This window comes from Kibdelosporangium philippinense, assembly GCF_021390435.2.
Lineage (GTDB): Bacteria > Actinomycetota > Actinomycetes > Mycobacteriales > Pseudonocardiaceae > Kibdelosporangium > Kibdelosporangium philippinense.
In genome coordinates this window covers 228736-286406 of sequence record NZ_JAJVCN010000005.1, presented here as the reverse complement: position 1 = coordinate 286406, position 57671 = coordinate 228736, and the positions used below count along the sequence as shown (strand labels likewise).

Genomic DNA, 57671 nt, shown 5'->3' with positions numbered 1-57671 from the left:
TCGCGAATGGGCCTAACTAGTTCTGATAGCCAGTCTTGCCCTTGCGGCACGGAGTGTGCCGACAGCATGACCATGATCTTTCCTCGGCAGAGGTGAACTCCGAGGTTGAGCGCTCGCCCGTAGCCGAACAGCTCGCGGGGAAACGTGAACACGCGCGCCCCAGCTTCCAGAGCCACTTGGGCGCTGCCGTCAACGGACTCGTTGTCGAGCACCACGATCTCCACAGGCCCGTCAAGAACTTGTCGCTGCAGGTTCTCTAGAACGTTCCGAAGCGCGATCGCCTCATCGCGCACTCGAATGAAGATGGACACCAACGGCTCATCCATGGCGACCATCCTCGCTATTCTTGACGATCGCGGCTGCGGGCAGCGTGCTTCGATTCCAGTATCCGATGTCCTCCCGCCGGCGTTGGAAGAAGAACTCGGTCTCAGGGTCCGGTCGCCGAGGATCCCGATACCACGGGAGATGGCGAGCTCGATACGGCGATGCCGTGCGGAGAGCCTCTGTCACCTTATAGGGCGTGCCGGGTCGATAGGCTGCGAACGTGGTGTCGATATGCGCGGCGAACACCCCCTCGGATACTTCTTTGACCCAGTAGGGCTTCTCCCAGCGCCTAACCGTGTCACGGTGGGGATAGCATTCAGGTATGTCATCGATCCGCAGTCCGAACCCCGCCTGGTCGAACTCGCGAAATCGCAACAACAGCTCCTGAAAGTACTCGACCGCGTTGTCAGGGCATGATTCCTCGGGCAATATGTCCGGATCGGTGACGACGAACGGCTTAGCATGGCCGAGTTTGTCAATTAGGCCGCATTGCCAGGGAGCTTCATGTCCCATGTTTTCGCGTAGCCGGATCACCTGATGGTGGGTCGAACTTAGATATTCAAGCAGTGGAGGGTACGTCGACGCATTGTCCAGCAGCACGATTTGCTGGTGTCCAGCCTTTTCAAGCCAGTCGACCAGATTCAATAGATCGCTGATAAGGTTATGACAAATAATGACGACTGGGATATGGGACCGCGGAACAACATCAGTCCACGCAGGGCTTACCGTCACAGGTCGTTCCCCCATTGCCCTGCGCGGCTTGCGCGAAAGCCGCCGTCGCTATCCCCATACGCGGCCTCGTCCAGTCGCCGAAACCACTCAATCGTCCGTTTCAACCCATCGTCCAGGCTGATTGTTGGTGCCCAGCCAAGCAGCTGACCGGCTAAGGAGATATCTGGGCGACGTATCGCAGGGTCGTCTACCGGCCGCGGTACGAACTCGATGGAAGAAGTTGATCCCACGAGTCCTCTGATCCGTTCTGCCAAGTCCAGGATTGATCGTTCGTCGGGGTTGCCGAGGTTGACCGGCCCGGCGGCGTCCGAGTCAACCATCCGAACTACCGCCTCCACCAGGTCGTCCACATAGCAGGCCGACCTTGTTTGGCTACCGTCTCCGGCGACGGTTAGCGGGCGACCTCTCAATGCCTGCCAGATGAACGTCGGGATCGCTCGGCCGTCATTACACCTCATCCGGGGCCCATAGGTGTTGAAAATACGGACAATCCCAGTGTTGACTTCGTGCGTTCGACGGTAGGCCATTGCGAGAGCCTCCGCATACCTTTTTGCTTCGTCATAAACGCTACGAGGTCCTATTGGATTGACATTCCCCCAATACCCTTCATGTTGGGGGTGGACTTCCGGATCACCGTAGACCTCTGAGGTCGACGCGAGGATGTATCGAGCCCCCTTTTCTCGCGCGAGGTCAAGCGTGTGCTGTGTGCCGATCGCTCCAACCCTCAGTGTCTGAATCGGCAGATTGAGGTAGTCGACAGGCGAGGCAGGTGAGGCGAAGTGCAGTACGACATCGATGTTGCCCGGTATGTCGATGTGGTCCGTGGCGTCATGTCGCAGCTCGGTGAACGGCCCCAGCTCGCCCAGGTGACTGATGTTGGCTGGAGTACTGGTCAGGTAGTTGTCGAGGCAGACCACTTCCAGGCCGTCCAACAACAAGCGCTCGCATAGGTGAGATCCAAGAAAGCCCGCCCCGCCCACTACCACGGCGCGTTGACGACTCAAAGATCGCTCCTCCCTATAGCCCCGCTGAGGGCTGCGAACCGTCCTTGACCGTATCGGGAGTGTCAACGGTATTTGGGCCGTTCGGGTGAGAGGAGCGTCATCGTATGGGTTGGCTCACACGGCCACCCCCGCGCAGTCCGCTGTTAGCGAGCGCCCCGATAGCCGCGCGAACTTGACGCTCTACCAGGGCGTGAAGGTTCGTTCGAGGTGTGAACGCCGTGAACTGCCTCAGTCGCGATATATCGGCCAGCGTGGCTGGCGGATCCTCTCGCGGCGCGGGCCCGATCTCCACGTGTGGGTCGCGGCCCAGCACTCGCCCGACCGTTGCCACCACGGCCGCGAGGGTGTGTGCTGTCCCAGTGCCGATGTTGACCGTCCCGGACATCGCACAGTCGGCCAGACGCATCATGGCGGTCACGACATCCCGCACGTCGGTGATGTCACGACTCCGCCGCGATGAACCGAGCAGCCGGATCGGTTGACCAGCCGCGACGGCCCGAATCCACTGCGCAAGCGCCATGTCGGGCCGTTGTCCCTCTCCCGCCACGGTGAACGGCCGACACACGATCACCCTGCCACCAGACTCCGCACGGCGGGCGCACAACTTCTCGCCCTCGATCTTGGTTGTCGCGTAGCCACCACGGGGGCGCGGGACGTCGTGTTCGCGGCACGGCCTGCCGTTGGTCGACCCGCCGTACACCGAGGATGAGGACGCAACGATGAGCGGCGCGGACGGGGGCACCAACTCGAGGACTCTCGCGGTGGCGATCACGTTGTCGCGATGACGCCAGAAGTCGACTTGAGGACCCCGGTCGCGGACTCCGGGCCTGCCGGCGAGGTGGAACACCGCATCGGCGTAGCGCAATGCTCGGTCGGCGTCATCATCACCATCGAGCAGGTCGGCGGCCAGCGGGACATAGCGAGGCTTCGGCACAGAACGCCGGCGGTCGATACCGATCACCTCGTGCCCAGCCTGACGCAGCGCTTCCACCAGGTGGGCGCCGATGAACCCGGCGGCCCCGGTCACGACCACGGCCATCTCTCACCCCCTGCGGGCGCTCCTGGCGTCGGTGATCAGTTGGCGGAGCACTCCGGCTGAACGTTGGCAAACGTGGATGGACGATAGCGGGCCTCGCGGTGTCGGTCGGGGATGCCGGACTGTGCCGCGTGACGAACTGCTCGCCATCGCGATCGCGTCATGGACGCTTCCCTCGGGTAATTCCGCAGGTCAACGGCATGGCGACCGTATCTCGCTCCAGGTGCGTCCTCGGGCCGCGGTCCCGGCGCTTCTGAACGACATCCGAAAAAGCGGCACAACGAACAGGGTCGATGTGGTAAGGAACAACGTGGGAGACACGCAGTGCCAGCCTGAGGCAACCGTCAGGCATGAGTGAGCGGAGGATGCATTGACCTTGCTGGCAAGGGCGGAGCGTGGTCTTTCGAGTCAAGGAGGATATCTTCCGGTCGGACCACGTGGCGCGCGTTTCCCCCGTGCTGGTGGCTCCCCAGGGTGTCCGTTGGGCCCGCATGATCAGCGAGGTGTGCTCGCTGGTGCAGTCGGCGGTAGCACAGCGGAAATTGGCGATGTTTCCGCTGTTCAGCGGCATGATCGTGCGCCATGGCCCCAAGCCACCGCATGACCTCGCCACATTGCACTGACCACGATGAGGATGGAGACCAGGAGCGCGATCAGCGGATCGCGGTGGTAGGTGCTGGGTATGTGGGCTTAACCACAAGCGCATGCCTTGCCTCGCTTGGGCACCGTGTTGTGTGCGGTGACATCGATGAGGACAAGGTAGAACAACTACGCGCAGGGGATGTCCGAATCCTCGAACCTGGTCTTGCCGAGTTGGTGCGTGCTGGGCTGGAGTCCGGCCGACTGGAGTTCGTCGTCGGTGCGAAAGCGGCGATCGCGCATCCGGGCCACATACCCGACGTCGTGCTTGTATGCGTGCCTACCCCGATGAGCGCAAGCGGGGCTGCGGACCTCGCTGCGGTGGAGACCACCGTTGCCGTTGTTCGCGAAGCCCTTCCGGACGGATGTGCGCTAGCGATCAAGTCGACAGTGCCGGTCGGCACGGCAGCCAGGGTCCATTCCATGCTGGGCCGCGACGACGTCGCGGTGGTCAGCAACCCCGAGTTCCTCCGAGAGGGCAGTGCGGTGGAGGACTTCCTCCACCCTGATCGAATCGTGATCGGCTCGGACGACCATGCTGCTGCCGAAAGAGTTGCCAGCCTGTACGCCCGGTTGAATGTGCCCCTGGTGCTCACTGACTCTGTGAGCGCCGAGATGGCCAAGTACGCGGCGAACTGTTTCCTGGCAATGAAGCTGTCCTACGTGAACTCCGTCGCTGAGGTCTGCGAACGAGTCGGCGCTGACATCGACGCTGTCGTGGAAAGCATGGGCCTCGACCCGCGCATCGGCCAGACGTTCTTGCGTCCAGGGCCTGGGTGGGGCGGACCATGCCTGCCGAAAGACGTTCACAGCTTCAGACGTTCGGCATCGGACCTTGGTGTGGATCTGCCCCTGATGGATGCCGCAGTCGCTGTCAACGCCCGACAACAGCATCGAGTGGTCGACAAGGTGCGCCACGCGGTCGGTGGCGACCTTGCTGGAATCCGGGTGGGGTTGCTCGGACTGAGCTTCAAGCCGGGTACCGCGGATGTGCGTGAATCACCTGCCCTCGCCGTCGCCGGCCTGCTGGCAGATGAGGGCGCTGAACTCACCGCGTTCGACCCAGCCGTGAGCAACACCCCTCAGCAGTTGCCGGAGTTGGTGTTCTCCCGTGTGACACTGGTCGATGACCCGTACCACGTCGCCAAAGGTGCTGCCGCGTTGGTGTTGCTTACCGAATGGCCACAGTTCCAAACGTTGAATTGGCAGCGGATTGCAAGTCTGCTTGAACGTCATGTGGTGATAGATACCCGCAATCACTTGACCCCTGAAACCTTGCGTGGCGCCGGAATCACCTACGTAGGCACAGGCAAGGACGCGGATCCGTCGCATTCGCCGCCAAGTTACATTGCGCGACCGTCGCAAAGGATCAAGGAGTGTGACGATGACCGTCGCCAATAGCACAGGCCCCGCGATACTTCAGCAGATCGCTCGCCTCGATCGAATTGACTCGCTCGTGTTGGAGCGCATGCGCCATGAAGCACTAACCGCGCCGAGCGAGTGGGTCGCTGAGTACGGGCAATACCAGTCAGGCGGTTGGTGGACGCTTTCTCTGCTCAACGACACTGGTAGGCCAACCGATGTGACGATCAAGGACTGTAATCCGGTCGAGACGACCCTGCTTGAAAGAATGCCCGCCACACGGAAGTTCCTGTCATCGTTGGGTCTGCGTTACATGTGGGCACGCTTGGCACGGCTTGGTCCGAACTCCTTCTTGTGGGAGCACCGTGACTATGACGAGCTGAATGATTCCGATCGCCATCGTTTGCACGTCCCATTGGTGACTAACAGTTCTGCGGCGTTGGTGACGGGCGGCGCCAGGGTCCACTTGCAGGCTGGGCATCTCTGGCGGTTAACTCCAACCCATGTCCATGGCGCGTGCAACCTGCTCGGCCCAGATCGACTTCATCTGATTCTCGACTGTTACTCCGACGAGGGCCTTGCACGGGTGAGCGCCAATCAGCAACTCAGCGATGCCGATGTAGATTGGCTTCCAGCCGCGACGCAGGCCCAGCTTGACGAACACCTTGCCACCGCACGCAGCTTGGCGCGTCTTGGCTACGAACGTTCAGCGGAGAAACACCTCCTTCGATTGTTCTACCAGTACACCTTGTCTGAGGGGTGCGTGTACGACCTGATTGCGTCCCTCTATGACTCCCTGGATCGTGCGACCGATGCCGCGCCATGGCGAGCGAACAAAACGGTCCTGCTCGGCCTGTCATGACTCCCCAGCCATTCTCGAAGGAGCCTTGCCGTGAGTCACGCTGTATTGGACGAACTCGCCAGAGTCAACCGACCCGATCAATTCGGTCTCCTTGAACGAGCATCCGAGTTATTCACCGCGAGCCCTGCCGTTACGCACCTGCTAGTAAGAGGCTCGCTTGCCTCCGGGACCGCTGACCGGCTATCGGACGTTGACTTTGTAGTCGGCGTCGATGACCGCTCGTTTCCGGAGTTCATCTCGGTCCTCGACGCATTGATGTCAGCGGATCTAGGCGGGATTCTGCCCGGATGGCGTGACACGATTGTCGGCGACATGGGAGGGCTGGGTTACGTCTATCTGGTTGGTTGGGCTGGCCACCTCCAGCAAATGGACCTGTACGTCGTGCCCGCTAGCAAGGTCGATAGAGTCCATGAGCACACCGAGGCACAACCGATCTTTGTCCGAGACGCGGATGCGACCTACGAGCCCGACACCCGTGTAGCGCCCTTCGTCGCTCGTACCCTCGCTGAGCCTCGGTCATGCGCCGAGTTGTTGATCGAGACACTGGTAGTTGGGTATCTGATCCGCAAACGCATCACCCGCGGTCAGGAGTTCATCGCCTACTCCGAGGCGTACCTGTTCAACACGGCCGCCAAGAACCTGGTCAAGACCGCTCTGGCCCCGACATCCCGGTATTACGGCTGGTATCAACTTCGAGAGGAGGTTGGATCGACGCCGATCGGCAAGGAGTGCCTGCGCGACTTGGCCGCTCTGATCTCCGCGCCGGCGATCCCAACCACCACGACCCTCGCGGACGCTCTGGAACGCGTATTGGCTATCGCCACGCGGGCCGCCCCGGAGGCGGTCGACTCCCTGCGAACCGCGATCGACGCCTACCGCTATTACCTGGAGTTGACGTGATGGCCAACGCTGCGCACCGCACTCGAACAGCAACCTTCTTCGGCGGAGTCGTGCCAGCATCGGACCAAGAGGAGGAACTCGCCTACGGAATCGGCCTCGCGCTCGGCGACGCTGGCTTGGTCGTGCAGCATGGCGGCTACAACGGGTTGATGGAGCAGGCAGCTCGCGGTGCCGCGGCCAGGGACGGCCAGGTGGTTGCCGTGACCCTAACCAATGTCGATTGGGGTGAGTTCAACCCTTACGTCACCGAATCCGTCCGACTATCGACGATGGGCGAGCGCTTTCATCGGTTTCTCGACAACACTGATCTCGTGGTCGCGATGGGAGGAGGGGTAGGCACGCTCCACGAGCTCACCGCGGCGCTCTGGTACGCCGGCAACATTCGAGCTGTGCCAGTCTGGCTCGCAGGTGAGACCGCGTTACGCTTGTTGGCCTTCCTCAAGGCGGAACGATGGCTGTTCGAGTCGCCGACTCGGCCGCTCGGCTTCCTTCGCGAGATTCCAGACCTTGCCACGTTCGAGCGGGAATTGTCGGTCCTGCTTGACAGTCGAGATAGACGTGGGGATCTCGATTCTGTAATCGCACGAGGTCGCCGATGACAGTTCCCGCCAGCTTGGTCGCCCGCATTCGAAGCGCGGCCTGCCAGCGCGGCGCGTTCCATCTACCCACAGGACAGGTGATCGACGAGTACTTCGACGAGTACCTGCTTGCCGCCGATCCCGCCCTCCTGCGGGATGTAGCCGCGGAGCTGGTCCAGCACGTGCCGCCCGACACCGATGCGCTGGTTGGCGTGGAGCTGGGCGGTATCCCCTTAGCTGTTGCTCTGTCAGCGGCATCTGGCGTTCCTGCGGCCTTCCTGCGCCGGGCACGCAAGTCCTACGGCACCTTCCGACAGGTTGAAGGGCACCCAGTCGGAGGGAGGCGAGTCGTGCTGGTCGACGATGTAGTCCGGTCGGGTTCCCAGGTGCTTCGCGCCGCCGCTGTTCTTCGGCGGCTCGGCGCCCAGGTCGCCACGGCGATCTGCGTCCTTGACCGTGACCTTGGCGGCGGAGCACGCCTCGCTCGGGAGCGGATCCTCTTGCGGCCCCTGCTGGCCACGGCAGCCCTCGGCAGGGAATCCGCGGTTTGACAAACAGCGCGGCTAGTACCGGGAACTAGCCTCCGACATCGGAGAGGTCGGTCCCTGCGACCTTGCGGTGCGCCGGGACCGACCTCGCGTTCTTCGATTCACGCGGACAGCGATTGAGTCCTGCCGCCTACACGGTCAGTGAACGCCCAAGCCTGTCACGGACGGACAGCCTCGCCGATCACTCGCGTGACCTCTCGCAAGGCATCGACTGTCGCCAGCGGGTCGGTCCCGCCCCCTTGGGCAATGTCCGGCTTGCCGCCGCCACCGCCCTTGAGGACCTTGGCCGCCACCCGGACGAGGTCTCCTGCCTTGAGCCCGCGTTCCCTGCCTTTGTCGTTGACCGCGGACACGACGATCGGCTTGTCGTTGGACAGGGTGGTCACCGTCACCGCGGCTGGCCGATCGCCCAGCCGGTCTCGAATGTCGATCACGAACTTGCGCAACTCGTCGTTGTTCGCGGGCTCTGACAGGTGTCGAGCGACCACGGAAACGCCCTGCACATCCATCACGTCGTTCACGAATTCGCCAGCCAGCCGCTTGAGCTGGGCCGCCCGAAGCTGCGTCACTTCCTTCTCAGCATCGCGAAGTTGCTTGAGCAGCGCCGAGACTCGTTCGCTGGCCTCGCTGATCGGCACTTGAAGCAGGTCCGAGATTTTCATCGCCAGGGCACGTTCCTTGGCGAGGAAACGGTACGCCTCCAGGCCGACGTATCCCTCGATCCGTCGCAATCCCGAGCCCACGGACGACTCGCCGATCAGAATGAGCTCATTGATCTGCGAGGAGCGCTCGACATGCGTGCCACCGCACAGCTCGCGAGACCAGGGCCCGCCGATCTCGATTACTCGCACTTCTTCGTCGTAGGTCTCGCCAAACAGTGCAATGGCGCCCATCTCCCGCGCTTCGGGCAACGACGTGTAAACCGCGCGAACCGGTAGATCCTGCCGAATCGCGATGTTAGAGACCTCCTCAATCTCACTGCGGGTCTCCAACGACAGGCCGCCGGTCCAGGAGAAGTCCAAACGCAGGTAGCCAGGCTTGTTGTACGAGCCGGCCTGCAACGCATTCGGCCCGAGCACCTGCCGCAGGGCGGCATGCACGACATGCGTGCCCGAGTGGGCCTGGCGCGCTCCCAGCCGCCATTCCGGGTCAACCTTGGCCAGTACCTCCTGCCCCTCGGTCAACTCGCCGCGTCGCACCCGGACCTGGTGAACCCACAGCTTGCGAGCCACCTTCTGCACGTCCAGCACTTCAAGCTCAAGGCCATCGGCGACGATGGTCCCCGCGTCGCTCTCCTGCCCACCAGACTCGGCATAGAGCGGGGTGCGGTCAAGAACGACTTCGACTATGTCGCCCTCGCTGGCCGCGGGGATGCGCTCACCCTCCCGGATCAGCCCCCGTACAGTAGCTTCGCTCTCCAACTGGTCGTAACCGGTGAACTCGGTAGCACCGAGTTGGAGCAGGTCACGATACACAGTCTTGTCGCCGTGCCCGCCGGTCTTGCGCGCCGCGGCATCAGCCTTAGCCCGAGCGCGCTGCTCGGCCATCAAACGGCGGAAGCCTTCCTCATCCACCGACAGGCCCTGCTCCTCGGCCATCTCCAGGGTGAGGTCGATGGGGAATCCGTATGTGTCATGAAGTTGGAATGCCTTGTCACCTGGGAGGATCAAGCTGCTGCTTGTGCGGACCTCCTTGGCGGCGAGGTCGAAGATCGCGGTACCGGACTTCAACGTCTGCAAGAACGCCGACTCCTCACCCACGGCGGTCCCGTGGATCCGGTCCTGCTCCTTAGCCAACTCGGGGTAGGTCGGGCTCATCACGTCGATGGTGCGCGTCGTCAACTCGTGTACCACCGGTTCCTGTGCTCCCAGCAGCCGCATCATGCGTACAGCTCGGCGAAGAATGCGACGCAGGATGTAACCGCGTCCCTCATTGGATGGCGTCACGCCGTCACCGATGAGCATCACGCTGGCCAGGATGTGATCAGCAACTACCCGAAGCGGGATGTCATCCTTCGAGTTCTGGCCATACTTGGTACCGCTCAACTCCGCCGCCAGATCGAGGATCCGACCGGTCGTGTCGATCTCGAAGATCGTCTTCACGCCCTGGAGCACGGCCGCTACACGGGCCAGGCCAAGGCCGGTGTCGATATTCTTGGCGGGCAGCTCACCGACGATCGGATAGCCCTCTTTGGCCGGCCCCTCACCCCGGATGTTCTGCATGAACACCAGGTTCCAGATCTCCAGGTAGCGCTCACCGTTGGTGTCCGGGCCGCCTTCGGGACCGAACTCCGGGCCGCGGTCAATGCAGATTTCCGAGCATGGCCCGCACGGACCGGGGACACCCATCGACCAGTAGTTGTCCACCATGCCGAGCCGCTGGATGCGGTCGGGCGACACGCCGACATCGGTACGCCAGATGTGCTCGGCCTCGTCGTCATCGGTGTAGACCGTCACCCACAGCTTGGACTCAGGCAGACCCAGGCCGCCGTCGGCCACCGGCCGGGTTAGGAACTCCCAGGCCCAGGGGATCGCCTTCTCCTTGAAGTAGTCGCCGAAGGAGAAGTTGCCGAACATCTGGAAGAACGAGCCGTGACGGGTGGTCTTGCCGACCTCCTCGATGTCGACCGTGCGCACACACTTCTGCACGCTGGCGGCGCGAGGCCAAGGTGGCGGAGCCTCACCGAGGAAGTACGGCTTGAAGGGCGCCATGCCTGCGTTGATCAGCAGCAGCGTAGGGTCATCTGCGATCAGCGACGCCGATGGGACGGCAGTGTGTCCACGCTGCTCGAAGAAGCGAAACGCACGGCTACTGATCTCTGCCGACTGCATGAGAGCCTTCCAATGGGATCGATCGTCGGGACACGGACTACACGTCACACCGAGCCCCCTGTGCAGCTGGTGTGTCGTGGTCCCACCTATGGTAGGCGCGATGACCTAGCCACTTTCAGCAGGTGACCATCCGCAAGGTCAGCGCCTCGCTGAGCAGGTCGTACCCCCAGCCGCTCCATGTGCGGCGCAAACATCACTGAGCGTAGTCCAACATGAATCGGGGTGCACGTCCAGCGACCGCTCATGGACCGGTATGTCCCGCCAGCGCGACTCTCACGGACAGTGAGTATCGACGCTTGGAGGCGCTACCGGACGTGGCTCACCAGATGAGGTGGGAGCTGCACTGCGAGCTTGAGGCCGGTCACGTCGACCGACACTGTGCCCTTGGCCAGCAGGACGGCGATGACGCCTGGTGGCTCCGTTGGGATGACCTCGGCAACCGAGAGCTGGCAATCCACCCGCCTTGTCCAGCCTATGCTGTCTCGGGCGATGAACACTCAGAGCCGTGCACGCTGATCATCGGCCACCCTGGACATCACTCATTCGATCACGTTCTGTGAAGCACAAGCTGTCCTTCTCGCGGAGCGAGCCCGATGGCGTTGGCGCTTGTGTCGAGGACAGCCGCGTGACCCCGTTTGAGCAATGCTCGATGCTGCTCCACCAGAACAGTCGGCAGATGTAGCCACGGCCGTCGGACTGGATGTGACACAGGTCACCGAAGGTGGTTCTCAGTGGGTCGCAAGTTGACACCAGGGGCCCGACCAATACAGTCCATCCGTTCTGCCCGGCTCACAGACTCCGCCGAACGGTGGACTCTGTGCTGCACACGTTGCGTCGGTACGCGAGCTACGTGAGCAGCCCAGCCGCCAGTTCGTCGGTGACCAGTTGGTCTCGCTCCGCAGGGCTCGCCCAGTGGGCCTCGCTGCCGCTCAGGGTCCGGGTGACCATGAGGACGTTGTCAAAGTTCTCGGCCACGGCCCGCATGTGGCTGATCACCGCGACCAGCCGACCGCCCATGGCCTGGCGGGTGAGCGCTTCGAGCGCTTCGCCCAGGACGTTGGTGTCCAGCGAGCCGAATCCCTCGTCGAGGAACAACGCCTCGACGCGACCGCCGCCCCGAGAGGTAAGTTCCACCAGCGCCAACGCCAGGGCCAGGCTTGCCAGGAAGGTCTCGCCGCCCGAGAGGGTCTTGACGTCGCGTGGTTGCCCGGTGTGGCCGTCGACGATGCGGAAGTCGTCGGAGAAGGCGAACCGGTCTTCGGTCATGGACAGGAACAGTTCCGACGCAATGCCCAGCAGCGCCCTTTGCCGGCGTTTGACGACAGCGGCCAGGAACTTGCCGTCAGCGAGAAGGCTGCTGAGCTCACGCAAGCTGTCGACCGTCGGCTGGGCAACCGAAATGCGACGATCCAGTTCGGCGCAGATCGGGAGATCAGCTTGCGCCTTGTCTCGATCCCGTTCGGCTACCTTGGCCTTCGCTTTGGCTGCGATAAAGAGTTCCGTTAGCTCGTCGATCGTGGCGACTCCGGCGCGGGAGAGCGCTTCCGTGATGGCGGTTGCCGCGCCCGCAGCGACGTCATCCTGCGCCGACGCCGCGTCGCGAGACAGCCGGATGATCTCGTCAACGCGGTTGAGGGTCTCCTTGCCCCACTGCGCATCCGTGAGTATCGAGAACGGTTCTGGGCGCGCGGGTATCGCGGGAGGTTCGCTGAGCCAGGGAATGGCCGCAGCGGTGTCCGCCACGGCTTGGATGGTCCTGCTCAACTGTTCTGCGGGTTGTTCGACCCGAGACTGGATGTCCTTGATCACTCCGTTCTTGTTGTCGCGCAACCGTTTAGCCTGTGCCTGTGCGGACTTGAGCTGGGTGGTCACCTCCGCCAACTCACCCTGACGACGCTGCGCCTGGTCCATGGCGCGTTGGATCGCGGCGGTGTTCAGGTCGCCGGAGATCTGGTACGCCGTCGGGAGCGTGTCGTGGGATTCGGCCATCTTGCCTTGCCGCCGTTTGAGGGCTGACCGAGACTTGGCGAGCGCCTTCTCGCGCTTGATCAGCGCGGCTTCGTCGCGCCGAATCTCGGTGATGTCACGGGTTGCGGCGTCCTGGGCGACTTTGGCGGCGTCCACTGCCGTCTGCTTGGCGTCGGCGGCCTGGCGAGCTGTGAACTGCGCGTCGGTGAGCAGAGTTTCGTCGTCCTGGCCAAAATCGACCTTCCCGAGTTCGGCGTGCACCAACTCGAGTGCGGTGTCGCGCTGGCTGATCGCTTCGCTGACCTTGCCGAGGGCGCCCTGGAGAGTGGCCTTGGCAGTGTTGTTGGACTCGACGGCGGCGGCGAGTTCGTCTGCCAGTGCTCGGGCGCGCTTGTTGGCGCGAGTTCGAAGTGCCTTCACCCGAGCGACGTCGGCGACGGCAGGCGGGGCGAAGCCGTCGGGCAACGGGCGCACGCAGACCGGGCACGGATCGCCTGGGCCACTGTGCTCCGCCGCGTGGGCGGCGGCGTTCGTCCGGGACGCGGCCTCGACTTGTTCCTCGGCCGCCTCGGCTTCCGTGTCTGCTTGGGAGGAAGCGTTCGTCGCCTTGTCGACAGCTTCTTCGTGCTCTCGTGCTGCTTGCCGCGCTTTCTCAACCTCGACGGTTGCGGTATCGACTGCTGTGGAGGCGTTCCGGGCGTCGGTGAGCAGCACGCGGTACCGACCAAGCGCGTTCGCCGCAGCCGCGTGGGCCGCGTCCATCTCGTCGGCATGGGTTTGAGCTTGTTCGGCCTCGCGGACAATCTCGACATGCGCATCCTTGCGCGCCTGGAGGTCTGCGCGTTCGGCCTGGATGGCCGCGTCCTCACTATCGAGCTGGCGCTGGTCTTCCTCGATAGCGGGAAGTTGGTCGAGCAGTGACTTCAACGTCGCCAGCGTGGACGCGACGGCAGCGACACCCGTACCGTCGGCGTCCGCGCCATCGAGAACCGCCCCAAGTTCTTCTTCGCGCGCCTCGGCGTCACTCAATTCTCCTTCTATGGTGGAGAGTTGGTGCTTGAGTGCGGCATCGAACTCGATCAGCTGCTGATACCGGTGTTCAGTGTCGGGCGGGATCCTTGTCGTCAACTGTCGCGCGGCCGATCGGCATTCCTGCCCACGGCGAGCCGCGTCATCATGTGTTTTCTGCGCTTCGGTGACAGCGGTCTTGACGGTTTCGAGCCTGCCGTTCTCTGCCTTGGTCTCGGACAGTCGGTGGAGTGCGTCGCGGAGTGCCTCCTCGGGATCGGGCAGCAGACCAGCGCGGCGCACGACCAGCTTGGTCAACAGCGGGTTCAGCCGCTCATACAGGGCTTTGGCCTGGTTCCGGACATCCGTGATGTGATCAAGTCTGAGTGCGGTCTTGAGGATGGCGGTGCGGTTCGCCTCGGGTGTCTGGAGCAGTTCCTGGAATCGCCCTTGCGGCAGGACGACCGCTTTGAGGAACGCGGTGTAGTCCAGCCCGACAAGGCCACGGATCGCGCTGTCGACCGCGCGAGAGTTGTCAACCTCGGTGCCGTCGTCCAAGCAGGTCAAGCGATGGGTCGACGGCGGATAGCCACTCGCGGAAGTGGTCCTGGTGACCCGCCAGGTCTTGCCCTTCGCCTGGAAGGTCAACTCCACGCGCAGGGTGCCGTCGCCTCCGTCGGCGATGAGCCCCTTGCCGCTGCGGGCATCCCAGGTGCACCCGCCGTACAGCGCGAAGCACAGGGCTTCCAGAAGCGAGGACTTGCCGGCGCCTGTGTCGCCCACGATCGCCATCAGGCTCACATTCCTGAAGTCGATCTCTTGCTCGGCCCGATAGGAGCGCAGTCCGCGGAACTTCAGCGTCAGGGGCCTCATCGAGCCACCTCCTCGGTGTGCGTGCCTTGGTCGCATTCCAGTGGATCGGTCAGCAGGGACTCCTCGGCCAACGCGATGGGGCGCTGTTCCTCGATGGAGGTCAGGATCTGGCCGAAGGTCTTCAGGATGCGGTCGGCTGCCACCGTCGTGCTGCCCTGATCGGCGAGGTAGTCACCGAACAGTTGGCGCATGTCGGGCTCGACGTCACCGGCGACCGCTTCCGAGGTGAGGATCTCCAGCCTCTGGTCGGCGCAGACCTCATTCACTTGGAGCAGAACGGCATTCGGCAGCAAGTCTCGAACTTGCTCGGACAACGTCGGCTCGTGCGACGGGGTGTGCACGGTGACCAGACACAGGTCTCGCCCGATCGACGGCGCCGAGGCGCGCAGGTCGTCCAGGGTGCCCTCAAGCCGGCGCAGTTGCCGGCCACCGCTCAGGCCGACGACGTCGACATGGGCGGGTTGTCCGGGGCGCAGGTCGACCAGGACGACGCTCTTGCGTTCCCCTGCCTCGCCGAAGTCGAGCTGGATGGGCGACCCCGCGTAGCGTCCGATGACCTGCGTGCCCGGCAGCTTCTGCGGCTTGTGAATGTGCCCGAACGCGGCGTAGCTGACGGCGGGGACATCCTCGGCGTTGGTCGCGTAGTAGTCCGAGGCGTGCACCGGGCGCTCGCTTCCGGCGAAGTTGGCTCCACCGACGTGCAGGTGTGCGGCGAACATGGCGATGTCGCGGCGGTCGTCGAAGTCGCGCAGCAGCTCTGCGGCCAGCGCCCGCTCCATCCGTCCAATGCGTTCGGCGTAGGCAGCGCGCCAGTGCCTGGTGTCGTCGAAGGCGTCGATGGCCCGGTTGGAATGCACGAACGGCAGAACCGCCAGGCGCAACACGCTGCCGTCGGCTCCGGGGAATCGCAGGACACCTCCCAGATCGGGATCGCGGGGCTGGTCGATGAAGTGGATCCTGCTGTCGGGGCCGAGAAGCTGGGCGAAAAGCTGGAACAGCAGGGGCGAGTCATGGTTGCCGCAGACGACGACCACGGGCGCGACGGCCGCAAGTTCCTGCAAGACCGTCGTAGCCTTGCTCATGTCCGGAATGGACGGTCGAGCGTGGTCGAAGAGGTCCCCTGAGTGCACGATCAGGTCGGGCTTCTCGCTGCGGGCCAAGGTGATGATCTCAGTAAGGACGGTGTCGTGGTCCTCGGCGCGGGGCTCGTTGTAGGTGATCCGACCGAGATGCCAGTCGGAAACGTGGAGAACTCTCATCATTCCTCTCAAGTGGGACTCGGTACGGGGCCGTCACGCCGCCGGGACTCGATGCGCACGCAGATGCGCGAGCATCGCCTGGTTTGCTTCCCAGCCGTCCGGGAATTTCGCGGGAACGCCCAGGTGCATCGGTTCGGCAGGTGGGTGGGCGTCGAGCAGGTCCTGGATGCCGGCGCGGGCCACCACGATGCAGGCGTGTCGATGGCGCGAGGTCAGAACGCACAGGCGGCCCGATTCGAGGTGGAAGGCGGTCGCGTCCCGACGACCGGACAACGGGTGAAGCACGAGAACCATGTCGTATTCGCTGCCCTGCAGGCGATTGGCCGTGTCGACCTTGATCGCCCCGCCGCCGCGCTCGTGGAGCGCCCGGCGAATCGCCGCGGCCTGATCGCGGTGCGCGGCGCCGATCGCGATGCGGCCTGCCGTGACGGGGACTTCGTGCGGGTCGCGCTCGGATTGGGCCACGGCGCCGCGTTGAAGCACCCGCAGGGCCAGGTCGGTGATCGCGTGAACCGCCTGGGTGTCGGTGCGCAACGTGTGCCGCGCCGGCAACTCATGCAACGCCCAGCCCGTGCGAGCGGCCATCTCCAAGGTGTCGTCGACCGGGCCGCCGAACCCTCGGGTCTGGAAGGTCAGCCGTCGCTGATCGGCGGTGGTGGCCGCGCGGAAGCCGGTGAACGGGTAGAACGCCTCGGACACCGGCGGCGCTGCGGATGCGGACAGCCGCCAGGACAGGGGAAGCTGGTGGACCGGCAGGGCGGGGTTGTTGCGGAGCATCGCCGCGACCGCGCTTTGCATCGGATCCCACGTCAGTCCGGTCCAGCGGTCGACCTCAACGGTGGAGAACGGGTCCAACTGGCCAGGATCCCCGACGAACAACGCTCGCTCGAACCGGGTGGCGACGCGCAGCAGCATGTCCGACCGCATCTGGTACGCCTCGTCCACGATCGCCCACGGCCACGGGCCGTCCGTGACGTGGACCCACTTCGCCGCCGTGCCGATGGTGATCGGTGAGCCCTGAAGGTCGGATACTCGGTCGGCGACGATGACATTGGGGTGAGCCACCCGCCCCGTGGGGACATAGCCCTGGGCGGACAGCCTGCCGATGCGCACCGCGGGCGCCTCGCGCGCCATCCGGTCGACCAGGTCGTCGACCTGCTCGTTGGTCTGCGCGATGACCATGACCGGCTCGTCCCCGCGCGCGATCTGCGTGGCGGCTCGGACAACCAGGGTTGACTTGCCCGCTCCCGGTGGCGAATCCACCACCACCCCGCGGTGGCCGCTGGCGGTGAATTCGGACAGCGCCGCGCCAATGACCTGCTCTACCTCGTCTGCCGCGCGGACAGCGGGATCTGCTGCGGTCACGACCACTCCTCCTTCGCGTCATCACCTGTCGGGACCGGCAGGGCCGGAGGGCCGCCGTGCGTCCACGGGGTGTTCTCCCGCGCTGGAAAGGTGCCGCGCGGTTGGTAGTCGTCGGTCAAGATGCTGAAACAGACCTGATCCCCCACCGCCGGCATGGTGCCTGCGGGTGCCGTTCTGCCACGGCCCATACCGCCCGCCAGCTCCAGCGTGATCTCCAGACCGCCGGCTGTCTCGGTCACGGAGACGATCTCCGCGCGTTGCCGTGGCCGTGCCCGATCGGTCACCGGGCCGTCGCCAGGGACAAGCCGCACCGGATCCTGCGTCGAGACGGTGATCAGAGGCCGGAGCACGGCGCTGCGCCCCGCGCCGACCCGCCGGTTCGGCACCGCTGACGTGACGACGCCCACGAAGGCGTCACCAGCGAGCCGGTACTCGGCCATCACCAGCGGGTCGTCGAAGGCCCGCTGCGCGTCGTACTCGGCCTGGTGCCGTTCGAGCTGGTTAAGCCGCATCGCTGCGGCCACCGCGCTGTCCCGCTTGGGCTGCGGATGGCCGCCAGTCGCGACATGCGTGTGGAAGCGCAGGTAGGCGTCCTTGTCCAGATCCCACCGGGTTGCGACATGCTCTCCCGGTGGGAGCGCCCGAAGCTGGTCGATCGCCTGCCACATCAGCCGCCAAGTGGGTTCGAGTTGTCCGCGCAAGGCGGTTTCCAGCCGGGTGACAGCCCGCCGTCGCCGTTCGGGATCAGCGGACGCGCGGTCGTATTCCGCGATGCCGGGCTCCAGCACCTCCCGGTCGAACGTCGTGTCGGTCGCAGGGCCAGCAGGCGGGCACACCAGCGGGTCCTCTGCCGCCAGTGCGGCCTGCGCTCCGTCTGATCCCGGCGGCGGCGCGATCCAGCCCAGCAAGGAGGCGAGGTTGCCGTCCTCGACCGCGCTTTGCCCGGTGGCCCAATGCTCGGCCAAGACGTCCGTCGCAGCCACCAACAACGAGGAACCGGGGTATTCAGCGCGCTCCGCGAGGAAGGTCAGCCACCTGCCCAGCGAGGGCACCGAGACGGGAACCGCGTAGGGGCCGGTGGTGGAGCGAAATCGCGTGGAGCGCCCGAACAGCCGAAGGAAGTCGATGCCCGCACGGTTGGGCACCCACACCTGTGGCGCGTCGGCGACGCGAGGCTTGGACCCGCCACCTGGCCGGCTGCTGGCCACCATCGTGCTGGCGAAACTCCCGATGTAGCCCAACACGGTCAACGCCAGTGAATGAGCGAAATCGAAACGCAGCTCGCGGTTGCGGGGTTGCGCAACGATCAGCAAGCGGGGCGCGTCGCGGTCCCGGCCGACCAGGACGGCCAGCGGCGCGTTCGCCTCGCCCGCCATCGCCAGCGGCACACAGACCAGCGGCCGTTGGCTGACGTGGACGTGCCGGACGGTCGCGATCGGCTGGGCTCGGCCGAGCTCGACAGCGTGTGCCCGCGCCAGCGAGGTGAGTGTGCTCATGCCGCACCACCGAGACACTCGCGGCGCAGGCGTTCAGCCATTTGCAGCACCTGGGCCGCCTCGTGTGCGTGCTCACCGGGGTCGAGCGCGCCGGTGGCCAACCCGAGCGCGGCGGCGATGGTGTCGATCCCGCCGAGGTCTTCCTGAACGGATCGCCCCAGCGCGGCGGTGTGTCCGCGTGCGCCGGTTCGACAGAAGGACGCCATCTCGCAGGTGGCCAGGCACTCGGGCGCGTAGCGGGCTTCGATCTGGCCCAACGCCTCGCACAGCTCGTCAACGGGGCGCGTCGCGACACCAGCCTCGTCACGCCGAAGGTCCAGGGTCAACCCCGGCGGCAGCGTCGAGGCGATGGCGCCGACGTCGGTGAGGCGGGCGAGCTGGCGTCGCACCACGGTCAACTGCTTGCGCACATCGACCAACGCCGCGGTCGGCCGGTTGGAGAAGTCCTCGGGACACACCAGGAACACCTCATGCGACACCACGGCGGAGTCGAACCCTAACTGCTCCATCAACTGGCGCAGCGCCAGGACGTACACGGCGGACTGGATCGCCGCCGAGGCGACCTTGCTGGAATCGGCCCGGCCGTCAATCACCGGAAAGGACTTGATCTCCACGACGTGGAAGCGATCCCGCAGCCGAAACGCGACGAGGTCCGGCTCCAGGTAGACGTCTCGACCGCCGATGGTCATGCGCAGCAGGGGGTGATCGAACAGCGTGCCCGCGTCCTGGTCGGATCGGGCGGCGTGCGCCAATAGCTGGCGGGAGCGGCGGTAGCGTGCTTCGAGTGTCTCGTGTCCGGCGACGCTGTTGAGATCGTCGTAGGACACCTCGGGAAGCGGCAGGGCAAGGTGCTCCCGCAGCAGCCGCAGCAGCTCGGCGCAGCCGTTGGCCTTCACGTACGTCTCAAAGGCGTTGCCGCGGGCGATCGCGAAGCTGGACAGGCCGAACGCGGCGGGGTGGCCGATGTGCTCGGCCAGGGCCTGCTTGTCGATGGACGCCGCGTCCAGGATGCTCCGGCGGGCGCAGCCGGGGTTGCTGGTCAACGCGGCGATCGTTCGGGCGTTGTGCTTTTTCGGCTCGGCCGACCCGCGGATGACGTCCAGGCGGGTGTCGGTGTTGTTCAACTGCTCTTCCTTCGCGGGGGAAGCGCGGGCAGGAAGTCCGCTTCTTTCGCTTACTTCTTGTTTGTGGCACGGGGTACGAGCTTCAGGGCCGAGCCGAACAGCTGATGGATCTCATCGAGTTGTGTTCGGGCTCGGGACGCCGCCGCCTCGCGATGTGCGTGGTCGGCCTCGTCATGTATCGCGAGTTCCGCTCGTGCCGCTTCGGCGACGACCGGAGGCTTCATGGCGTCGAACGACTCGGCGGCACCGGGAATGTTGGTGGCGAACCGCCACAGCAAACTCAACGCGGGCAGGGCTGGCTCGGCCATCCTGTCGATCTGTTCCGACAACTGGATGGCCGCGGTAAGGAAGTCGACGCGTGCGCTGAGCGGGCCGATGACCCGGCGCGGCATGGGCCAGGTTGAGACTGCTAATAGCCCACGGGCAGGTACCAACCGATCCGCGGTCAACGCGCTGCACAAGTAGTACGGGCGAGCGTGCGGAGACGATCGGAAAGAACGCTCCTCATCGCGCCGCAGGCTGGTCAGCTGCGCGCTGGCCATCTCACCCGCGAAGAACGCACCGTGTACGGCGACGATCAACTTGGGCGCGGACGGCACACCGAGCAGGGTGAGCGCCTGGTGAACCTGGTCGCGGATTGGTAGCAACGGACCCGGTTGCCGCCCCCGATCGGGCTCCCGTTCGGGGGCGGTCAACGCAGCCAGGGCGTCATCCCAGGCCCGCTCCGCCCGCCGAAGCTCAGCGCGCAGTTCCCGCGCTCGCGCCGGGTCGCCGGACATGGCCGCTCGTCGCACCTTGGTCCGCAAACCCTCGATGTGACGCTCGAGTTCCTCCAGGGGCTCCGTCATGGGCGAGACGATACCAGAGTTCCAGCATTCTCCAGTAACTACCAGCTTTGTCGGCGTGTTTGCTGGTCAGACCGCATATGTCACACTCCGTCCCCCCAAGGTGCCGGAGTAGGTCATGCCGTGGATACCGCCAACCGGCACGGCGACCGAGGCAGCCGCTCAGCGAGCTTGACTGGCCGCGTCTCGGCAGCTCCGGAATCAGAGCATTGGCGGCCATCGGGCCGGGGGCTCTCCCGTCGGCCTGTCCCGTGCACCAGCGTGCGGCGAACGACGGGCGGCAGGCGCAACGGCATCGACGAGGACTTGTTGCACGGCGAGCGCGCTGGGCACTGACCAGCTAGCGGCGCGTGGATGCATGTGCCAGCGGTAGGACAGGTGACCGTGTGCCGTAGGTGGCAGCGCGATCCACGCCCCGGCGCGGCGGACGCCGATGCTGGGACTCTGGGCCAGTTCGAGCCGCATGGGTTCGCCTGGACTAGCCAGCAGCAGCCATGTACCGAACGGGGTGGCGATGGTCGGTGGGAGACAGCCGTCGGCCCGCATACGTTGCGTGAGGCGGGCTCCGAGAGTCGCGGGAATCTCGATGGCGTCAGCGATGTGTCCACACGCCATGAGGATCGAGTACGGGTGCCGTGTCCACGCGTCCTTCGCGACACCGATATCGGTTATGCCAGTACGGGTCCACGGTTGTGCGACGGGTTCTAGACCATCGACGTGCGTGCGGCCGTGCCACTATCGAGACCCGTCAATCTGGTAGGTGCCTGGCTGAACGGGCCACCCGTGCTCGACGTATTCCACGGCGGCCTCGCGGAACTCGGACCAGCCTGGCTCCGGCTGAAACGCGTCGATCACGACAGCCTCCGTTGAGGACTGTCGATAGTGGACACTAGTTCTCCGTCGATCACATTCACGCTCGGGTCGAGCGGGGTATTCGCGCGGCGGCAGAACTCTTCACCGATCGCGATCAACTCGGCACCGAGCCAGCGGCTGTCCTTGGCGTCCAAGGTCCCATTGATCACTGGTAGCGCCGCTGCGGCCATGGCCTGATTGGCGCGGGCTACGCGCGCCAGAAACTCTCGCTCCGCTGGTGCCACCATCAGCGGTCACCGCCCATCACAGCACCGAGCCGGCAACGACAAGGCCCGTGCCGAAACTCGTGGCCGCTGGCAGGTTCTCTTGTGCGTTGACAGTTGCGGTGCTGTTCATTGTCAGCGGGTCTCGAGAGGAGGTCGGATCGGTAAAGGGGGTCAGCGGCGGTCGGTTGCGGCCAGGTGGTCAGCCACGCGTCGGGTCGCGCCGATGACGACCGACCACGGCGGCAGGGGGTGTCGGGGCCGTGGCGGGGCGATCCACCGCGACGAGTCACCGTCAATCCGGCTGGGGATGATCACCTGCGCGCCTCTGGGTGTGAGATAGACCTTGCGGGCGTGCAGGTCGGCGGGGATGTCGGGCCGCGATGCGGTGGCGGGCGCGGTGAGGAAGGTCCACCAGGTGTCACTTGGGTCAGCGACCACCGGACCGGTCAGCATCGTGATCTTCAGTTCGGCGAGCACGCTGTGGCCGAGCGCGGTCGGCATGGTGACCGCGTCCAGCACCTGGCCGACGGCCACAGCGAGCCTGCGCGGCTCGATGTCCACTGTGACCGGCCAGCCGAGCAGCTCTTCGTAGTGGGTGCGCGCGGCGACCAGGTCACGCAGCCACTGTGGCGCGGCCGGTGTGGACGGTGGATTTGTCAGTCTGACGGTCATGGTTGACCTCCGGAGTAAGTGTCGCTGGGGCAGCGATGCGGGAGGCGATCTCGGCCGTGGATGGCCGGGCGGACGGATCGAGCCGGACTCGCCGGCGGGGAACGGGATCTCCCATTGGTTGAGGCGACGCCGGTGCTGCTGTTCGAGCGGGAGGCGGCATCACGCCGTGTCCGCTACCGGCGAGCCGGTCGAAGGTGAGCACGGCGTCTCGCGTGGCTCCACGGAGGCGTCCGGCTTCCAGCGGAGTCAGGGTCCACGGCCCCCGCGAGGATGCCGTGAGGGTGACACCGTCCGCAGTCAGGCGGATGTGCAGGCGTGCTCGTCGGCCGCGCCCGTCGCGACAGCGCACCGTCCACAGATTGGGGTCGCGTTGCCATCCCAACCTGGCCAGCAGTCGGATCAAGGGTGTCGCGCGCTGGTGTTTGGCCATCGCCGGGTCACCTCCCACATCTGATCGGGGCCGACCCGTACGACCCCGCGCGAGGGGTCGCGGGTGTGCCCAGCCCATCGGCGGGATGGCGGGCTGGAGCCTGGTCGTACGGGTCGGCGGGAGGGTGCGCCGGAGCGGCCTTCCGCGCGTCGGCGTCGCACGGCCCCGATGTCGGGGGTGGCCGCTCGGGCGCACCGGGCTGGGGTGTGAAAGACCTGAACGGGGGCCGGTCGCGGAGGTGTTTCATGGGTTGTCCTCGTCCGTGCCGACGGCGGGCATCGCGGCGGTCTGCTCGGCCGGTGCCTCGGGTGCCAGGGCTGGCCGGTCGTGGCTCGCTGCCCTCCTGGGCAGCGGGGGCGGTGGGGTCGTTGGAAACGGTGGGTAGGAGGCGGCCATCGCCAGCACGCAGCAGTCCGGGCACAGGTGCTCGGGCATCGGCGGGCGCAGCTCCCAGACGTCGTCCACCGGCAGGCCGCACAACCCAGCCGTCGGCTGCGCGGGGTGCACGACGTGGGCGCGGCCGGCGTAGTAGGTGCCGCCGGGCCGGTTGGTGCCCCACCACCATCCCGCTGTTGCTCCCGTGGGCCGCGCCGGTGTCCTGTCTTCCATCAGCGACCGCACCTCGATCACGCCCGCGGGCCACGGGTGGCGGTCTCGGCGACCGCCTCCGCCGTGGCGCTGCTGTCATCGCGGGTCAGTAGGGCCAGCGAGCGCGGCGTATCCGGCTGCCGGAACGACCAGTCCAGCAACTGCATCCCGCTCACGCTCAGTCCCGCGACCGGCGGTCCGATCGAGCCGGGTGGGAGGGTGGGGTAGTCGTGGCGGTGCAGGGCCTGACGCAGGGACAGCGCCTGCGGTAGCAGCGCGTCGCTGCGGTGACGCAACATGCCGTCCACGGACACGATCTGCCCTCGCGCGACCCGCTGCAGGACGCCGCGGACCAGTGCCGGGTTCAGGGTGAGGCTCATCGCCCACCCCCGGCGCGGACGCTGATCCGGCGGACGTGGCCGTGCACGCACTCGTAGAACCCGCACACCATCCGGTACTGGCGGCATCGGTGGCCGCCGGTGGGGAAGGTCAGCACTGGGCGCCCAGCGGGCGGCACGGAGGTGGGGACCCGGTGGCCCGACCCAGGTCGGGGGTCCGGGTCGGACCATCGGGGGCTCGCGTCGGCCACCGCCGCCGTCGACGAGTCCTGCCAGCCCGCACAGCGGCGCGGATCAGCAGGTATCGCCCCAGGCGCGTCCTGGTCGGTCATCGAGATCGGCGTGGCCATGTCCACCACCGTCGCGGCCTGCACCGGCCTTTCCGATCCCCAGCGGTGCTAGCCCCACTGGGGCTTGACTTCGCAGGCTCGACACGACTGGCTGGTACCGAGCGGGGGTCTACGCTGTGAACCTGCGCGAACACTGTCCGATGGTGGAAGGCGAGCCATGACTGGTCCAGGACGACAACGCTGTCGGTTCTGCGGCACCATGCTGGCCACCGCCACCGACCCGATGTGCGGCTCGTGCGCACGCGTTGCGGGGTTCCGCAAGCCGATCCCGGACGGGTTCTACGAGGACGCGGACTTGCGCGCCGCGCTGGCCCACTACGACTTCGGCGCGGTGTTCGCCGCCGTCCGTGCCTACACCGGGCTGTCCCAGCTCCAACTCGCCGACCTGCTGGATCTGTCCCAATCGCGAGTCTCGGCTGTCGAGCGGGGCGAGCGGCGGCTGACCCACGTCAAGCTGGCCGCCCGGCTGGCCACTCTCCTGCGCATCCCGCCCCGATTGCTCGGCTTCCCGGCCGAGGCCCCAGGTAGCGTGGCGGCACAGGAGGAGGTGAGTTGGTTGGAGCGCAGGGACTTTCTCGCCCTGGTCACGGCCGCCACGTTGGGATCGAGCCTGCATCCCGAGCTGGCCCGGCTGGGCGCGCTGCTGCCCGGCAATGTCGAACCGGCGACCCGGCCCCGCATCGGCGCGGCCGATGTCGACGCGATCGAGGCGATCACCGACGGATTCCGTCGCTCGGACTTCGCCTACGGCGGCGGGCTGTGCCGCGCTGCCGCGGTCACGCAACTGCACCAGGTGCGCCGGCTGGAGGATGCGGTCTGCGCGCCGGAGGTCCGGACCCGGCTGCTGGTGGCCATCGCCGAGCTGGCCAGCATGGCCGGGTGGATGGCCTACGACGTCGAGGACCACGACGCCGCCCGTCGCCTGTGGGCCTACGCCCTGGACACCGCCCGCCGCGCCGAGGACCACCCCCGCGCACCGGACCTGGCCGTGGACGTGCTGCTAGACATGGCGCACCAGGCCCTGCACCTGTACGGCCTCGATGCGAACAAGCACGCAGACAAGGCGGGTGAGGCGCTGCGCCTGGTCCAACTCGCCTCGGCCACGGCCGCAAACCGCCGCCACCCGGTCAGCATGATCACTCAGGGCTACATCTCCGCTGTGCTCGGGTGGTGCCGTGCCGCGCTCGGCGAGCCCGAACCCACCCGCCGCGCCATCGGCAACGCTCAGGACACCTACGCCGCCGCCGACCCGGCCACGACCCCGCCGTGGGCGTGGTTCGTCAACGACGCCGAGATCACCGCCCAGCAGGGCCACTCGCTGTACCTGCTGTCGCTGACCCGCCCGGAGTTCGCTCCCGAGGCCATCGAGAAGCTCACCAGCGCGGCCAGCGGGTACGGCGCGGAGTACGAGCGCAGCCGTGCGGTGATCCTGCCCCCGCTGGCCTCGGTGCAGTTCCAGGCCGGGGACATCGCCGCCGCGGTGGCCACCGGCTACGACGCGGTGGACGCGATCACCGGGCTGTCCTCCACCCGCGGCTACGCCCGGCTGCGTGTGCTGGACACCGTGGCCACCCCGCACAGCGGCCAGCCCGAGGTCGCCGACCTGCGCGAGCACATCCGCAGGACGCTAGCCAGCACGGCGGCGTAGCCGCCAATGGCTCTGCCCGCCCGCCAGGACTCCGGTCTGCCCGGCCTGCCCGCGCTGCGGGACGTCTGCCGGATCTTCGGCGCCGATCCCGCCGATGTCCGCCTACTGCACCATCGCTCCAACGCGGTGTACCTGCTGCCCCGCGAAGACCTCGTCGTCCGGCTGGCCCCGGATACCCTGGTACGCCGCCGCCGCGCCCAGACCTGCATCGAGATCACCCGCTGGCTGGCCAGCCAACCCGAGCCGATCGCGCTACCACCAGCACCCGGCGAGCAGCCGGTTATCGCCGCCGGAGCGGTCGCCACCTTCTGGCCCCACCGGCCCACCACCCCGGCACCCTCGCTGGCCGACCTGGCAGTGCCGCTGCGGCGCCTGCACGCGCTGCCCGCCCCGGCGTTCCCGGTGCCCCGCTACCAGCCGTTGCAGCGACTGTTCGAGGCGGTGACCCTCGACCAGCAACGCCCGCACCCGGCCGTCGCCGACGACCACCGGGCTTGGCTGCTCGACCGCGCCCACACACTCATCGACACCTTCACCACCACCTCGTTCCCCCTCGGTGAAGGACTCGTCCACGCCGACGCGCACAGCGAAAACCTGGTCCGCGACCCCGACCACGGCACCTGGCTGCTGATCGACTGGGACGGCACCTGCCTCGGCCCCCGCGAACTGGACCTGCTCACCGGCATCCCCGACCACTTCCACGAACCCGAAGCCGACCGGACACGGTTCCTGACCGCCTACGGCTACAACATCCTCGACTGGCCCGGCTGGACCCTGCTCCGCGACATCACCGAACTACACGCCCTCGGCGCCTACATCCGCCTGGCCCCCAGCAAACCGGCCGCCGCCGGCGAACTGCACCACCGCATCCGGTCCCTGCGCGCCGGCGACCGGTCAGCCCGCTGGCACGCGATCCCCTGAACCACGGCCTCGGTGTTTATGCCGGTTAGTTCTGGCCCCGGTTGTCCGGCGAGTTTTGGCCCCACCGGTCGTCGTTCAACGAGTTTTGGCCCCACCTCGTCCTTTGTGGACACGCCCACGATGGGGTGAAGGACCCTCGCTCACCCGTTCGGACCCTCAACGATGAGCGCCTTGCACATCTACGCGGTCGTGTCGGAGGCCGGAGTTGTCGTTGTCACGCGTCGAGTTGTTCGAACGCATACGCCGTGATCGGCGGCTGGATCCGGACGCGTCGGTCCGGACGCTGGCCGAGCGGTACAAGGTGCACCGCAGGACGGTGCGGGAAGCGCTGGCCAACGCCGTGCCCAAAGAGCGTAAGAAGCCGCCACCACGTCGTTCGGTGTTGGAGCCGGCCTACGGGTTGATCGACGAAATGCTGATCGCGGATTTGTCCTCGCCGCGCAAGCAGAAACACACCACCGCCCGGATCTACCAGCGGCTGGTCAGCGAGCACGGGTTCACCGAGGCAGGCCGCACCACCGTCTACACCTACGTCGCGCGGCGACGCACGGAACTGGTCGGCGAACTGCGGGAGCGGCAGATGCACCTGGAGGGCATGGTGCCCCAGCAGCATCTGCCCGGCGAGGAGGCTGAGGTCGACTTCGCCGACGTGTGGGTACGGGTCGCGGGCCAGGTCATGAAGTGCCATTTGTTCACGCTGCGACTGTCCTATTCGGGCAAGTCGGTGCACCGCGTGTTCCTGTCTGAAGGGCAGGAGGCGTTCATGGAGGGCCACGTGGAGGCCTTCCGGGCGCTGGGCGGGATCCCGACCCGGCACATCCGCTATGACAACCTCAAACCCGCGGTCCAACGCGTGTGTTTCGGCCGCAACCGGGTCGAGTCGCAGAACTGGGTCAAGTTCAGGTCCCACTACGGTTTCGATGCGTTCTACTGCATCCCCGGCAAGGACGGCGCACACGAGAAAGGCGGCGTCGAGCAGGAAGGCGGCCGGTTCCGCCGGACCCATTTGGTCCCGGTCCCAGACGTCGCCAGCCTGGCTGAGCTGAACGAACGAATCGCTGAGATCGACCGGGCCGAGGACAGTCGAGTCCTGCACAACCAGCGCGTCACGGTCGGGTTCAACTTTGCCTATGAGGCCGATCTGCTGGCGCCGCTGCCGTTCGACGACTTCGACACCGGCACCACGCTGAACCCGAAGGTCGGCCGCGACTCGCGCATCACCGTGCGCCAGTCGCACTACTCCATCCCGGCGCGGTTCATCGGCCGCCGGGTGCGGGTCTCGCTGCGCGCCAACGATGTCGTGGTGTTTGACAAGGCAACAGTGATCGCCCGGCACGCCCGGATGACGCGCCGCGGTGACTCCCATGACCAGCTCGATCATTACTTGGAGATCCTGCTGGGCAAGCCCGGCGCGCTGGCAGGGTCGACCGCGTTGGCCACCGCCCGCGCCGAGGGCAGCTTCACCTCCGCGCACGAGGCGTTCTGGTCGGCCGCCCGCACCGCACACGGAGACGGCGAGGGCACCAAGGCACTGATCGAGGTGCTGTTGCTGCACCGCAGACTGCCCGCCGAGGCGGTCACCGCGGGTATCACGACCGCGTTGCGGGCCGGGTCGACCAGCCCGGACCTGGTCGCGATCGAGGCCCGCAAAGCCGCGCACGACGCTGGCCGCGCCCTGCTGGACGAGCGTGACCTCGCCGATCTGGGCCTGGACACCGCGGTGATCCCGGTGATCACCGACGACATGCCCGACCCGCGCCTGCACCCGCCCACAGCCCCCACATCTCAACCAGCAGGGGCGTCGGTGATCTCCCTGCACTCCAAACGCGAGTTGCCCGCGAGTTCGAGCCCGCTGCCGTCGGTGGCGATCTATGACCAGCTGCTTCGCCGCACGAAAGGCACCACGGCATGACCGCCACCCTCCCGGCCAGCGTCACCACCACCCACACTATCCCCGCGACAGCGCCCGGCGTCGACAGCCTCGACGCCCTGATCGACCAGGCCTGCCGCACCCTGCGGCTGCCCACCATCGGATCCCGTTTCGAAGAACTCGCGGCTGCGGCCATGCGCGAACAGGTCTCCTACAAAGGATTCCTGCTCACCCTGTTGGACGCCGAGTGCGAACACCGAGACGAGCGCCGCAAGACCCGCCTGGTTCGCGAAGCGCACTTCCCCCGCGCGAAACGGCTGGACGACTTCGATTTCACCGCTAACCCGAATGTCGTTCCCGAAGTCATCCACACCCTGACCACACCCAGTTGGGTCACCGCAGGGCAGCCACTCTGCCTGATCGGCCAGTCCGGGACCGGCAAGTCTCACCTGCTGATCGGCATCGGCACCGCGATCGCCGAGGCCGGGCTGAAGGTCCGCTACACGACCACGGCCAACCTGGTCAACGAACTGGTCGAAGCCGCTGACGAACGCCAGCTCACCCGCGTGCTCAACCGCTACAGCAAAGTCGATCTGCTCTGCTTGGACGAGTTTGGCTACCTCGACCTGGACAAAGCAGGCGCCAAACTGCTCTTCCAAGTCTTCACCGACCGGGAGGAACGCAGCGCGATCGCGGTCGCGTCCAACGCCCCGTTCTCCGAATGGGACCAGACCTTCGCCGACAAACGGCTCTGCTCGGCCATTGTGGATCGGCTCACCTTCAACGGCACGATCATTGAGACCGGCACCGAGTCATTCCGGCTGCGCGCCACCCAGCAACGCCTCCTCGGCTAACACCACACCCATATCGCCTGAACCGCCGACTAAGAGATAACCCGTGAGTTCGGAGGTTCCTCGTCGGGAACGCAAGGGTCCACTCCGCCCAGGACCAGGGCGGTCTCACTCCTTTGGGTGACAGCCTGCCGTTTTGACTCAACTTCAGCTTTCGTGAACCGATCTCGAACAGGTCGAGGTTGTGCGGATCAGACTGAAGGCAGGGCTGCGGGTTGAGTCTGGCGGTGGTGCGGGACCTGCGCGAGCGGCGCCCGCCAGCGAGCCCGGAGGAGATCGCCGAGTTCGAGACCGACGTGCTGGCCGGGTTCGTGCTCGCCCGCGCCTCGGCAGGCTTGGCCGACGGCACGATCAGTTCCGACGTCGGCCACCTCGAACAAGTCCGGGCCTGGTTCGGCAAACCGTTGTGGGACATGGAACCGACGGACGCCGACGCCTACTTCGGCAAAGCGCTGCGTTCCGCGGCGAAGGGCACCCGGCTGGCGCGGTCGCAGGCGTTGACGACGTTCTTCGCGTTCCTGGAACTGCGGCACCAGGTCGAGATCCACGCCCTGACCGGCCGAGTCGTGCACTGCCCGATCGACGAGATGAACAAGCCCCGCGGTCGCAAGCAGGCCGCGCTGCGCATCCCGCCGACCGACCAGGAAGTCGACACGCTGTTCGCCGGGTGGCGGCAGGAGCTGGTGACCTGCCGGAAGTTCGCGCCAACCGCCCGCAACTTCGTCGCCGCGAAACTGATGTCCCAGGTCGGTCTGCGTGTGAACGAAGCGTGCGGCCTGGACCTGGACGACGTGAAGTGGGAGCTGGGCCGGTTCGGCAAACTGCACGTCCGCGCTGGTAAGGGCGCCAGGGGCAGCGGTCCCCGGGAACGGATGGTGCCGCTGATCAACGGCGCCGACCGGACCCTGCGCTGGTTCATCGAGGACGTGTGGGGGCACTTCGACGACGATCACCTCCGGCCTGGCGCACCGCTGCTGCCCTCCGAGCGTCGTCACGCCGACGGAACCTGCCGCCGCGTCGGCGACGACGCCCTGCGCGCCGGATTGGCCCAAGCCACCGCCGCGCATCTGCCGGGTTGGACGGAAAAGCTTACGCCGCATGTAATGCGACACTTCTGCGCCAGCCAGCTCTATCTGTCTGGTTTGGACTTGGTCTCCATTCAGGAGCTGCTCGGACACTCCTGGATCGCCTCGACTCTGAACTACGTCCACGTTCACCGGACCCGGATCGAAGACGCCTGGGTCGCTGGCCAGAAGCGTGCCGCCGGGCGCCTGGAAGGACTGCTGTCATGAAGTGGAACCTGCGGCTCGCCGCCGCGAATCGAGGCATCTGGAAGGCCAGCGAGTTGCAACACAAGCTGGCCGAGCACGGCCTGGTGATCTCCGCAGGCAAGATGTCCGGTCTGTGGTCAGGAAACCCGGCCAGCATGAAGCTGTCAGACCTCGACGTCATCTGCGTGGCGCTGGGCTGCGAGATCGGTGAGTTGCTGATCCCCGAACCGGAGCAGGTCCACAAGCCCGGCACCGACGAGCAGCCCAAGGCCGCCGCCGCTGGAGCACCCGCAGTAACGCCCAAGCGCCCTGACGGCCGCTCTCTGCCACCGCTGTGACGATGAAGCACAGGGTTCGCGGGCCGGCGCGCACCTGTGTGAGTTGCCTGTCCTGGGGCCGGATCTTTGGGCATGGGTTCTGTGTTGCCTGCTACATGTTCGCCCGCGAGTACGCGGTCGACCAGTGCGCCGGATGCGGTCGCTGGGAGCCGGTGCGCAGTGAGTACTGCCGGTTGTGCTGGGCCCAGGCCAGGGTCCTGGCTCGGGAGAGCGGACGCCCGCTGCACTCGACCGGCGCCACGGCCGTTCGCTTCCTGCAACAGGTACGGCATCACCAACTGTTCTTCGCCGACATGCAGTCCACGCGCGGCGCGTCCACCTCGCCACCCAGAAAGCACCCGCGCCGAGGTCGCCCCCGCACGCCGGATCCCGCACCAGCCGGACGGCCTGTCACTCGGTGGGCGCAGCCGGTGTTGTTCCCCGGTCTGCCACGGGACTACACCCGCTTCGACGAAACCATGGACGCTAATCCAGACAACCCATGGCTGCGCTGGGGACAGCACGTCGCCTGCCAGCTCGCAGAACGACGCGGCTGGCCCCGGCGCATCCGCCTCGACGTCGAACGGTCGCTGATCATCCTGCTGTCCCACCACATCGACGACGACACGGTGTCCTACGTCGCCATGTTCACCGCCCTGCGACCACTGGGCCTCAGCTGCGATCGAACCGCCGACGTCCTGAACGAAATGGGTCTCCTCGTCGACGACCGCCGCCCCGCCTTCGAGGACTGGCTGGAAGGCAAACTGGACGGAATCGCGCCGGGCATCGCCCGCGAAACCGAGACCTGGCTTCGAAACCTGCGCAACGGCGGGCCTCGCACACGGCCACGCGACATCCACACCGTCCGGCAATACGCCAGGGCAGTCCGCCCGATCCTGCTCGACTGGTCCGCGAACTACGACCACCTGCGCGAGGTCACCCGGGAGAACGTGCTCGAAGCCCTGGCGCCCCTCCGCGGCAGGGACCGCCAACACACCCTGATCGTGTTGCGGTCGATGTTCGGGTTCTGCAAGAAGAACGGCGTCGTGTTCCGCAACCCGACGAGCCGCATCCGAGTCGGCGACCGGCACTCGAAGAACATCCAGCCTTTGCGCGACGACCAAGTCCAGCGAACCGTCGCCGCAGCTGCCCGGCCTGCCGACCGGCTGATCATCGCCCTTGCCGCGATCCACGCCGCCCGATCCGGCGCCATCCGCGCTCTGCGGCTCGACGATGTCGATCTCGGCGACCGACGCCTGATCATCGCCGGGCGACTCCGCCCACTCGACGACCTCACCCACAAGCTCCTGCTCGACTGGTTGGACTACCGCCGCACCCGCTGGCCCACCACCGCGAACCCCCACCTCCTGGTCAACCAGATGACCGCACTCAAACTCGGCCCGGTGAGCGGGTTCTGGATCAAAGCCGGGTTCCGAGGACAAGAAGCCACCCTCGAACGCCTCCGCGTCGACCGGCAACTGGAGGAGGCACTCACCCACGGCCCTGACCCGCTGCACCTCGCGGTCGTGTTCGGACTCGATGAGAGGACCGCGATCCGCTACGCCGCCTCGGCACGTCAGCTTCTGGAAACCGCGATCGAGTGCGACACTTCGGGTTGAGCCGAACCCACGGGTCGAGCCCTGGTCCTGGGCGGAGTGGACCCTTGGGTTCCCGACGAGGAACCTTCACTTGCGCTGAACCCACGGCAGCCAAGGGGTCGCCGTAGTAACCAGGAAATTTCGGGCGGATATGGCTGGGTAGGCTTCTGAGCTGGGGATCTTTGGTGCTGGCTGGAGGCGTGCGTGGCGGCGCAGGTGTTCGCGGACGAGGAGTTGGAGCGTCTGCGGGGCTTCCCGGAGATCGGCCGGGACGAGTTGTTCCGGTTTTTCACCCTCACCCCGGCCGACGTCGCGTTCGTCGATCCCGGCCGTGGGCGTGGCCCGGCGGACCGGCTTGGCCTGGCTGTTGGTCTGTGTACGTTGCCGTGGCTGGGTTTCGTGCCGGACAAGGTGTCGACGGCGCCTCCGGTGGCGGTGGCCCGGCTGGCCAATCAGCTTGGCGTCGATCCGGCCGTGTTGCGCTCGTACGGCCGGCGGGCGAAGACTCGGACGGAGCATCTGCGTCTGGTCGCCCAGTATCTGAGCTGGCGGTTGCCGACGACGCTGGAAATGAAGGAGCTGGACGAGTTCCTGCTGGCGCGGGCGATGGAGCACGACTCGCCCACGTTGCTGTTCCGGTTGGCGTGTGAGTACCTGATCTCGGCGCGGGTGATCCGGCCGGGCCCGGTGACCGTGGTGAAACGGGTCGCGCACGCGCGGGAGGAGGCGCAGCGGGAGACCTTCGCCCGGCTGGCGCACGAGTTCACCGACGCGCGATGCGCCGCGCTGGACGGCTTGCTGGTCGTCGATCCGGGGATCAAGACGACGCGCCTGCGGTGGTTGTCGACGGGGCCGGTCGAGGCATCGCCGACCGTGATCAAGGCGGAGGTCGCGAAGCTGGAGTTTCTCCGCGACCTGGGCGCGGATGCGCTGGATTTGTCGATGCTTCCGGCTGAGCGGCGCCGGTTCCTGGCCACCGTCGGGCGTCGGCTGACCGCCCAGGCGCTGGAACGGCGTGATCCGCAGCGCCGCTACCCGATCTTGCTGACGCTGCTGGCGCAGTCGGCGACCGACGTGCTCGATGAGGTCGTGGGGTTGTTCGACCAAGCGATCTCGGCCCGGGAAGGCAAGGCGGAGCGCAAGATGCGCGACTTGTTGGCCGAGCGGGGCAAGGCCGGGGAGGACCGCCAGGCACTGCTGGACGACCTGCTGGCCATCATCACCGACCCGCAGATCAGCGACGAGCAGATCGGCGGGCTGATCCGGGGTGAGCGGATCGGGTGGCAACGTCTGCGGGCGGCGATGGCGCAGGCGCAACCTCGGTTGCCACGCGATCACGGACACCTCGCCGCGTTGGACGGCTCGTACGGGTATCTACGGCAGTTCACCCCGCAGGTTCTCGCGACGGTGCGGTTCGCCGGGGGCACCGCGGCGGCAGGGTTGCTGGAGGCGGTGGAGATCCTGCGGGAACTCAACGCCACCGGCGCCCGGCGCGTCCCTGCCAATGCGCCGGACGGGTTCGTGCCCACGCGGTGGCGCGGCTACCTGGACACCGCACGGAAGTCGGGGAACACCAACGCGCACCGGCACTATTGGGAGTTGTGCACCCTGCTGGGCTTGCGCGACGGGCTGCGCACGGGCGATGTGTACGTGCCCGGCTCTCGGCGCTACTCCGACCCGGCCACCTACCTGCTCACCCCGGACAAATGGTCGGCGCAGCGCGCGGAGTTCTGCCAGCTCGTGGGCAAACCCGCCGACCCGGCCCGCGCGCTGGCGGCCGCCGAGGATGAACTGGACCAGGCACTGGGCGAACTGGAGCAGGTGTTGGCCGCCGGGGACGGGCCGGTACGTCTGGACGACGCCGGGGACCTGGTGATCTCGCCGCTGTCGGCCGAGGATATCCCGGCCGAGGCGACCGCGTTGAAGGCCGAGTTGACCGCGATGCTGCCGTTCGCGCCGATCGTGTCGCTGCTGATCGAGCTGGACAAGCGCACCGGGTTGCTGGACTGCTTCACCCACGCCGGCGGCAAGCAGTCACGCAGCCCGGAGTTGAAACGGAACCTGATCGCGGTGCTGATCAGCCACTCCACCAACCTGGGGCTCACGCGGATGGCGGATGCGTGCGGGATCTCCTACGACATCCTGGCGTGGACCGCGGAGTGGTACGTCCGTGAGGAGACGCTGCGCGCGGCGAACCTGGCGATCATCGGCTACCACAGCAAGCTGCCGCTGGCCGCGGTGTTCGGCAGCGGCACCTTGTCCTCCTCGGACGGGCAGCGGTTCCCGGTGCGCGGCAAGACATTGACCGGCCGGGACATGGTCATCCACGGCGGGCAGGTCCTGTCGACCTACACGCACGTGACCGATCAGCACACCACCTACGGCACGAAGGTCATCGTCGCGACCCGACGCGAAGCCCACTACGTCTTGGACGAAATCTTGGGCAACGCCACAGACGTACCCGGGGGCCCGTCGGGATACGCGCGAAAGGGGCAATGAGCCTTTGCGTGAAGCGTGCGACCAGTAGGTATTCCTGTGTCGTCGGGCTGATCAGGCGCTGGTCGGCAGCGCGGCGAAGTCAGCGTGGGTTCGAGGTCCCGTTGTTCGTGCGGGTGGAGCTGGATGACGAGTACGAGGACGGTCGGGTGACCGAGGTCGTGCTGGGGTTGCCGGACGGCTCGCCGTACGACGGGGTGGAGCTGGCCCGCGACTGGCAGGGCCACTACCTGGTCTAGGACGGTGGCCCGGACGCGGAAATGGCGCGGACCGCCTCCGACGACGCACTCAGTCGCGCGGCGATCGGCGGGAGTCCTGGCTGGGCCAGGACAACTGGGGAAGGCCCAAACCCGCGGCGGTTCCCCGGCCTGTACGACGACGGCGGCCCCGACGCCGATGGCGATGGCGATGGCGATGGGGACGACTTGGACTGGACCTCGCTGCGCTGACTTACAGGTTGTTCAGCCGGTTCCGGTCGTGTGCTTCCGCGTGGAGCACGGTGTCGTGGGCGTGTGGGTTTCACCGGCGGGTGATGGCCGTGTCGAACAGGGCGTGCAGGTCGGCGGGGTCGAGCGCGTCGACCTCTACCTGGATCAGGTGCCCGTGGGCGGCGGTGAAGGTGGCCGTGTGGGAGTCGGTGGCCTTGCCGGGGCATCGGCGGGAGATCGAGACGCGGACGCGTTCGGCGGCGGCTGCGATCTGGTCGGTGGCGGCCGATGAGGTCGTAGCCGCGCACGGAGTGTTTGAGCGCGTCGGCGACCGCGCGCAGGATCTGGTCGCCGGCGATGTGGCCGTGGGTGTTGTTGAGCTGTTTGAAGTGGTCCAGGTCGGCCAGCAGGACGCCGACGGTGCTGCCCAGCCGGCGCGGGCACGGCCGTGTTGTGGTGCGGGGGTAGCTCGCGCGTGGCGCGGAGGATCGATGACGATGAGCTCTGATCGAGCATTGGACGCTGGTTGGTGACGAGTTAGGGCAGGTTGCCGGCAAGCGTGGCCCGACACGATTGGGCTTCGTGCTGTTGCTGAAGTTCCTCGGGTGCTTAAGTTCGTCGGGTTCCGCGCGGGTGCTCGGTGGCCGAGGCGGAGAAGCTGGCCGCGTGGCTGGCCGAGGAGGTCTCCAGGCTGAACGCCGTGCCGAGCGGGTAGGCGAGGAACTGCGGAAGCGCTGCCGCGTGGAAGGGATCGAGTAGCCCGCGCAGGGCCGGATCGGCCGGATTATTGAGGGAACAGCGCCGGCACTATTCGCGGATCCGGGTCTGACACGCTCGTGTCGCCGGGTGATGTTCGTGTGGTATCCGAGGGTTGATCGGGCAGTCATGGGAGGAGGCGAGGGCATTTTCGTGTTTTGTTTGGCGGGGCTGCTGTGTACTGATTTGGATAGTCGTGAGGAGCATTGCGTGGTGTCTCGTTTTGAGCAGGAGCTGCAGGATGCCTTCGACGAGTTTCAGCGTAGGCGTCAGGAAGCTGTGGACGTGCACCGCGGGCTGGCCGAGATCGAGGTGACCGTCACCGCGCCGCGCACGGTGGTCTCGGTGACTGTTGGTCAACACGGGCAGGTGCGGAACGTGCGGTTCCCGTCGACGGCGTACCGCAGGTTGACCCCTTCGGAACTCGCCGCGGCGGTGCTGGACACCATCACCAAGGCACAGGCGGAATCCCGGGACAAGATGGCCGAGTTGATGGGGCCCATGACGCCGCCGGGTTTCGACCTGAAGAGCATGATGGACGGTACGGCCGACCTGGACGCGTTGCTGCCGAAGGACTTCGATGCCAACGGCTTCTTCGGCAGGCCCATGACATGAGCGGCGAGATTCGGGTCAGCATCTCGGTCCTCCGCACGTACATCCCGGGATTCGACGAGACGACGCAGTGCATCTACTCCACGGTCGACCTGTTGCGGTCCGGGCTCGATGGCATCACAGATGGGCAGTACATCTCCGGTGACGACGACAACGGCACGAAGTTCGCCGCGGTCTTCGCCAAACGGGCGGGGAGATGGAGGACACACACATGCCTGTGTCCGACGGTCGGCAGAGCCACCTGCACGGTTGTCGTGATTGAGACCAGCGCCCTGTGTCCGTAGAACCGCCTGGTGACGAGAGTCATTTCATTCCGGATGGGTGGCAGGGTCTGCCGATCCTGATCGCGGGTGGGCCGCTGCCGCCGGGGCAGGTCGGCTTGATGCGTGAGCAGGCGGAGGCGTACCGGGCTTTCGCGCAGCGGATTGTGTCGGCGGGTGATGGTCTTCACAGGCTGGTCGATGGTGTTGCGAACAACGTCAGCGACAGGGTGGCGGATTCGTTTCGGGAGTTCGCGGCGAAGCTCAACGACGGCACGGGCGAAACGCTGGCCGATATGGCGAACCTGCAGGCGTGGAAGCTGGAACAGCAGGCGCAGAATATCGAGTCCGGCCGGTACGGGATTTATGTCCAGGTGGTCTGGACATTGAACGAGTTGGCGTGGATCGCGGCGAATATTTTCCTGTGGGCGTCGTGGCCGTTCATCCTCGCGTTGGGGCAGTTGATGGTGCGGCTGGTGCGGCTGGGTGTCAGTCGCAAGACCATGGCGATCATCATGACCAAGGTCGTGACCGAGGTGGCCACGCACGGACTGGACAACGTGGCCGTTCGGATCGCGAAGGGCGGCTTCGACGACATCGTGACGACCGCGATGAAGCAGACGGGTCAGGACATTGCCGTCCGCAATTTGCCCACGGTCTTCAAGGAGGCTGTCAAGCAGAACTGGCGGACCATCGCCGTGCACACGGCGGACGACGTTGTCGAGGAGGCTAACGAGGAAATGGCCCAGACGGCCCTGGCCGATGGTCTGGCGGGCAAGAGGTCGGATGGCACGTCGATTGGGCTGTCGGCGGGTTTGGGTGGCCTGGGTGGCGGGGCGGGGTCTGTCGCGCACACTGGTGGCAGGAAGGCGGGGCTGGGGGCAACGCACGGGACGAAGCTCGTGAACGGGGTCCAGTCCGGGATCGTGGCCGAGGTGGTGGCCAGTGGCACGGCCATGGCGCCGGGTATCGGTGGTTCGGCCTCAGATATCGGTTTTGGTGTGGTCAACAGCATTGTCACCGATACAGGGATGCACCAGGCGGAGACGACGGCCCGCGAGAACATCCAAGCGCAGAAGAACAAACTGGGCATTCCACACGGTGCGTACGGTGCGGTACCGCCACCGGTGTTAGCCAATCCGGACAGCGTGCACAGCGGCGGGCTCACCGGTGTCGGTCTGGGAGTGAACGGCACCACCGGCACCACCAGCCCGGTTAGCACGGGCAATACGGGTGGTGCGGTGGGTGGGCCGGGCGCGAATGGTGGCAGCCCGCCGCCCAGTGGTGGTAGCGCGGCGCCACCGTTGCCGTCCGGCAGTGGTGACAGTGGTGACAGTGGTCGGGTTGGGGCCGAATGGTCAGCCGATCACACCGCCGCCCCCACCCGGCACTGGCCCACTCGCGCCCCCGCTCCAGGAGGGGGCGATCCAGTCGCACCTTCGGTAGGACCGCCCGGAAGTACACCGACACCGAACGGGCCAGCCGGGCCGAATGTGTCGTCGAACGGCCCGGCCGTGAATGGTGGGCCGAATTCGGTTGGTGGTACGGGGACGTCGGTCAATGGGCCGGCAACGCCTGGTGTGACGGGCTCGGGCGCCGGCCCGACCAATGGGCTTTCGCACGTACCGGGAAATGGGCCCGCGGGTGCGAACGGACTGGCAGGGCTGGATTCCGACAACGGTCCCGCGGTGTCCTCGGGTCCGCAGGCCACTGCAAACGGCAATCCCAACACCACGGTCAACGGTCCAAGCACTAGCCCTCCGACGACGTCGGCCGTAGGTCCGAACCCCGCCAACGTCGCGCAACCGTCCGACGGCCCGGCTACGAATGCCGGCAACAACGGTCCAGCGGTCGCGAGCGCTGGACAGAACACAGCCGCAAATCCAGCAGCCAACACTGGCCCCACCGCCACGCCATCGGCGCAGAATCCCGCGTCCCAGAACGCCAACGGCCCGAAGATGGACGAAGGCGGCCTCCCGGGTCTGGAGACCGCCTTCGTGGGCGGCACCCTGCCCACCATCGAAGTGGACCTCGACTGGGACGACGACGCCGCAACCCTCTACAGCGGCGAAGACGCGTTCGATGTGGACACCGAGGCCGGTGAGAACCAGAACGCCACGGCGCCGGTGGTGAAGCAGTCTGAGGTGACGCTCCAGCAAGACCCGCAGCAGGTCACCATCACCCCGGTGCCGAAACAGCAGGACACCGCTAACGACCGGCCGAATTCCGCTGTTGCCGGACCGAACATGGTGCCCGGTGGTCTGAACGTCGGCGTCGGTAGTCCGAAGAGCGCGGTTTCCGTCGCTCCGTCGATGGTGTCGGGTGAGTCGGCTTCTGCGGTTGTTGGGTCGGACGGTGCTGGGTCGGCGACGGTGAATGCTGGACCCGGTGCGGCGATCGTCCCTTCCGGGGCACCGAACCCGGCGAACCTGATCACAAGCGGCCCTGAGCAGGATATGCCCGTAGTCGATGTTGAAGGGTTGCCTGGTCTGGAAACCGGGTGGGTACGGGATGTTGGCTGGTCTGAGGACAGTGAGACTGTCTACGAGTTCGACATATCCGATCAGGACACGGCGAGTGTCGAGGACCAGCAGCCTGGTGACTCACCCCTGACGGCGTCGCAATCTTTCTACATCAGTCAGCCGGGGCAGGCCGCGGACGATGTCGATGAGGACATCAGGACTTTGGTCGATGTTGACGTATCTGAGGCGTTGGATGCGAAGACTGTTCTGAGCGAGCTCGATATCACGCTCACCGACAAGCTTGGCATACAGGCACTGTTCGGGCCCCATACCGGGACCGAGTTCGACGACGTCCGGCTGATCCAACAAGACGGCTGGATAGCCACGGATGTGGTCAATGACGTGAACCTGAGGTTGGGCAAGGAGAATTCCGGTTGGCAGGACGGCACGGTCAATGCGGCACAGGTCGACGAGATGTTTCGGTGGTATCTGGCGCAACGCACCTACCGGCCGAAAACCGCCGCCGAACTCGCCGACCATCTTGCACACATGTTGCTCACCCACGGCAACGTTGGACCCCGACCGCGTGTGCCCGGCGGCATGCCGGTCAATCGTCAGGAGCTGGACAGGCCCCACCAGCGGGCATCAGCCGGGCCCTCCCGACAGCGCACGCCTGCCAGGTGGGATACGTCGTCCACGACGGCTCCCGCTGGTCGAGGGCCTATGGATGTTGATGTTGCCGAGGCTGCTGGGTATTCACGTGATGTGGCTGGAGGAGGGCGTGTTGCGGGTTCGTCAGGGGGGAGTCCTGTGCGTCACGGCGAGCCGGTCGGTGCCGAGCGACCGCGTTATCCGGGCGCATCCGCACAACCGGAGGTCGATCCGCCGGCGCGTGTGACGCAGAGCGGCCCGCCGGAATTACGCGACAATCAGTCGTGGCCGCGGAAGTTGAGCGCGGCAAGAGAAGAGGATGTAGACGCGATCACGGAACTGGCCCGTGATTATATTCAGCGCTACCGCGAGAAAAATGGCAAAAACATTCCGACCCAAGAGCACGTTTTGGTGCATCTGCAAGACGCGGGTGTGATAGGGAAAGTTGTGGACCTGCGCGCTATTGCGCGGGAGGCGATCTTGCAGGAGAAGAACGAGATCATCGGTGGGGGCTTGAGGCTGAGGGGCGAGCCACCGGGGTTGGCTGGTGCGGCCGGTCGCGCTCCGGCTGTCGGACCGTCGCCCGGCCAGTGGCGCCCTGGTGAGCCGCAGCCGACGCCGGGGCCAGGGCCGGGGCGGGCTGATGAGCAGCGTGTGCCGAAGTCGGGTGTTGGCGATAGTGCGGGGTCGATGGAGCATCGTTCTTCATCGGGGCAGAAACCCTTCCAGAGCAACAAAGAAAGTCTTTACCGGCATGCCAAAAGTTACATGAATTCCGAGACTTCAATACCAACACAAGCAGCATTTGAAAATTACCTCAAAAGTCGACAAGTAAAATTTGATTACGTCCAGTTTGTTGACGTTTACTGGGAAACCGTGATGGGGGGGCGCTGGAAAGCTGACAGGTATTTTCCGTCCGAGGAAGGGTTACAGCGGAAAGCTGAGGAGCAGAAGCGGAAAGCCCCAGAACAGCAGGAGCGGAAAGCTGCGGATATAAAAGCTCGGAAGTCGGTGTCGACAGCTAAAGCGGAGGCAACAACCAACGGATTTCGCGGGTATCTTAAAAAGCGTAAAATAGTATGGAACGATCAGGCTCGGACGGCTTTTCTGAAAGTCAAAACCCGGCAAGACCTCCTAAAATCCGGGTATTACGAGCAGGGGCGACAGTCAGATATAAGCAACGACGAGTTGAGCAATTATGCCCAAGAATACATAACCGAGATCGACGGAAAGGCGCCTGAGCCGGCCGGCGTGGCTGGTCATGGCCATACCGCGACCAGCCACGCCGGCCGGCCTCAGCACTCTGATGGCACGTTTGGGGGGGAGGCGACCCACGCGCAGCGCGCCGAGGCTGATGCTGATGTCGAGATGGCTGACGCTGGTCCGGCCGAGCCGCCCCGGGTCCACCGCCAGCAACACCCACCCACCCACCCAGCATCCCAGGGCCCGGCGATATCAGCGGACCCGACCCGAAACTTAATATATCTTCAGGCCGTGCTCAAAGCCCGCGAGATAACCAATGCACCTTCGGAGGTGCTCGACGCCGCCCTGGGTTACGTAAATCGTGTCGCCACCTTGCCAGCAACAGATCAGGACAGTCTGCCGCCGGGGAATCCCTTGCATCACGCGGCGGCGATCGTTTTCGGCAGGGGCTGGATCGACAACAGGCTCACCAACCGAGGTTTCGGGATAGCGACGGAGAAGGAACTCACTCGCACAATACATCAAGTATTGCCGAATTTGTTTGCTCCGGACATGGCTACACCCAAGGGGACCGTTAATGACTTCGCAGACCGAATCGCGCACTCCATCGTCGACACCCGATGGAACACGTTGCAACATCAGGCCGGTCTCGCACGTAACACAATAACGAAACAGCCCTCCGAGGTTCAGACCCACCTGCAGAGACAGGCCGACGAGATCCTCGCCAGGGAACAAACCGCACCACCACAACCCCACCCCGAAATGTCAGTGGACACGCGGCGGCGACTCCTACTGCATGAATACATGCGCCTGGTCATAGCCGATGAACTGAATCACACGAACAACATCCAATCAGCCACACAACTAGCCCAGTGGCTTGGCAACCAATTCGGCACCAGGCTCGCACCACCCCAACCAAACCCCGGCCTCGAAACATATCGTCCTTCAGCACACCAACACGGCCTCGGCAACACCAATCCGAGACAGCCCGCCCAGATTGTTCTGGAGACGGGAGCACCCCAGCAGATCGGTCCTGGGATTGACGTGGAGACGGTGGGGTCGTCGAGTGAGCTGCGGACTCGCCCGGCGCCGACCGTAGCCCAGCGGGAAATTTTGACTCAGCGGGGATTGGAGGCGGTGGATACGGTCCCTAATGGGGACTGTTTGTTTGAGGCGGTGTTGGTTTCCAGGCCGGACTATCAGCCCTTGCAACCCGCCGAGCTCAGGCGACGAGTGTCGGATCTGCGGCAGCGGGCCGCCGATTACTTGGCGGCCAATGAGACGCGCTTGCAGGGTTTCCACGGGAACCCCAACCAGTCCTACGAGGACGCAGTCCGAGCGCTTGGCAAACGCGGCGTATACATGAACGATTCCGCCGACCTTGTCCCGTACGCGCTGGCTCATATGTTAGGGCTGCGGTTGACAGTGGTGGATGAGAACGGCCGCGACGCGGCCACTTATGGCCCGGAAAACGGCGTCCAGGTCACGCTGTTGCGGACACTTGACGCGGGCGGCCATTACCTGGGCGTCCGTGCCATGTCCACGGCAGCCGAAAGGCCTGACGTCCAGATGGCTGAGGCTGCCCCGGCTGAGCCGCCCCGGATCCACCCCCGGCCCACACGCAGCCAGCCCAGGGTGCGGCGCGTGGAGCTGGATCAGGGACGGACCGCGACCGAGACCGTCTATCCCCCCGAACCCCCTGGCACCGAGAACGAGGTCCAGATCCTTTGGACCAGGACCATCCAGCATCAGCTCACGATCAGGCCGGAGATGGACCACGCGTTCCCCTGGCGTGACCCGCGCGACCCGGTGCACCGCGTGTACGCGCCCTACGCCGACGACAACGGGCAGCTGCATCCCGCAGTCCGGAACCGGGTCGATCACATCACCGCGACGATCACCATCGGCCAGTCTCAGCTGGAACGCATCGCCCGTAACCCTGACGACCCCCGGCTGCCGCTACAGGTAGACAACCAGCCGACGGATGCCTATCTGAAGAATGTGGTCTGGGGGCAGCTGGAGAAGGCGGTGGCCACCGAGATCAAGCGGCTGGTTCGAGGAAGCACAAGAACCCGATCATCGGCACCACTTCCTGTAACACCCGGTCCCCTGCGGCAACAGCACCTCCTCGACCACGAGAGAGCCCTGCTGAACAAAAACGGACTGTTCCTCACCGAGGACGCCGTCCTCACCCGGGACGGCAAAAAACGGCGGCCTGCCCGCGAGTGGTCTTCCCTGCTCAACGGGCGAATTCTCGGTGTATATCTGGGTGCCGTGCTCGACACTGAAGACACCATCGCAGCCTGGGGACAGACCTACGCAAGTTTCCCGGACTATCGCATGGACGTGACGGGGACTACCAAGCGCCCGACCACTATGAGCGCTGAAGGGGCGGCCAATGCCATCGCGTTCGCGAACGTCGCGCTGGAGGCCAACACGTCTCGGCCGGCCTACGACCGCAGTCGTATCAACGCGTATTTTGTGAACTTTGCCGTCCGGATGCCGGACAGGGATGGCGGATATCGCAATCAGCCGATCGCTGTTCTGGTCGCGTTGGACAACGCGTTCGATGATCAGTCAAATCCTCACCGCCTGATCCTCACCGATTACGGCCCCGATTACCTATCCTACTTCGACAAAAACAAGAAGAAGGTTATCAAGCGTGAACCGGAGGAATAAGGAAATTACGCGTGTTCTGGCCGGCGTTTTGGGACGCGGGCCGCGCAAAACCCGCCCACGGCTCCGGTCTTCGCCGTAAGGTAACATGCCCAGTGGGATGCCCGATGCTGCCGACGCCCGCTGCGGATACCGCGCCGCGGGCCGCGGACGATCCGTCCGCTGGGCTGCGACTTCTTCGAAACAGTCACGCTCACGTGTGAGGTGCTCCTGATCTTCCGGACAGCGGATCTACTAAGAAGGTGTTTGAGATCTTGGTCGGTTGGTTCGGCGAGGTATGTTGATCTCTGCTGCTGACCTGCGGCAAGCTTGGTCAGATGGCGCGCGAGCGGCGGTACCCGGGGTCGCCGTAGTATCCGCCCGATTTTCGGCCGGTTACTACGGCGACCCCTTGGCTGCCGTGGGTTCAGCGCAAGTGAAGGTTCCTCGTCGGGAACCCAAGGGTCCACTCCGCCCAGGACCAGGGCTCGACCCGTGGGTTCGGCTCAACCCGAAGTGTCGCACTCGATCGCGGTTTCCAGAAGCTGACGTGCCGAGGCGGCGTAGCGGATCGCGGTCCTCTCATCGAGTCCGAACACGACCGCGAGGTGCAGCGGGTCAGGGCCGTGGGTGAGTGCCTCCTCCAGTTGCCGGTCGACGCGGAGGCGTTCGAGGGTGGCTTCTTGTCCTCGGAACCCGGCTTTGATCCAGAACCCGCTCACCGGGCCGAGTTTGAGTGCGGTCATCTGGTTGACCAGGAGGTGGGGGTTCGCGGTGGTGGGCCAGCGGGTGCGGCGGTAGTCCAACCAGTCGAGCAGGAGCTTGTGGGTGAGGTCGTCGAGTGGGCGGAGTCGCCCGGCGATGATCAGGCGTCGGTCGCCGAGATCGACATCGTCGAGCCGCAGAGCGCGGATGGCGCCGGATCGGGCGGCGTGGATCGCGGCAAGGGCGATGATCAGCCGGTCGGCAGGCCGGGCAGCTGCGGCGACGGTTCGCTGGACTTGGTCGTCGCGCAAAGGCTGGATGTTCTTCGAGTGCCGGTCGCCGACTCGGATGCGGCTCGTCGGGTTGCGGAACACGACGCCGTTCTTCTTGCAGAACCCGAACATCGACCGCAACACGATCAGGGTGTGTTGGCGGTCCCTGCCGCGGAGGGGCGCCAGGGCTTCGAGCACGTTCTCCCGGGTGACCTCGCGCAGGTGGTCGTAGTTCGCGGACCAGTCGAGCAGGATCGGGCGGACTGCCCTGGCGTATTGCCGGACGGTGTGGATGTCGCGTGGCCGTGTGCGAGGCCCGCCGTTGCGCAGGTTTCGAAGCCAGGTCTCGGTTTCGCGGGCGATGCCCGGCGCGATTCCGTCCAGTTTGCCTTCCAGCCAGTCCTCGAAGGCGGGGCGGCGGTCGTCGACGAGGAGACCCATTTCGTTCAGGACGTCGGCGGTTCGATCGCAGCTGAGGCCCAGTGGTCGCAGGGCGGTGAACATGGCGACGTAGGACACCGTGTCGTCGTCGATGTGGTGGGACAGCAGGATGATCAGCGACCGTTCGACGTCGAGGCGGATGCGCCGGGGCCAGCCGCGTCGTTCTGCGAGCTGGCAGGCGACGTGCTGTCCCCAGCGCAGCCATGGGTTGTCTGGATTAGCGTCCATGGTTTCGTCGAAGCGGGTGTAGTCCCGTGGCAGACCGGGGAACAACACCGGCTGCGCCCACCGAGTGACAGGCCGTCCGGCTGGTGCGGGATCCGGCGTGCGGGGGCGACCTCGGCGCGGGTGCTTTCTGGGTGGCGAGGTGGACGCGCCGCGCGTGGACTGCATGTCGGCGAAGAACAGTTGGTGATGCCGTACCTGTTGCAGGAAGCGAACGGCCGTGGCGCCGGTCGAGTGCAGCGGGCGTCCGCTCTCCCGAGCCAGGACCCTGGCCTGGGCCCAGCACAACCGGCAGTACTCACTGCGCACCGGCTCCCAGCGACCGCATCCGGCGCACTGGTCGACCGCGTACTCGCGGGCGAACATGTAGCAGGCAACACAGAACCCATGCCCAAAGATCCGGCCCCAGGACAGGCAACTCACACAGGTGCGCGCCGGCCCGCGAACCCTGTGCTTCATCGTCACAGCGGTGGCAGAGAGCGGCCGTCAGGGCGCTTGGGCGTTACTGCGGGTGCTCCAGCGGCGGCGGCCTTGGGCTGCTCGTCGGTGCCGGGCTTGTGGACCTGCTCCGGTTCGGGGATCAGCAACTCACCGATCTCGCAGCCCAGCGCCACGCAGATGACGTCGAGGTCTGACAGCTTCATGCTGGCCGGGTTTCCTGACCACAGACCGGACATCTTGCCTGCGGAGATCACCAGGCCGTGCTCGGCCAGCTTGTGTTGCAACTCGCTGGCCTTCCAGATGCCTCGATTCGCGGCGGCGAGCCGCAGGTTCCACTTCATGACAGCAGTCCTTCCAGGCGCCCGGCGGCACGCTTCTGGCCAGCGACCCAGGCGTCTTCGATCCGGGTCCGGTGAACGTGGACGTAGTTCAGAGTCGAGGCGATCCAGGAGTGTCCGAGCAGCTCCTGAATGGAGACCAAGTCCAAACCAGACAGATAGAGCTGGCTGGCGCAGAAGTGTCGCATTACATGCGGCGTAAGCTTTTCCGTCCAACCCGGCAGATGCGCGGCGGTGGCTTGGGCCAATCCGGCGCGCAGGGCGTCGTCGCCGACGCGGCGGCAGGTTCCGTCGGCGTGACGACGCTCGGAGGGCAGCAGCGGTGCGCCAGGCCGGAGGTGATCGTCGTCGAAGTGCCCCCACACGTCCTCGATGAACCAGCGCAGGGTCCGGTCGGCGCCGTTGATCAGCGGCACCATCCGTTCCCGGGGACCGCTGCCCCTGGCGCCCTTACCAGCGCGGACGTGCAGTTTGCCGAACCGGCCCAGCTCCCACTTCACGTCGTCCAGGTCCAGGCCGCACGCTTCGTTCACACGCAGACCGACCTGGGACATCAGTTTCGCGGCGACGAAGTTGCGGGCGGTTGGCGCGAACTTCCGGCAGGTCACCAGCTCCTGCCGCCACCCGGCGAACAGCGTGTCGACTTCCTGGTCGGTCGGCGGGATGCGCAGCGCGGCCTGCTTGCGACCGCGGGGCTTGTTCATCTCGTCGATCGGGCAGTGCACGACTCGGCCGGTCAGGGCGTGGATCTCGACCTGGTGCCGCAGTTCCAGGAACGCGAAGAACGTCGTCAACGCCTGCGACCGCGCCAGCCGGGTGCCCTTCGCCGCGGAACGCAGCGCTTTGCCGAAGTAGGCGTCGGCGTCCGTCGGTTCCATGTCCCACAACGGTTTGCCGAACCAGGCCCGGACTTGTTCGAGGTGGCCGACGTCGGAACTGATCGTGCCGTCGGCCAAGCCTGCCGAGGCGCGGGCGAGCACGAACCCGGCCAGCACGTCGGTCTCGAACTCGGCGATCTCCTCCGGGCTCGCTGGCGGGCGCCGCTCGCGCAGGTCCCGCACCACCGCCAGACTCAACCCGCAGCCCTGCCTTCAGTCTGATCCGCACAACCTCGACCTGTTCGAGATCGGTTCACGAAAGCTGAAGTTGAGTCAAAACGGCAGGCTGTCACCCAAAGGAGTGAGACCGCCCTGGTCCTGGGCGGAGTGGACCCTTGCGTTCCCGACGAGGAACCTCCGAACTCACGGGTTATCTCTTAGGTCGTTCGTCCTCCGCTTCGCTCCGGGCGCTCCACCTGGACCTGCGCCTGCGCAACGGTCAAGGGCGGCACGGATCGAGGAAAGGTCGAGTGTGCCCGCCTTACGAGCCGGGGATCGGGCGCGGTCAGATCTCACGAACACAAACCTCCCGGCCGAACCGGGTGCGGTCGGGAGGCGCGGAGAAACGCGGTCGCAACTGACGGACAAAACCAACCCCCGCTCTGCGGCCCACAACTATTCGATCACCACCGCTTGACGCACCACCAGAGCGGCAAGCTCGTCGTAGGACCGGGCGCCGATCCCCAGCCCGCACACCTTGATCACCCATATGGACGATCAAGGAAAAGCCGTACAAAACAACCTAATCAGTTACCTAATTTACACAACATTGTGTACTTTGAGGAAGACTTTCCGTGATCAGGTAGATGTCGGTTGTGCAGCCTGGTTGTCTTCAATCAGGTCGTTCGCAAGGACGCTTTCCGGCTGTGCAAGCCGGGCGGACGGGGTAATTGCTTTATAGGAGGAAGAATGAAATTGGAGACGCTGAGGCGGGTCACCGTCGCCGGTGTGGTGGCCGTCGCAGGGCTGGGTTTGGCAACGCAGCCCGCCCTGGCATCCGATAAGGCCGTTACCGTCACTCATAGGGCTTACACGGCCAAGGCCGACAACCACCCGGGCAACGGCAAAAAGGGGTGGGTGTGGGTCGGCAGTACTAGCAATGAACAAGCTCATGTCGACTACTTCCTGGTGGGCGACAGTGAGATGCACACGCTGTACAGCGAAGTCCCCCGTGGCCAGGCATATCAGAGTTTTGATAAGGCCGTTAAGTCCATTCGAGTCTGCGGTCATGACCCCGGCGAACTTAGCGGCGATGGGTGCTCCTACGGTGGTGATTTTCTCTCGGTGCCCCAATAAAAGGGATCCAATCGATCCCGGCCGGACCGCGGCCCCGGCCGGGATCGACGAACGCGACGTCTGCCGGGGTGAGTGTGAAGAACCGGAACAACTCGTCCCGCCCGATCTCCGGGAACCCCCGCAGACGCTCCAGCTCCTCGTCCGCGAACACCTGCGTCGCCAAGAACGACCTCCCGCCAGCCCGCAGATCCCCAGCTCAGAAGCCTACTCAGCCATATCCACCCGATTTTCGGCGAGTACTACGGGGACCCCAACGGAACACCGTGGCACGTGAGCACGGTTCCTGGTCGAGCTGTTCCGTAAGAGTGTTCCGCGTTGCGTTCCGGTGGCGGGGGTATACGGAACAATGGGTGGGAGAATGGGACACGAGTCGGGTACGCGCGCTGCTCCACCGACGAGCAGGACGTGCTCGTGCAGACCGAGCAGCTGCAAGCGCTGGGAGTCGAGCCGGACCGGATCTACATCGACCGCGGCTTCTCCGGCACCACCCGCACCAACCGGTCCGGGCTGGACCAGGCGCTGGCGGCGGTGTGGGACGGCAGCGTCTTCACCGTCACCAAGTTCGACCGGTTCGCCCGCAACATGGCCGAAGCCAACGAGATCCTCACCGACCTGCGCGGCCGGGGCGTGCTGTTCGGCCTCGGCGCCTCGGTCTACGACTGGGACGACCCGTTCGGCCGGCTGTTCCTGCAAACCCTGGCGATGGTCGCCGAGTTCGAGGCCAACCTCAACCACCTGCGCACCCGCGAGGGAATGGCCATCGCCAAACGCAAGGGCAAACTGCGCGGCAAACAACCCAAGCTGCCCGAATCCGCGCAGCGCTCTATTCGCCGCCGCTACGCCGACGGCGAGGGCTCCCTGGCCGACCTCGCCGAGGAATACACCGTCGGCCGCTCCACCATCCACCGCGTCATCCATCGCAGCCCGGCTCCTGGTGCCGCACCCCACGAGGCCCCCTGATCATCTTCTGCCACGACCGAAAACACGGCAGAACATGAAGCACCACTGACCAGCGACGCCGAGGGCTTAGCGCTAATGGCTGTACCGCTGCTACTCAACCCCGTCCTCGGCGAACACCCGCGTGGCCAACCACGACCTCCAGCCCCCCAGAGAAGGTCAGCAGGCTACTGGAGCCCGTCCCGAGCGCCCGTGGCCGTGCGGTGCCCCGGGGCCTATGCGGACGGCGGAGTAGACGACCTCGCTGCTGGCGAGCCGGACGATCAGGGTCTCAGAGTGGCAGATTTGCGCAGGTCAGGGGTATATCCGCCCGATTTTCGGCGAATACTACGGCGACCCCTTGGCTGCCGTGGGTTCAGCGCAAGTGAAGGTTCCTCGTCGGGAACCCAAGGGTCCACTCCGCCCAGGACCAGGGCTCGACCCGTGGGTTCGGCTCAACCCGAAGTGTCGCACTCGATCGCGGTTTCCAGAAGCTGACGTGCCGAGGCGGCGTAGCGGATCGCGGTCCTCTCATCGAGTCCGAACACGACCGCGAGGTGCAGCGGGTCAGGGCCGTGGGTGAGTGCCTCCTCCAGTTGCCGGTCGACGCGGAGGCGTTCGAGGGTGGCTTCTTGTCCTCGGAACCCGGCTTTGATCCAGAACCCGCTCACCGGGCCGAGTTTGAGTGCGGTCATCTGGTTGACCAGGAGGTGGGGGTTCGCGGTGGTGGGCCAGCGGGTGCGGCGGTAGTCCAACCAGTCGAGCAGGAGCTTGTGGGTGAGGTCGTCGAGTGGGCGGAGTCGCCCGGCGATGATCAGGCGTCGGTCGCCGAGATCGACATCGTCGAGCCGCAGAGCGCGGATGGCGCCGGATCGGGCGGCGTGGATCGCGGCAAGGGCGATGATCAGCCGGTCGGCAGGCCGGGCAGCTGCGGCGACGGTTCGCTGGACTTGGTCGTCGCGCAAAGGCTGGATGTTCTTCGAGTGCCGGTCGCCGACTCGGATGCGGCTCGTCGGGTTGCGGAACACGACGCCGTTCTTCTTGCAGAACCCGAACATCGACCGCAACACGATCAGGGTGTGTTGGCGGTCCCTGCCGCGGAGGGGCGCCAGGGCTTCGAGCACGTTCTCCCGGGTGACCTCGCGCAGGTGGTCGTAGTTCGCGGACCAGTCGAGCAGGATCGGGCGGACTGCCCTGGCGTATTGCCGGACGGTGTGGATGTCGCGTGGCCGTGTGCGAGGCCCGCCGTTGCGCAGGTTTCGAAGCCAGGTCTCGGTTTCGCGGGCGATGCCCGGCGCGATTCCGTCCAGTTTGCCTTCCAGCCAGTCCTCGAAGGCGGGGCGGCGGTCGTCGACGAGGAGACCCATTTCGTTCAGGACGTCGGCGGTTCGATCGCAGCTGAGGCCCAGTGGTCGCAGGGCGGTGAACATGGCGACGTAGGACACCGTGTCGTCGTCGATGTGGTGGGACAGCAGGATGATCAGCGACCGTTCGACGTCGAGGCGGATGCGCCGGGGCCAGCCGCGTCGTTCTGCGAGCTGGCAGGCGACGTGCTGTCCCCAGCGCAGCCATGGGTTGTCTGGATTAGCGTCCATGGTTTCGTCGAAGCGGGTGTAGTCCCGTGGCAGACCGGGGAACAACACCGGCTGCGCCCACCGAGTGACAGGCCGTCCGGCTGGTGCGGGATCCGGCGTGCGGGGGCGACCTCGGCGCGGGTGCTTTCTGGGTGGCGAGGTGGACGCGCCGCGCGTGGACTGCATGTCGGCGAAGAACAGTTGGTGATGCCGTACCTGTTGCAGGAAGCGAACGGCCGTGGCGCCGGTCGAGTGCAGCGGGCGTCCGCTCTCCCGAGCCAGGACCCTGGCCTGGGCCCAGCACAACCGGCAGTACTCACTGCGCACCGGCTCCCAGCGACCGCATCCGGCGCACTGGTCGACCGCGTACTCGCGGGCGAACATGTAGCAGGCAACACAGAACCCATGCCCAAAGATCCGGCCCCAGGACAGGCAACTCACACAGGTGCGCGCCGGCCCGCGAACCCTGTGCTTCATCGTCACAGCGGTGGCAGAGAGCGGCCGTCAGGGCGCTTGGGCGTTACTGCGGGTGCTCCAGCGGCGGCGGCCTTGGGCTGCTCGTCGGTGCCGGGCTTGTGGACCTGCTCCGGTTCGGGGATCAGCAACTCACCGATCTCGCAGCCCAGCGCCACGCAGATGACGTCGAGGTCTGACAGCTTCATGCTGGCCGGGTTTCCTGACCACAGACCGGACATCTTGCCTGCGGAGATCACCAGGCCGTGCTCGGCCAGCTTGTGTTGCAACTCGCTGGCCTTCCAGATGCCTCGATTCGCGGCGGCGAGCCGCAGGTTCCACTTCATGACAGCAGTCCTTCCAGGCGCCCGGCGGCACGCTTCTGGCCAGCGACCCAGGCGTCTTCGATCCGGGTCCGGTGAACGTGGACGTAGTTCAGAGTCGAGGCGATCCAGGAGTGTCCGAGCAGCTCCTGAATGGAGACCAAGTCCAAACCAGACAGATAGAGCTGGCTGGCGCAGAAGTGTCGCATTACATGCGGCGTAAGCTTTTCCGTCCAACCCGGCAGATGCGCGGCGGTGGCTTGGGCCAATCCGGCGCGCAGGGCGTCGTCGCCGACGCGGCGGCAGGTTCCGTCGGCGTGACGACGCTCGGAGGGCAGCAGCGGTGCGCCAGGCCGGAGGTGATCGTCGTCGAAGTGCCCCCACACGTCCTCGATGAACCAGCGCAGGGTCCGGTCGGCGCCGTTGATCAGCGGCACCATCCGTTCCCGGGGACCGCTGCCCCTGGCGCCCTTACCAGCGCGGACGTGCAGTTTGCCGAACCGGCCCAGCTCCCACTTCACGTCGTCCAGGTCCAGGCCGCACGCTTCGTTCACACGCAGACCGACCTGGGACATCAGTTTCGCGGCGACGAAGTTGCGGGCGGTTGGCGCGAACTTCCGGCAGGTCACCAGCTCCTGCCGCCACCCGGCGAACAGCGTGTCGACTTCCTGGTCGGTCGGCGGGATGCGCAGCGCGGCCTGCTTGCGACCGCGGGGCTTGTTCATCTCGTCGATCGGGCAGTGCACGACTCGGCCGGTCAGGGCGTGGATCTCGACCTGGTGCCGCAGTTCCAGGAACGCGAAGAACGTCGTCAACGCCTGCGACCGCGCCAGCCGGGTGCCCTTCGCCGCGGAACGCAGCGCTTTGCCGAAGTAGGCGTCGGCGTCCGTCGGTTCCATGTCCCACAACGGTTTGCCGAACCAGGCCCGGACTTGTTCGAGGTGGCCGACGTCGGAACTGATCGTGCCGTCGGCCAAGCCTGCCGAGGCGCGGGCGAGCACGAACCCGGCCAGCACGTCGGTCTCGAACTCGGCGATCTCCTCCGGGCTCGCTGGCGGGCGCCGCTCGCGCAGGTCCCGCACCACCGCCAGACTCAACCCGCAGCCCTGCCTTCAGTCTGATCCGCACAACCTCGACCTGTTCGAGATCGGTTCACGAAAGCTGAAGTTGAGTCAAAACGGCAGGCTGTCACCCAAAGGAGTGAGACCGCCCTGGTCCTGGGCGGAGTGGACCCTTGCGTTCCCGACGAGGAACCTCCGAACTCACGGGTTATCTCTTACTGGGGACCGTCTTTTGGCGACACCCTCGAAGCCTGACGGCACCGACAAGGTCAATGACGCGGTGCGGCTGGTCCGCGACGCCGAAGCTCGGCACCGCAAGAAGTTCGGACCATGGCGCGATGACCCCTGGCCGCGCGCCGAGCGAGTCGCGTTATTCCTGGACTTCGAGAACCTCGCGCTCGGCGCGACCACCAGCCTGCCCGACCACACCGAACCAATCCCCGACCGGGCGGTGACCTGGCTCTGCCGCGCCTACGGCGCCGACATCCGCATGGCGGTCGACGCCATGGAAACCCTGATCACCCACCCCGCCGTCGAGGCCTTCATCCTTGTCACCGGCGACTCCGACTTCTCACCCCTGGTCACCAAACTGCGGGAGTTCGCCGGAAGGCAGGGCGTAGGAGCCGAGGAATCTCGGCTCGACTTTTTCAGCAGGGCCTGAAAGAAGAAATCTTACCAGCAATCCACCAAGGCAAGGTGGGTGCATCTTGCCAGTCGTTCACCTTGAATACATTTCCGGAATAGTCGTAGTTCTTCTTTTCGAAGAAGCACATCGCTTTGCCGTGCACCCGGGCTTTGATCGATCCGGATTGCGATGCAAGGAAGCGCACGGTGTCCAGCGAGTGATTGTCCATGTCAGGGGTGGACAGGTGACTGTTCGTAAACCTAGCAGCATATCGGAGTGGAAGTTCATGCCCGTCCGACGCCACAGCTGTTCCGCTGTACCTGGCAGAAGCCCATATGCATACTGCGTCACCGTCGTTGGTTGGACAGTCGCCGTCGCCGAGGTCGTAGATCGCCGCCGAAGCCGTCGGTGCGAAAAGTAGCGACACGGCGAGGGCGGCAACTGACAAAGTGATGCCTGTCGCACTGCGTGAACGTAGCTTGCCCATATAGTCCCTCCTCGTAAAAACGATGCCAAGGCATGCAACCACACGCCACACGCATCGCCAAGGTACGTACGGGCAGGAGTTGACGTATTTTCGCCTCGCATCAACAAAAATGCAAGCAGGTACACCTTCGCAATTAGGGGTTGACGTGCTGAATACACCCAAAAAGTCATTAGAATGAATATCGATCAATGCGCGTTCGATCCGTCAAGCCTGGCAATTGTACGCCAGGCTTGTCAGCGGCCAGCGATCAGCAGCGACACGATCGGCGCGAACGGCAGCATCTCGGTCAGCTCCGCCTTCAACGTGGTGGCCTCCGTCGGGACATCATCGGCGGTCAGCGGCGAGATCACCAGGTCACCAGCCTCATGCCCCTCAACGATGAACATGACCTTCGACCAGCGCACCCTGAAATTTTTGATGGGCCGGCTGCTCACGGACCACCTTGTCGGAGGAGCCCGTGAACACCCGGCTGCGACAACCTAGACGCTCACGCCACACCAACCGGCCACACACCACGCAGCACCCACGAACTTCACCCATCCAGGGGTGGGGCCAAAACTCTTTGAACAACCCCAGAAACACAATCGGAACCCCCACCGAGGCGAACACTGACGGGGCCAGACCTAACCGAACTACCGGAGCCGAAAACGACCGGCAGAAACAGCCTCGGCGGGGACCAGCAACTCCGTTGGGCCGGGACGGGTCACACCGGCCTGGGCGTGCGGTCGACGAGCAGGTGGGTCAGCCGCAGGGCCTCCTCCACGCCCTGCTGGAACTCGTCCAGCCGCTGGAGGGTTTCCCGCAGCCCCCGGTCCCAGACCTCCTCCAACCCCCGGAACGCGGCGGCCATGTCGGCGAACGCCGCTCGTGTCTGGTCCACCGCCGTGGTGAACTCCTCCAGTTCACGGTCGTGTTCACTGGCCGGCGGCTCCATGCCGGCGAGCATAGGCGACACGAGGGAAACGAGGACGCGAGCCTTCCGAGGGCGACGATTCACCCGGCGGGGTGGATCTTGTCGGTGAACGCATGGTCATCACCGCCCTCCCCGCACCGGAAGGTTCCACTGTTTCGGGCGCGGCGACGGTGGTGACGCCCACGCCTTCACCATCAAGGTCCAACGCAGCGAGTGAATGCCTGCCCGTGACGGCTTGCGCGTCCGCGTTCCGAACCCGCTCTATCCTCGCCGGCATGGACCCGTCGGATTGTGTCGGCGATCTCGGCCGGGGTGCCGCGGCGGCGATGGTCAGATGGTCGGCTTGTCCTAGGCCACCTTCGCCAGCAGCTGGCCACACCTGTGTGCGATCACCTGAAGTGGCCCCGGTTGGGCCGGTTGTCTCCTGGTGGGGCGGGCTGCGGAGAAGGAGGGTGGCGTCATGGGCGCCAGGGCCGACGCCGCGGCGTCGGTTCAGGGAGTGGGTCGCCGACCAGCGGAACCTGTGCGATGGCCGCGGGATCGCCGCGCCAGTGTTCGCATAGCTCTAGGTATGCAGCGCGCAGGTCGGCCGGACGCCAGGACAGTCCGTCGGGTGGGCTCGGTGTGGTGACAACCCGATCAACCCAGCCTTTCGAGGTTTCGCACCGGTCGGGCTCCACCGTCCACAGCCGCCGCCCGGTCGAGGCGAGGAGCTCAGCGAGCGTGCCGGTACCGGTGGTCTGCTGCGCGGCCAGGACAACGCGTGCGACCGCCTCTGCGTCTTCCACCGGGTCATGCCCGACCGTTGCCGGCCGGTAGCCGGTGAACAGCCCGGCCTCGGGGAACAGGTGCGCGGCAAGGTCCGGCAGTTGATGGCTGCGTAGCGGACCAGCGGGCCACACTGCGCGCGCCAGCTGGAGCGAGCAGGCGAAGGTCAGGCGCGGCCACGGCAGGCCGAGGTCGTCGAAGGCCAGCCGCAGCGCCGCCACGTCGCCGCTGGCCTGGTGCGCCACCACAGGCCGACCGTCGGTGAACGCGGCAATCTCCGGCCAGGCGTCCGGCAAGAATGGTGCCGTCTCGTATGCCTCGCGGGTCAACTGCTCGCCACGCTTGAGCATCCCGCGTGATGTCGTGGTGACGCAGTCCCACGGGTGGCCTGGGGTGCGCACCCAGCGCATCAGCGAGCGCGTGACGTGCCCGTCGACCACTTCGACCAAGCCCAACTGAAGCGGGCGCCGACTGCGACCGCCTACCCGCTCGACGTCGAGCGCGACATAGCCATTCGCAGCGCCCACGTTCCTCCACCTCCCGCACGGTCAGCCTACTGACCACGGGTTCTAGGCCGAACGAACCCTGGCCGCCCACGGCATGCCGGTCGACGCCGGCAACAGTCGAGGCGCCAGACCGCGCGGCGCATACGCTGGCTGGACCTCGGCCCCGGCACCTTCTGACCAGCAGATCTCGGCTGGCACCTGCGGTTCAAGCGGCGCGGCACCGGTGATTTGTCCGGCTCTACACTGCCGGTCTCATGGAAGTCGCCGCATCCGATGCTATTCCGCGTAGTCGTCCGCGGTTGATCGTGCTGCGCGGGAACTCGGGCGCTGGGAAGAGCACAGTGGCACGCGAGCTGCGTGCCGAGCTTGGCCGCGGTGTCGCCATCGTCGACCAAGACACGATTCGCCGGAAGTTGTTGCGGGAACACGACGTCGAGTGCGGCGTCAACATCGGGCTGATCGAGCAGATCGTGCACTACACGCTCGCGAACGATTACGTGGTGATCTTGGAAGGGATCCTGCACGCTGGGCGCTACGGCGAGATGCTGCGGCGGTTGCACCGCGACTTCGGCGGCGGCTGGTACTTCCTCCAGGTCACATGGGACGAGTCACTCCGCCGCCACCAGACTCGCCAGCAACGAGCGGAGTTCACACCGGAGCAGATGCGGGAGTTCCCGCGCGCGGGCCTGCTTGAAGGGGTTGACGAACGGATCGTGCCCGAGCACTCCGCCGCAGCGGACACTGTGCGCCGAATCCTCACCGAGAACTTTCCTCACCACAGCCCGGCGTCCTCGACGCGCAGCCGGGTTAACTTGTCCTGACTGGTCAGCAGTGGCGTCCCCGCGGCGAGCACGAACAGTTCGGCCCTTCCCGGCCACCGCAGCGTGAACGTCCAAGCTGGACGATCACCTATGGTGCAGGCGTGATCCCTGACCTTCTCAAGGGCATTCGTGGACACGACTACACAGCAGTGCGCAACCTTCTTGGCCAGGTCGGGTATCAGGTGCGCGCGCACCTTTGGCCAGTCCGGCCATGACATCACCCTTGCCTTGATCGACCCGCGCGCCAAGGCGACCCGCGACCGGGAATAGGAGAGGTGATTGCGCCGCAACCGATCCGGCATTCGCCGGTGTCTCACATCCCAGAACCCCGCCGGACGATGGACCCGTACCGTGCCGCTGCCACCGGACCCCAAGCCATCCGTGCGTGCCTGACGCAA

The 57671-nt window shown here is 65.9% G+C and carries 53 protein-coding genes and 1 pseudogene (2 of these 54 only partly in view); 24 read left to right on the top strand and 30 right to left on the bottom strand.

All coding sequences use genetic code 11. The annotated features are described in order from the left end of the window. The 4 genes from LWC34_RS54550 to LWC34_RS54535 form a co-directional block, all read right to left on the bottom strand. Nucleotides 1-326 carry the beginning of a glycosyltransferase family 2 protein gene (locus tag LWC34_RS54550; protein ID WP_233734545.1) on the bottom strand. The gene continues 706 nt to the left of window position 1, outside the view, so only the first 326 of its 1032 coding nucleotides appear in the window; it begins with the start codon at nucleotides 324-326; the stop codon falls past the left edge of the window. Further along, nucleotides 319-969 carry a hypothetical protein gene (locus tag LWC34_RS54545; RefSeq protein WP_233734544.1) on the bottom strand — a complete coding sequence of 217 codons (651 nt, stop codon included), beginning with the start codon at nucleotides 967-969 and terminating at the stop codon, nucleotides 319-321. The genes LWC34_RS54550 and LWC34_RS54545 overlap by 8 nt, the downstream gene beginning before the upstream one ends. An 83-nt stretch (nucleotides 970-1052) precedes the next feature. Next, entirely contained in the window at nucleotides 1053-1991 is a 939-nt protein-coding gene (locus LWC34_RS54540; RefSeq protein WP_372496855.1) for a GDP-mannose 4,6-dehydratase, read from the bottom strand. A gap of 166 nt (nucleotides 1992-2157) precedes the next feature. Continuing rightward, on the bottom strand, nucleotides 2158-3099 hold the full coding sequence (locus tag LWC34_RS54535; RefSeq protein ID WP_233734542.1) for an NAD-dependent epimerase/dehydratase family protein: 942 nt from the start codon (nucleotides 3097-3099) through the stop codon (nucleotides 2158-2160). 488 nt (nucleotides 3100-3587) lie between these two features. Between LWC34_RS54535 and LWC34_RS57815 the strand changes: the two genes are divergently transcribed. Genes LWC34_RS57815 through LWC34_RS54510 form a run of 6 tightly spaced genes read left to right on the top strand, consistent with a single transcriptional unit; the run spans nucleotide 3588 to nucleotide 7988 of the window. Beyond that, on the top strand, nucleotides 3588-3719 hold the full coding sequence (locus tag LWC34_RS57815; RefSeq protein ID WP_284052015.1) for a hypothetical protein: 132 nt from the start codon (nucleotides 3588-3590) through the stop codon (nucleotides 3717-3719). Then, a complete protein-coding gene (locus tag LWC34_RS54530; protein WP_233735020.1) occupies nucleotides 3697-5136 on the top strand; it encodes a UDP-glucose dehydrogenase family protein in 1440 nt (479 codons plus the stop codon). The genes LWC34_RS57815 and LWC34_RS54530 overlap by 23 nt, the downstream gene beginning before the upstream one ends. Further along, nucleotides 5120-5959 carry an aspartyl/asparaginyl beta-hydroxylase domain-containing protein gene (locus LWC34_RS54525; protein ID WP_233734540.1) on the top strand — a complete coding sequence of 280 codons (840 nt, stop codon included), beginning with the start codon at nucleotides 5120-5122 and terminating at the stop codon, nucleotides 5957-5959. The genes LWC34_RS54530 and LWC34_RS54525 overlap by 17 nt, the downstream gene beginning before the upstream one ends. 30 nt (nucleotides 5960-5989) lie before the next feature. Then, complete coding sequence (locus LWC34_RS54520) at nucleotides 5990-6859, top strand: hypothetical protein (RefSeq protein ID WP_233734539.1); 870 nt, start codon at nucleotides 5990-5992, stop codon at nucleotides 6857-6859. Then, nucleotides 6859-7458, top strand: a complete 600-nt coding sequence (locus LWC34_RS54515) for an SLOG cluster 4 domain-containing protein (protein ID WP_233735018.1) — start codon at nucleotides 6859-6861, stop codon at nucleotides 7456-7458. The genes LWC34_RS54520 and LWC34_RS54515 overlap by 1 nt, the downstream gene beginning before the upstream one ends. Beyond that, nucleotides 7455-7988, top strand: a complete 534-nt coding sequence (locus tag LWC34_RS54510) for an orotate phosphoribosyltransferase (RefSeq protein WP_233734538.1) — start codon at nucleotides 7455-7457, stop codon at nucleotides 7986-7988. The genes LWC34_RS54515 and LWC34_RS54510 overlap by 4 nt, the downstream gene beginning before the upstream one ends. A 155-nt stretch (nucleotides 7989-8143) precedes the next feature. On the opposite strand, the gene alaS is transcribed toward LWC34_RS54510, so the two are convergent. From alaS to LWC34_RS54440, 14 genes are all read right to left on the bottom strand, one after another. Then, nucleotides 8144-10816: an alanine--tRNA ligase gene (gene alaS / locus LWC34_RS54505; RefSeq protein WP_233734537.1), complete on the bottom strand. Its 2673-nt coding sequence runs from the start codon at nucleotides 10814-10816 to the stop codon at nucleotides 8144-8146. Nucleotides 10817-11121: 305 nt separating this feature from the next. Continuing rightward, nucleotides 11122-11274: a hypothetical protein gene (locus LWC34_RS54500; RefSeq protein ID WP_233734536.1), complete on the bottom strand. Its 153-nt coding sequence runs from the start codon at nucleotides 11272-11274 to the stop codon at nucleotides 11122-11124. A 388-nt stretch (nucleotides 11275-11662) separates the two neighbouring features. After that, nucleotides 11663-14665, bottom strand: a complete 3003-nt coding sequence (locus LWC34_RS54495) for an AAA family ATPase (protein ID WP_233734535.1) — start codon at nucleotides 14663-14665, stop codon at nucleotides 11663-11665. Then, nucleotides 14662-15924 (bottom strand): metallophosphoesterase family protein, encoded by a 1263-nt coding sequence (locus tag LWC34_RS54490; RefSeq protein WP_233734534.1) that lies wholly within the window; start codon nucleotides 15922-15924, stop codon nucleotides 14662-14664. Before LWC34_RS54490 ends, LWC34_RS54495 begins: the two co-directional genes overlap by 4 nt. 33 nt (nucleotides 15925-15957) lie before the next feature. Next, nucleotides 15958-17289 carry an AAA family ATPase gene (locus LWC34_RS54485; protein WP_233734533.1) on the bottom strand — a complete coding sequence of 444 codons (1332 nt, stop codon included), beginning with the start codon at nucleotides 17287-17289 and terminating at the stop codon, nucleotides 15958-15960. Continuing rightward, nucleotides 17286-18785: a hypothetical protein gene (locus LWC34_RS54480; RefSeq protein WP_233734532.1), complete on the bottom strand. Its 1500-nt coding sequence runs from the start codon at nucleotides 18783-18785 to the stop codon at nucleotides 17286-17288. Before LWC34_RS54480 ends, LWC34_RS54485 begins: the two co-directional genes overlap by 4 nt. Continuing rightward, entirely contained in the window at nucleotides 18782-19909 is a 1128-nt protein-coding gene (locus LWC34_RS54475; protein WP_233734531.1) for a PD-(D/E)XK nuclease family protein, read from the bottom strand. Before LWC34_RS54475 ends, LWC34_RS54480 begins: the two co-directional genes overlap by 4 nt. Nucleotides 19910-19959: 50 nt before the next feature. Beyond that, the gene (locus tag LWC34_RS54470; RefSeq protein ID WP_233734529.1) at nucleotides 19960-20757 is read right to left on the bottom strand and encodes a hypothetical protein; all 798 of its coding nucleotides are present in this window, start codon (nucleotides 20755-20757) and stop codon (nucleotides 19960-19962) included. Nucleotides 20758-20955: 198 nt separating this feature from the next. Continuing rightward, complete coding sequence (locus LWC34_RS54465) at nucleotides 20956-21369, bottom strand: hypothetical protein (protein ID WP_233734528.1); 414 nt, start codon at nucleotides 21367-21369, stop codon at nucleotides 20956-20958. A 236-nt stretch (nucleotides 21370-21605) separates the two neighbouring features. Beyond that, nucleotides 21606-21854 (bottom strand): hypothetical protein, encoded by a 249-nt coding sequence (locus LWC34_RS54460; RefSeq protein WP_233734527.1) that lies wholly within the window; start codon nucleotides 21852-21854, stop codon nucleotides 21606-21608. Between the two features lie 150 nt (nucleotides 21855-22004). Further along, a complete protein-coding gene (locus LWC34_RS54455) occupies nucleotides 22005-22505 on the bottom strand; it encodes a hypothetical protein (RefSeq protein WP_233734526.1) in 501 nt (166 codons plus the stop codon). Between the two features lie 673 nt (nucleotides 22506-23178). Next, complete coding sequence (locus LWC34_RS54450) at nucleotides 23179-23544, bottom strand: hypothetical protein (protein WP_233734525.1); 366 nt, start codon at nucleotides 23542-23544, stop codon at nucleotides 23179-23181. A gap of 17 nt (nucleotides 23545-23561) precedes the next feature. Beyond that, entirely contained in the window at nucleotides 23562-23903 is a 342-nt protein-coding gene (locus LWC34_RS54445) for a hypothetical protein (RefSeq protein ID WP_233734524.1), read from the bottom strand. Continuing rightward, nucleotides 23900-24235 (bottom strand): hypothetical protein, encoded by a 336-nt coding sequence (locus LWC34_RS54440; RefSeq protein WP_233734523.1) that lies wholly within the window; start codon nucleotides 24233-24235, stop codon nucleotides 23900-23902. Before LWC34_RS54440 ends, LWC34_RS54445 begins: the two co-directional genes overlap by 4 nt. Before the next feature lie 133 nt (nucleotides 24236-24368). On the opposite strand from LWC34_RS54440, the gene LWC34_RS54435 reads away from it, so the two are divergent. From LWC34_RS54435 to LWC34_RS54385, 11 genes are all read left to right on the top strand, one after another. Further along, the gene (locus LWC34_RS54435) at nucleotides 24369-25859 is read left to right on the top strand and encodes an NsdA family TPR-like regulatory protein (RefSeq protein ID WP_233734522.1); all 1491 of its coding nucleotides are present in this window, start codon (nucleotides 24369-24371) and stop codon (nucleotides 25857-25859) included. 6 nt (nucleotides 25860-25865) lie between these two features. After that, a complete protein-coding gene (locus LWC34_RS54430) occupies nucleotides 25866-26780 on the top strand; it encodes a phosphotransferase family protein (protein ID WP_233734521.1) in 915 nt (304 codons plus the stop codon). Between the two features lie 211 nt (nucleotides 26781-26991). Continuing rightward, a complete protein-coding gene (gene istA, locus LWC34_RS54425; protein WP_233734520.1) occupies nucleotides 26992-28692 on the top strand; it encodes an IS21 family transposase in 1701 nt (566 codons plus the stop codon). After that, nucleotides 28689-29504 carry an IS21-like element helper ATPase IstB gene (istB, locus tag LWC34_RS54420; RefSeq protein WP_233734518.1) on the top strand — a complete coding sequence of 272 codons (816 nt, stop codon included), beginning with the start codon at nucleotides 28689-28691 and terminating at the stop codon, nucleotides 29502-29504. Before istA ends, istB begins: the two co-directional genes overlap by 4 nt. 212 nt (nucleotides 29505-29716) lie before the next feature. Beyond that, the gene (locus tag LWC34_RS54415; RefSeq protein ID WP_233734506.1) at nucleotides 29717-30793 is read left to right on the top strand and encodes a tyrosine-type recombinase/integrase; all 1077 of its coding nucleotides are present in this window, start codon (nucleotides 29717-29719) and stop codon (nucleotides 30791-30793) included. After that, entirely contained in the window at nucleotides 30790-31110 is a 321-nt protein-coding gene (locus LWC34_RS54410) for a helix-turn-helix domain-containing protein (protein ID WP_233734507.1), read from the top strand. The genes LWC34_RS54415 and LWC34_RS54410 overlap by 4 nt, the downstream gene beginning before the upstream one ends. A 2-nt stretch (nucleotides 31111-31112) precedes the next feature. Then, nucleotides 31113-32708, top strand: coding sequence for a site-specific integrase (locus tag LWC34_RS54405; protein ID WP_233734508.1), 1596 nt, complete (start codon nucleotides 31113-31115; stop codon nucleotides 32706-32708). A 183-nt stretch (nucleotides 32709-32891) separates the two neighbouring features. Further along, nucleotides 32892-35186, top strand: coding sequence for a Tn3 family transposase (locus LWC34_RS54400; RefSeq protein ID WP_233734517.1), 2295 nt, complete (start codon nucleotides 32892-32894; stop codon nucleotides 35184-35186). Nucleotides 35187-35194: 8 nt separating this feature from the next. Further along, a complete protein-coding gene (locus LWC34_RS54395; protein WP_233734516.1) occupies nucleotides 35195-35422 on the top strand; it encodes a hypothetical protein in 228 nt (75 codons plus the stop codon). A gap of 21 nt (nucleotides 35423-35443) precedes the next feature. Continuing rightward, a complete protein-coding gene (locus tag LWC34_RS54390; RefSeq protein ID WP_233735060.1) occupies nucleotides 35444-35632 on the top strand; it encodes a hypothetical protein in 189 nt (62 codons plus the stop codon). 55 nt (nucleotides 35633-35687) lie between these two features. Beyond that, nucleotides 35688-35903: a hypothetical protein gene (locus LWC34_RS54385; RefSeq protein WP_250109486.1), complete on the top strand. Its 216-nt coding sequence runs from the start codon at nucleotides 35688-35690 to the stop codon at nucleotides 35901-35903. A 43-nt stretch (nucleotides 35904-35946) separates the two neighbouring features. Here LWC34_RS54385 and LWC34_RS54380 read toward each other — a convergent pair. Continuing rightward, nucleotides 35947-36498, bottom strand: a pseudogene (locus tag LWC34_RS54380) (diguanylate cyclase domain-containing protein); the annotation flags it as partial. A gap of 79 nt (nucleotides 36499-36577) precedes the next feature. Here LWC34_RS54380 and LWC34_RS54375 point away from each other — a divergent pair. From LWC34_RS54375 to LWC34_RS54365, 3 genes are read left to right on the top strand one after another with little or no spacing between them, the layout of a single operon-like run. Further along, nucleotides 36578-36982 carry a YbaB/EbfC family nucleoid-associated protein gene (locus LWC34_RS54375; RefSeq protein WP_233734515.1) on the top strand — a complete coding sequence of 135 codons (405 nt, stop codon included), beginning with the start codon at nucleotides 36578-36580 and terminating at the stop codon, nucleotides 36980-36982. Next, nucleotides 36979-37263: a hypothetical protein gene (locus tag LWC34_RS54370; RefSeq protein WP_233734514.1), complete on the top strand. Its 285-nt coding sequence runs from the start codon at nucleotides 36979-36981 to the stop codon at nucleotides 37261-37263. Before LWC34_RS54375 ends, LWC34_RS54370 begins: the two co-directional genes overlap by 4 nt. Further along, nucleotides 37254-44234 carry a hypothetical protein gene (locus LWC34_RS54365; RefSeq protein ID WP_233734513.1) on the top strand — a complete coding sequence of 2327 codons (6981 nt, stop codon included), beginning with the start codon at nucleotides 37254-37256 and terminating at the stop codon, nucleotides 44232-44234. The genes LWC34_RS54370 and LWC34_RS54365 overlap by 10 nt, the downstream gene beginning before the upstream one ends. A gap of 482 nt (nucleotides 44235-44716) precedes the next feature. Here the strand turns inward: LWC34_RS54365 and LWC34_RS54360 are convergent, their stop codons facing one another. From LWC34_RS54360 to LWC34_RS54350, 3 genes are read right to left on the bottom strand one after another with little or no spacing between them, the layout of a single operon-like run. After that, entirely contained in the window at nucleotides 44717-46312 is a 1596-nt protein-coding gene (locus LWC34_RS54360) for a site-specific integrase (protein ID WP_233734508.1), read from the bottom strand. 2 nt (nucleotides 46313-46314) lie between these two features. Further along, nucleotides 46315-46635: a helix-turn-helix domain-containing protein gene (locus tag LWC34_RS54355; RefSeq protein WP_233734507.1), complete on the bottom strand. Its 321-nt coding sequence runs from the start codon at nucleotides 46633-46635 to the stop codon at nucleotides 46315-46317. Further along, nucleotides 46632-47708, bottom strand: a complete 1077-nt coding sequence (locus LWC34_RS54350; RefSeq protein ID WP_233734506.1) for a tyrosine-type recombinase/integrase — start codon at nucleotides 47706-47708, stop codon at nucleotides 46632-46634. Before LWC34_RS54350 ends, LWC34_RS54355 begins: the two co-directional genes overlap by 4 nt. A gap of 711 nt (nucleotides 47709-48419) precedes the next feature. Between LWC34_RS54350 and LWC34_RS54345 the strand changes: the two genes are divergently transcribed. Next, nucleotides 48420-48806, top strand: coding sequence for a hypothetical protein (locus tag LWC34_RS54345; RefSeq protein WP_233734512.1), 387 nt, complete (start codon nucleotides 48420-48422; stop codon nucleotides 48804-48806). Nucleotides 48807-49211: 405 nt separating this feature from the next. Continuing rightward, nucleotides 49212-49766 (top strand): recombinase family protein, encoded by a 555-nt coding sequence (locus LWC34_RS54340; RefSeq protein ID WP_233734510.1) that lies wholly within the window; start codon nucleotides 49212-49214, stop codon nucleotides 49764-49766. 431 nt (nucleotides 49767-50197) lie between these two features. Here LWC34_RS54340 and LWC34_RS54335 read toward each other — a convergent pair whose 3' ends face one another. From LWC34_RS54335 to LWC34_RS54325, 3 genes are read right to left on the bottom strand one after another with little or no spacing between them, the layout of a single operon-like run. Beyond that, nucleotides 50198-51793, bottom strand: a complete 1596-nt coding sequence (locus tag LWC34_RS54335; RefSeq protein WP_233734508.1) for a site-specific integrase — start codon at nucleotides 51791-51793, stop codon at nucleotides 50198-50200. A 2-nt stretch (nucleotides 51794-51795) separates the two neighbouring features. Then, nucleotides 51796-52116: a helix-turn-helix domain-containing protein gene (locus LWC34_RS54330; RefSeq protein ID WP_233734507.1), complete on the bottom strand. Its 321-nt coding sequence runs from the start codon at nucleotides 52114-52116 to the stop codon at nucleotides 51796-51798. Then, nucleotides 52113-53189, bottom strand: coding sequence for a tyrosine-type recombinase/integrase (locus LWC34_RS54325; RefSeq protein WP_233734506.1), 1077 nt, complete (start codon nucleotides 53187-53189; stop codon nucleotides 52113-52115). Before LWC34_RS54325 ends, LWC34_RS54330 begins: the two co-directional genes overlap by 4 nt. Nucleotides 53190-53385: 196 nt before the next feature. On the opposite strand from LWC34_RS54325, the gene LWC34_RS54320 reads away from it, so the two are divergent. Beyond that, complete coding sequence (locus LWC34_RS54320; protein ID WP_233734505.1) at nucleotides 53386-53814, top strand: NYN domain-containing protein; 429 nt, start codon at nucleotides 53386-53388, stop codon at nucleotides 53812-53814. On the opposite strand, the gene LWC34_RS54315 is transcribed toward LWC34_RS54320, so the two are convergent. The 4 genes from LWC34_RS54315 to LWC34_RS54300 all read right to left on the bottom strand — a co-directional run bounded on the left by LWC34_RS54315 (nucleotide 53801) and on the right by LWC34_RS54300 (nucleotide 56473). After that, a complete protein-coding gene (locus LWC34_RS54315; RefSeq protein ID WP_233734504.1) occupies nucleotides 53801-54265 on the bottom strand; it encodes a hypothetical protein in 465 nt (154 codons plus the stop codon). The two genes, LWC34_RS54320 and LWC34_RS54315, sit on opposite strands and share 14 nt — an antisense overlap. Nucleotides 54266-54498: 233 nt before the next feature. Then, nucleotides 54499-54699, bottom strand: coding sequence for a hypothetical protein (locus LWC34_RS54310; protein ID WP_233734503.1), 201 nt, complete (start codon nucleotides 54697-54699; stop codon nucleotides 54499-54501). A 269-nt stretch (nucleotides 54700-54968) separates the two neighbouring features. After that, nucleotides 54969-55199 (bottom strand): hypothetical protein, encoded by a 231-nt coding sequence (locus LWC34_RS54305; RefSeq protein ID WP_233734501.1) that lies wholly within the window; start codon nucleotides 55197-55199, stop codon nucleotides 54969-54971. 437 nt (nucleotides 55200-55636) lie between these two features. Continuing rightward, a complete protein-coding gene (locus tag LWC34_RS54300; protein WP_233734500.1) occupies nucleotides 55637-56473 on the bottom strand; it encodes a 3'-5' exonuclease family protein in 837 nt (278 codons plus the stop codon). Nucleotides 56474-56706: 233 nt separating this feature from the next. On the opposite strand from LWC34_RS54300, the gene LWC34_RS54295 reads away from it, so the two are divergent. Beyond that, nucleotides 56707-57273 (top strand): zeta toxin family protein, encoded by a 567-nt coding sequence (locus tag LWC34_RS54295; RefSeq protein ID WP_233734499.1) that lies wholly within the window; start codon nucleotides 56707-56709, stop codon nucleotides 57271-57273. Here LWC34_RS54295 and LWC34_RS54290 read toward each other — a convergent pair. Further along, nucleotides 57225-57671 carry the 3' portion of a hypothetical protein gene (locus tag LWC34_RS54290; RefSeq protein ID WP_233734498.1) on the bottom strand. The gene runs 36 nt beyond the window's last position, so only the last 447 of its 483 coding nucleotides appear in the window; its start codon lies off the right edge, out of view; it ends in the stop codon at nucleotides 57225-57227. The genes LWC34_RS54295 and LWC34_RS54290 overlap by 49 nt on opposite strands.

Coding starts and splice junctions, on each gene's coding strand:
- LWC34_RS54295 (WP_233734499.1), top strand. CDS start 56,707: ATGGAAGTCGCCGCATCCGATGCTATTCCGCGTAGTCGTCCGCGGTTG.
- LWC34_RS54450 (WP_233734525.1), bottom strand. CDS start 23,544: ATGGAAGACAGGACACCGGCGCGGCCCACGGGAGCAACAGCGGGATGG.
- LWC34_RS54480 (WP_233734532.1), bottom strand. CDS start 18,785: ATGAGCACACTCACCTCGCTGGCGCGGGCACACGCTGTCGAGCTCGGC.
- LWC34_RS54530 (WP_233735020.1), top strand. CDS start 3,697: ATGACCTCGCCACATTGCACTGACCACGATGAGGATGGAGACCAGGAG.
- LWC34_RS54510 (WP_233734538.1), top strand. CDS start 7,455: ATGACAGTTCCCGCCAGCTTGGTCGCCCGCATTCGAAGCGCGGCCTGC.
- LWC34_RS54535 (WP_233734542.1), bottom strand. CDS start 3,099: ATGGCCGTGGTCGTGACCGGGGCCGCCGGGTTCATCGGCGCCCACCTG.
- LWC34_RS54435 (WP_233734522.1), top strand. CDS start 24,369: ATGACTGGTCCAGGACGACAACGCTGTCGGTTCTGCGGCACCATGCTG.
- LWC34_RS54390 (WP_233735060.1), top strand. CDS start 35,444: ATGGCGCGGACCGCCTCCGACGACGCACTCAGTCGCGCGGCGATCGGC.
- LWC34_RS54330 (WP_233734507.1), bottom strand. CDS start 52,116: ATGAAGTGGAACCTGCGGCTCGCCGCCGCGAATCGAGGCATCTGGAAG.
- LWC34_RS54355 (WP_233734507.1), bottom strand. CDS start 46,635: ATGAAGTGGAACCTGCGGCTCGCCGCCGCGAATCGAGGCATCTGGAAG.
- LWC34_RS54515 (WP_233735018.1), top strand. CDS start 6,859: ATGGCCAACGCTGCGCACCGCACTCGAACAGCAACCTTCTTCGGCGGA.
- LWC34_RS54430 (WP_233734521.1), top strand. CDS start 25,866: ATGGCTCTGCCCGCCCGCCAGGACTCCGGTCTGCCCGGCCTGCCCGCG.
- LWC34_RS54335 (WP_233734508.1), bottom strand. CDS start 51,793: ATGAAGCACAGGGTTCGCGGGCCGGCGCGCACCTGTGTGAGTTGCCTG.
- LWC34_RS54455 (WP_233734526.1), bottom strand. CDS start 22,505: ATGACCGTCAGACTGACAAATCCACCGTCCACACCGGCCGCGCCACAG.
- LWC34_RS54460 (WP_233734527.1), bottom strand. CDS start 21,854: ATGGTGGCACCAGCGGAGCGAGAGTTTCTGGCGCGCGTAGCCCGCGCC.
- LWC34_RS54315 (WP_233734504.1), bottom strand. CDS start 54,265: ATGGGCAAGCTACGTTCACGCAGTGCGACAGGCATCACTTTGTCAGTT.
- alaS (WP_233734537.1), bottom strand. CDS start 10,816: ATGCAGTCGGCAGAGATCAGTAGCCGTGCGTTTCGCTTCTTCGAGCAG.
- LWC34_RS54470 (WP_233734529.1), bottom strand. CDS start 20,757: ATGACGGAGCCCCTGGAGGAACTCGAGCGTCACATCGAGGGTTTGCGG.
- LWC34_RS54345 (WP_233734512.1), top strand. CDS start 48,420: ATGAAATTGGAGACGCTGAGGCGGGTCACCGTCGCCGGTGTGGTGGCC.
- LWC34_RS57815 (WP_284052015.1), top strand. CDS start 3,588: ATGATCAGCGAGGTGTGCTCGCTGGTGCAGTCGGCGGTAGCACAGCGG.
- LWC34_RS54495 (WP_233734535.1), bottom strand. CDS start 14,665: ATGAGGCCCCTGACGCTGAAGTTCCGCGGACTGCGCTCCTATCGGGCC.
- LWC34_RS54405 (WP_233734508.1), top strand. CDS start 31,113: ATGAAGCACAGGGTTCGCGGGCCGGCGCGCACCTGTGTGAGTTGCCTG.
- LWC34_RS54360 (WP_233734508.1), bottom strand. CDS start 46,312: ATGAAGCACAGGGTTCGCGGGCCGGCGCGCACCTGTGTGAGTTGCCTG.
- LWC34_RS54445 (WP_233734524.1), bottom strand. CDS start 23,903: ATGAGCCTCACCCTGAACCCGGCACTGGTCCGCGGCGTCCTGCAGCGG.
- LWC34_RS54465 (WP_233734528.1), bottom strand. CDS start 21,369: ATGGCGTGTGGACACATCGCTGACGCCATCGAGATTCCCGCGACTCTC.
- LWC34_RS54410 (WP_233734507.1), top strand. CDS start 30,790: ATGAAGTGGAACCTGCGGCTCGCCGCCGCGAATCGAGGCATCTGGAAG.
- LWC34_RS54305 (WP_233734501.1), bottom strand. CDS start 55,199: ATGGAGCCGCCGGCCAGTGAACACGACCGTGAACTGGAGGAGTTCACC.
- LWC34_RS54370 (WP_233734514.1), top strand. CDS start 36,979: ATGAGCGGCGAGATTCGGGTCAGCATCTCGGTCCTCCGCACGTACATC.
- LWC34_RS54490 (WP_233734534.1), bottom strand. CDS start 15,924: ATGAGAGTTCTCCACGTTTCCGACTGGCATCTCGGTCGGATCACCTAC.
- LWC34_RS54525 (WP_233734540.1), top strand. CDS start 5,120: ATGACCGTCGCCAATAGCACAGGCCCCGCGATACTTCAGCAGATCGCT.
- istB (WP_233734518.1), top strand. CDS start 28,689: ATGACCGCCACCCTCCCGGCCAGCGTCACCACCACCCACACTATCCCC.